Source organism: Xanthomonas bonasiae (genome assembly GCF_014836395.1).
GTDB classification, from domain to species: domain Bacteria; phylum Pseudomonadota; class Gammaproteobacteria; order Xanthomonadales; family Xanthomonadaceae; genus Xanthomonas_A; species Xanthomonas_A bonasiae.
Map to the genome: position 1 here is coordinate 324,062 of NZ_JACSQX010000005.1, position 57,671 is coordinate 381,732.

Below are 57,671 nucleotides of genomic sequence, written 5' to 3' on the forward strand. Positions count from 1 at the left end.
GTCGGCCAGGGCAAGTCCGGCCAGGTCGAGGACGTGATCGGCTGGCGCATCGACGACGTGGTGGCCAAGATCCGCGGCGACAAGGACACCCAGGTGCGCCTGGAGTACATCCCGGCCGAGGCCGGCGTGGACGGCAAGCACCGCCAGTTGCTGCTGACCCGGCAGAAGGTGCGCCTGGCCGAACAGGCCGCCAAGGGCGAGACCATCACCCTGCCGGCGAAGGACGGCGAACCGGCGCGGCGCGTCGGCGTGATCAAGCTGCCGGCGTTCTACCAGGACTTCGAAGGCCGTCGCCGCAACGCCAGCGACTACGCCTCGGCGACCCGCGACGTGGCCAAGCTGCTGGCCGGCTTCAAGACCGACAAGGTCGACGGCGTGGTGCTGGACCTGCGCAACAACGGCGGCGGCTCGCTGGACGAGGCGATCGAGCTGACCGGCCTGTTCATCGAGCAGGGTCCGGTGGTGCAGGTGCGCGAATCCGGCGGCCGCGTCACCGTCAACAGCGACGACAACCCGGCCGTGGCCTGGGACGGCCCGCTGGCGGTGCTGATCAACCGCGGCTCGGCCTCGGCGTCGGAGATCTTCGCCGGCGCCATCCAGGACTACGGTCGCGGCCTGATCATCGGCGAGACCAGCTTCGGCAAGGGCACGGTGCAGAACATCGTCGACCTGGACCGCTGGCCGGCCAACGAGACCGACCGCTTCGGCCAGGTCAAGCTGACCATCGCCCAGTTCTTCCGGGTCAGCGGCAGCAGCACCCAGCACAAGGGCGTGGTGCCGGATATCGCGTTCCCGGCCAGCGTCGATGCCACCGAGTTCGGCGAGAGCACCTATCCCAACGCCTTGCCGTGGACCCGCATCGCCGCGGTGCCGCACACCCAGTACGGCAACTTCGCGCCGCTGCTGCCGAAACTGGAGACGCTGCATGCCAGCCGCATCGCCAGCGACAAGGAATTCCAGTGGTGGGAAGAGGACGTGCAGCAGTTCCGCACCGAGGCGGCGAAGAAGTACGTGGTGCTCAACGAGGCCGAGCGCCGCGCCGAGCGCGAGAAGCAGGACGTGCAGCGCAAGCAGCGCCAGGAGACGCGCAAGCAGCTCGGCCTGCCGCTGGATCCGCTCGCCGACGACAGCAGCGACGACGGCCTGACCGGCAACGAGCGCGACATCGTCAAGGACGCCGCGCGCGAGAAGCTGGTCGACAAGCGCCCGGATCCGCTGCTGCGCGAGTCGGCCTCGATCCTGGCCGATGCGCTGAACCTGCTGGAAAAGGACCGTCCGCTGTCGGTGCAGGTGCTGCCGCAGTCCACCGGCCCGGGGCGCTGGGCCGACTGAGCCCGCGCTTCATCGCCGCGCGAACACCAACGCGCCATCGCCCAGCGGTGGCGCGTTTTTCGTTGGGCGTTCGCTTGGCCGCACGCAGTCGCCTGCATTCCACTGTAGGAGGGGTTTCAGCGCCGGCAGGTCATCGCCAGCGTATCGACAGGCTCTTTGTGGGAGCGAGTTCAGTCGCGACGGGCCTTACCGATAAAGCCGTCGCGACTGATGGCCCGATGCCGCCCGAAACCGCTCCTGCAAGGGTTTGCGACGGGCCGGCTGGGCGCACTGTAGGAGGGGCTTCAGCCCCGACAGGTGGCCTGACACGCTCTTGTAGGAGCGGCTTCAGCCGCGACCGGGCGTTACCGGTAAGACCTGGTCGCGGCTGAAGCCGCTCCTACAAGTGCGCATCAGCATCGAAACCTGCGCTAACCCAGCGCCTGCCACAGCTGATGCACGCCCAGCGCCAGCAAGGTCAGGAAGAACACCCGGCGGAACGCCTCGGCGGAAATGCGCCGGCGCAGGTGCGCGCCCAGCCACATGCCGATCGCGGTCGGCAGCAGCGCCAGCAACGACGGCCCGAGCGCGCCGCGCGCGAACGCGCCATGCCAGGCCAGGGCAGTGGCGAGCGCCAGCGTGGCGGTGAAGAAGCAATAGCCCAGCGCGCGCATCAGCGTCTCCCGCGGCAGGCCCAGCGCGACCAGATAGGGCAGCGACGGCAGCACGAACACGCCGGTGGCGCCGGTCAGCAGGCCGGTCGCCAACCCGGCCGCCGGGCCCGCCCACGGCTCGTGCCGCGGCGGCAGCCGGCCCTGCCAGCGGCTCAGGCCGAGCAGCGCGTACAGCGCCAGCAAGGCGCCGAGACCGCCACGCGCCAGCGCCGGATCGGCGCCAACCAGGATGCCGGCGCTGAGCCAGGTGCCGATCGCGATCGTCGCCAGCAGCGGCCACAGCCGCCGCAACAGCGGCGCCGCGCCTTCGCCCCAGGCCTGCTGCAGATTGGTCAGCAGCGACGGCAGCACCAGCAGCGCGGCCGCTTCGGGCGGGGCCAGCCACAGCCCCAGCAAGCCCATTGCGACGGTCGGCAGGCCGGTCCCGGCCACGCCCTTGACGAAGCCGGCCAGGCAGAACACCGCGGCGATCGGCAGTAGATGCGGGATGAGCGAGTGCATGCCTCCAGCATCGGCCGTGCCGCGGCGCCGGACAATGCGCGATCGCTTCAGGCAGACTTCGGCAACGACGAAGGCTGGAGCGGCGATGCACCTGGATTTCATCGACTTGCGGCTGTTCGTGGCGGTGGCCGAGGCCGGCAGCATCACTGCCGGCGCCGACCGCGCCGCGCTGTCGCTGGCCGCAGCCAGCGCGCGCATCCGCGCGCTGGAACTGCAGGCCAGTGCGGCGCTGTTCGCGCGTGGCCGCCGCGGGGTGAGCCTGACCGCGGCTGGCGCCGCGCTGTTGCGGCACGCGCGGCAGTTGCTGCGCCAGGCCGAGGCGATGCGTGCCGAACTGGGCGAGCACGCCGGCGCCAACCAGGCCACGGTGCGGCTGCTGGCCAATACCGCGGCGCTGTACGAGTGGCTGCCCGAACTGCTGGCTGAGTTCCTGGTCGCGCATCCGCGCATCGACCTGGCCTTGCGCGAACAGGGCAGCAGCGCGGCGGCCGACGCGGTGCGCGAGGAGCGGGCCGACCTGGCGGTGATCGCCGACCATGCCGACCTGGCCGGCCTGCACGCGCAGGCGTTCCGCCGGGACCGGCTGGTGCTGGTGGCGGCCGCCACGCATCCGCTGGCGCGCGCGCCGCAGCTGCGCCTGGCGCAGCTATGGCAGGCGGAGTTTCTCGGCCTGGCCGACGACAGCGCGCTGCAGCGGCATCTGCGCACGCAGGCCGCGCGCGCCGGCGGCCAGCTGCGCATCCGCGCCCACGTGCACGGCATCGAACCGCTGTGCCGGATGCTGGCGCGCGGCGCCGGCGTGGCGATCCTCCCGCAGGCCGCGCTGGCCCGGGTCAGCGTGCGCGAACACCTGGTCGCGGTGCCATTGCAGGAGCCGTGGGCGGCGCGGCAGTTGTCGATCGTGTGGCGGCCCGCACCGGCGCCGGCGCCGGCGGTGCGTCAGGTGCTGGACTGGCTGTGTGCGCACGCCGATGGCGCAGCGGCCACCGGCGCGGGATGACGTCCCGCGCGCACGCGATGGACCTCACTGCGGCCAGGCGAACTCGGCTTCCACCGGGAAGTGGTCCGACGGCCAATGTCCCTGCGGCCGCGCGTCGAGCGTGGCGAAGTGGGTGGCGCGCAATCCGCGCGACAGGATCCAGTCGATGCGCCGATCGGGATGGCCGGTGAAATCGTGGAAGGTCGCTTCCGGTCCCAGCGCGTGCGGTGCCTGCTTGCGCGCGTCGGCCAGCGCCGGAACCAGCGTGCGGTAGGTGGGCGAATCCGGCGCCGTGTTGAAGTCGCCGGTGATCACCACCGGCACGTCGGCCGGCAACGCCTGCACGCGCGCGAGGAGCAGCGCGGCGCCCTTGGCGCGCGCGGCCTCGTCTTCGTCGCGGTACGGCAGGTGGGTGTCGAACAGGTAGAAACGGCGTCCGTCGGCGATGCGTTCGAACAGGCCCCAGTTCACCATCCGCGGCAGCGGGTGGCCCCAGCTGATGCTGCCGACCACGTCTGGCGTGTCCGACAGCCAGAAGTCGCCCGATTCCATCAGCTTCAGGCGGCGGCTGTCGTAGAACACGCCCATGCGCTCGCCGTCCTCGCTGCCGTCGCGGCTGCGCCCGAACCAGCGGTAGTCGGGCAGTTGCGCGGCCAGGTAATCGGCCTGCAGCTTGACCAGCTCCTGGGTACCGAACACGTCGGGATGCTGCGCGCGGATCAGCGCGGCCATCGCACTGCGGCGGATCTCCCAGCGCTTGTCGCCGTCGGTATCCACCGGCACGCGCACGTTGAAGCTCATCACCTTGAGTGTGGCTGGCGCCTCGTGCGATGGGGCGCGCGCCTGCGCCGGGGCGAACACTGCGCCCAGTGCGAGCAACAGCAGCAACCCAAGCGAACGCGGTGACAACGGAAATGTGGACATGGCGACAGGTCTGGCGGTGGGGATCGCGCCAATGGTGGCATGCCGATGTGACCGTCAGCCAGTCGCGGATTGTGCCGCGCTCGTGACGCCACACTGCTTGCCTCGGCGCACGCCGCACGCGGCGCGCCCCGCCCGCCGCGCATCCGCGCGAGGCGCCGCATGCGTTACTGGAACGCCGCAAGCGCCTGGGTAAGCTGCCCGTTGTTGTTCACCGCGCCCTTGGTATAGCCCTGCCAGCCCGGATACGCATCGGGTTCCCAATAGAACACGCCCAGCCCATGCGCGCCGACCGCGCGGGTCTTGGCGACCAGGTCGGCCAGCATCGCGCGGGTCGCCGCGTCCTGCTGCCAGTCCATGCCCACTTCGCTGACGATCACGTCCGCGCCGTAGCGCGCCACCATGTCGCGCATGTTGCTGGCGATCTGCGTGTTCGCGCTTTGCCAGCCGCTGCTCGAGGGATAGTGCGACATGCCGACCACGTCCCACTTGCCGCCAGCGGACTTGAGGCTGTCGAAGAACCAGCGGAAGGTGGGGTTGTCGTAGCCGTTGGCCAGATGCACGACCACCTTGGCATTGGGATAGACCGACTTGCTGGCGTTGTAGCCGCTGTTGATCAACTGCGCGAGATTGCCGAAGTTGGGGGTCTTGCCGTCCGGCCACAGCATGCCGCTGTTGATCTCGTTGCCGACCTGCACCCAGCTGACGTTGATGCCGTTGGATTTGAGATACGACAGGATGCCGCTGGTGTGCGCGTAGACGTCGGTGACCAGCTTGGAGAATGCATCGCCGCTCCACGCCGCGGGCTTGGTCTGCTGTCCGGGATCGGCCCAACTGTCGCTGTAGTGGAAGTCGATCATGATCTGCATGCCCTGCGCCTTTGCCCGCTTGGCCATGTTCAGCACGTCGGCGCCGTCGCACCAGCCGTCCTTGGGATTGACCCAGACGCGCAGCCGGATTGCGTTGACGCCGGTGCCCTTCAGCAACGCGAAGAAGTCGGCGTTCGCGCCCGCGGCATTGCGGAACACGCGGCCGCTGCTCTCCTGCTGGTCGATCCAGCTCACGTCCGCGCCCTTGGCGAAACTCTGCGCCGCCGCCGGTGCGCACAGACAAGTCAGCAACAGCGCCAGCCATGCGCACATGCCCTTGCTCGATCCGTTCATAGGTTCCTCGCGATGATGGAGTGCCGGAAAAAACGCTGCCTGCGGCGCGGGCCGGGGCGTGCGCGAGGCTAGCGCGATCGCGCGCGCCACGCGCGTTGCAGCGCAGGGTGTCTACGCATGGCGACAGCGGCGCCTGGCGCGGCACTTGACGCCTTCGCCCATTGGCGTAGCATTTGTCGCACGCCAAGGGACAGACCCGCGGCGACTCCAATCACCGTGAGGGATGCTCATGGAATACGACTATCTTGTTTTCATCGGGCGCTTCGAGCCCTTCCACAACGGCCACGCCGCCGTTGCCCGCCACGCCCTGGCGCGTGCGCAGAAACTCATCTTCCTGATCGGCTCGGCCGAAACCCCGCGCACCATCCGCAATCCGTGGACGGTGGCCGAACGCAGCGTCATGATCCAGGCCGCGCTCGAGGGCGCCGCCGAGCGCCTGATCCTGCGCCCGCTGCGCGACCACCTGTACAACGAGAGCCAATGGATCGCCGCGGTGCAGTCGGCGGTGGCCGAGGCGGTGCGCGCCGATGGCGGCGCCAGCGAGGCGCGCATCGGCCTGGTCGGCATGGACAAGGACGCCAGCAGCTATTACCTGCGCGAATTCCCGCAGTGGCCGCTGGTCGACGTGCAGCACACCGAGACGCTGTCGGCGACCGAGCTGCGCCGCTACCTGTTCGAGGCCGGCAGCATCGATTTCCACGGCGCGCTGCTGATGCTGCGCGGCAACGTGCCGGCGCCGGTGTTCGACATGCTCGAGGCATTCCGCAAGAACTCGCCGTCGTATGCGGAACTGCTCGCCGAATACCAGTTCATCGAGCAGTACCGCGCGGCCTGGAAGGAGGCGCCGTATCCGCCGACCTTCGTCACCGCCGATGCGGTGGTGGTGCATTCGGGCCACGTGCTGCTGGTGCGGCGCCGCGCGGCGCCAGGCAAGGGCCTGTGGGCGCTGCCGGGCGGCTTCGTCGGCCAGCACGAGAGCATCTTCGATGCCTGCCTGCGCGAACTGCGCGAGGAAACCCGGCTGAAGATCCCGGTGCCGGTACTGAAGGGCTCGCTGAAGAACCGCCATGTGTTCGACCATCCCGAGCGCAGCCTGCGCGGGCGCACCATCACCCATGCCTTCCACTTCGAATTCACCTTCGGCGAACTGCCCGAGGTGCGCGGCGGCGACGACGCCGACAAGGCGCGCTGGATTCCGGTCAGCGAAGTGCTGGGCATGGGCCCGAAACTGTTCGAAGACCACCTGCACCTGCTCGAATTCTTCCTGGGCCGCGGTTGACCGCGGCTTTCCCGGCCGGCGGACAGACCGCTGGCCTTCCCCCGACGCGAAGGAGCTTCCCGTCATGCAATGCCTGAACAACCTGCTGCTCAACACCGACAGCTACAAGGCCAGTCACTGGCTGCAATATCCGGCCGGCACCGATGCCACGTTCTTCTATGTGGAATCGCGCGGCGGCGTCTACGACCGCACCGTGTTCTTCGGTCTGCAGTCGATCCTCAAGGAGGCGCTGGGCCGCGCCATCACCCATGCCGACGTCGACGAGGCGCGCGACCTGTTCGCCGCGCACGGCGAGCCGTTCAACGAGGCCGGCTGGCGCGACATCGTCGATCGCCTCGGCGGGCAGTTGCCGATCCGCATCCGCGCCGTGCCCGAGGGCAGCGTGGTGCCGACCCACAACGCGCTGATGACCATCGAGTCCACCGACGCGCAGGCCTACTGGGTGCCGTCGTACCTGGAAACGCTGCTGCTGCGCATCTGGTATCCGGTCACCGTGGCCACGGTCAGCTGGCACGCCAAGCAGACCATCCGCCAGTTCCTGGAACGCACCAGCGACGATCCGGAAGGGCAGTTGCCGTTCAAGCTGCACGACTTCGGCGCGCGCGGCGTGTCCAGCCTGGAGTCGGCGGCGATCGGCGGCGCCGCGCACCTGGTCAACTTCCTCGGCACCGATACCGTGTCCGGCCTGTTGCTGGCGCGCGCGCACTACCACGAGCCGATGGCCGGCTATTCGATCCCGGCCGCCGAGCACAGCACCATCACCAGTTGGGGCCGCGAGCGCGAAGTGGACGCGTACCGCAACATGCTCCGGCAGTTCGGCAAGCCCGGCGGCATTGTCGCGGTGGTGTCGGACAGCTACGACATCTTCCACGCGATCCGCGAACACTGGGGGACCACGCTGCGCGAAGAGGTGATCGCCTCCGGCGCCACCGTGGTGATCCGCCCCGATTCCGGCGACCCGGTCGCGGTGGTGCACCAGTGCCTGGAACTGCTCGACGAGGCCTTCGGCCACAGCGTCAACGGCAAGGGCTACAAGGTGCTCAACCACGTGCGCGTGATCCAGGGCGACGGGGTCAACCCGACCAGCATCCGCGCGATCCTGGAGCGCGTCACCAGCGCCGGCTACGCCACCGACAACGTCGCCTTCGGCATGGGCGGCGCGCTGCTGCAGCGGCTGGACCGCGATACGCAGAAGTTCGCGCTGAAGTGCTCGGCCGCGCGCGTGGACGGCGCGTGGATCGACGTCTACAAGGACCCGATCACCGACAAGGGCAAGCTCAGCAAGCGCGGCCGCATGAGCCTGCTGCGCCATCGCGAATACGGCGGCTACCGCACCGAGCCGGTGCCGGCCACGGCCGCGTCGCTGGACGAACTGGCCCGGCCTGCCGGCTACGACGACGCGATGGTCACGGTGTGGGAAAACGGCCGCCTGCTGCACGACTGGAGCCTGGCGGAAGTGCGCGAGCACGCGAACGCCGCGCGTCTGTAGGTGCCGGCATGGACGCCAGCATGGAGTTCGCGCCGCCGCTGAGCGGCGCCTCGCCGCTGTTCGCCGCACTGCGCGCCGGCATGCCGCACCTGGAATGGCGGGTGCCGGCCGCCGCCGATGCCGCGCGCTGGCGGGTGCAGCGCATCGGCGGGCGCGACTACCGCGTCGCGCAGCCGGTCACCTTCACCCCGTACGCGTCGGTGCGGCCGTGTTCGGCACGTTGCCGCTTCTGTTCGGAAACGCTGCGCCCGCAGGTAGGCGGCACCGCCGCGGCCAGCCTGCGGCCGCCGCCGGACTATTTCGCGATGCTGCGGCAGGGAGTGGCGCAGCTGTCCGGGCTGCCGCTGTCGCACTCGCTGTCGGGGCTGGAGATGACCGACGACGAAGCCTGGTTCCTGCAACTGCTGCAGACATTGGGCGAGGCCGAACGCGATGGGTTGCTGGTCGAGCAGCGCGTGCTGTACAGCAACGGCGCGGGTTTCGCTCGCAGCAAGGGCGATGCGTTGCTGGACGCGCTGCAACGCTTCCGGCTGTCGTGGGTGGAGTTGTCGCGGCACCATCCGCAGCAGGCCGGCAACGACGCGATCATGCGCTTCCGCGACGGCGAGGCGATCGCCGATGCGCAGGTCTTCGTCGCCACCGCGCAACGCATCGCCGCCGCCTTGCCGCTGCGCCTGGTATGCATCCTGCAGCACGGCGGCATCGCCGATGCCGACGGCGTTGCCGGCTACCTGCGCTGGGCACGCCAGTGCGGCGCGACCACGGTGATCTTCCGCGAGTTCTCGCGGCTCGGCGACGGCTACCGCACCGGCGGCACCCAGCGCTATCTGGCGCAGGCGCGGGTTGGCGTGGAGCAGGTCGTGGCCGCATGCATGGCCACGCCGTGGTGGCGCACGCTGCGGCCGCTGCAGATCACCGAGGGCTATTACTTCTGGAACCTGCGCATGGTCACCGCCGAGGGCATGGAGGTGGTGTTCGAGACCTCCGACTATGCCGCCATGCAGGCGCGCCACGACAGCGGCGACATCTACAAGCTGGTGTTCTTCGCCGACGGCCGGCTGTGCGCGGGCTGGCAGCCGGATCGCGATCTGCTGTGGCGGGCCGGCCATGGATAGCCGCAGCTGGTGGACGCCGCCGCCGGATCCGCCCGAACACCGGCTGCCCGAGGACCTGCGCCAGCGCGATCCGCTGGGCGCGCGCGACTGCGGCTGGGTCAGCCAGATGCGTCCGTTCGTGCGCCAGTTCAGCGCGCCGGACGCCTGCGTGCTGGATCCGTTCTGCGGCTTCGGCAGCACCTTGCTCGCCGCCGAACTGGAGGGCCGGCGCGGACTGGGGCTGGAGATCGACGCGGGGCGCGCGGCGCTGGCCCGTGAACGCCTGCAGCGGCTCGGGCTGCGTGCCGAGGTCCGGGCCGGCGCGCTGCCGCAGCTCGCGCTGGAGGAGCCGATCGACCTGTGCCTGACCAACGTGCCGTACTTCGGTTGCGACTGGCCGGGCGCGACGGCACCGGGCCAGCTGTATGCCAGCCCCGACTACGCGGCTTACCTGGGCGGGCTGCGCGCGGTGTTCCATGCGGTGCGCCGCGCCCTGCGCGACGACGGCTTCTGCATCGCGATGGTCGAGAACGTGGAGGTCGGCGGCGTGTGCGTGCCGCAGGCCTGGGACCTGGCGCGGGTGCTGGGCAGCCTGTTCGTGCCCTGTGCCGAACGGGTGCTGTGCTATCCGCGCGAGAGCGTGCAGCCGCTGGCGCCCGGCGACACGCGCAGCGACCGCAGCCATGAGTACGCGCTGGTCTTCCAGAAGCGGCGCGAACCGATCGACCTGCCGGGCAGCGCCGAGCTGCTGGCCGCGTTGCGCGCGGACGGGTTCGATTACGCCGTGCACGGCAGCTATCCGCTCTGGCTCGCCGATCCGGGCACGGCCGTGCGCCCGCCCGGCGACGTGGACCTGCTGCTGCCGCGCGACCTCGGCCAGCTGCAACGACTGCTGGACTGGCTGCGCGCGCGCGGCTTCGGGCTCACTCTGTGGGGCGAGCCGCTGGCGGCGCCGCCGACGCTGGCGTTGCTCGACGCCTACCACTACCTGCGCGCCGAACGCCGCGACCGCGGCGGCGGCCTGCTGCGGGTGGACCTGTCGCTGCAGCCGGTGCCTGGCTCGCTAACCGCGGGATGAGCGCTGGCGGCGGCATCAAGGCCGCCTCGACACGCTTGCGGCTATCCTTGGCCGGTTCCTTCCTTTCGGTCCACGGCCATGTCCGCTTCGTCCAACGTCCTCGCCTTTCCTGCGCTCGTGCTGGTCGCGATCGGCCTGAGCGGCTGCTTCGCCCGCAAGCAGGACAACCTGGTGAAGGAGACCTTCAACTCCGACAACACCTATTCGCGCAGCTATCCGGTACAGCCGGGCCAGGCCTGCGAATCGGCGCGGCGCGCGCTGCTGAGCCAGGGCTACGTGGTCGCCAAGGCCACCGCCGATGCGGTCGAAGGCACCAAGAACTTCCAGCCCAACCAGGAGTCGCACGAGCAGCTGGAGCTGCGCGTGTCGTGCGTGGCGCACGGCGCGGACGAGTCCTGGGTGTTCGTCAGCGCGCTGCAGGACCGCTATGCGCTGAAGAAGAGCGCGACCTCGGCCAGCGTCGGCGTCGGCGTGCTCGGCTCGGTGTCGCTGCCGGTCGGCAGCAGCGACGACTCGCTGGTGCGCGTGGCCAGCAGCACGGTGCAGGACAGCGATTTCTACAAGCGCTTCTTCGAACTCATGGCGCAGTACCTGCCGAAGGCCAAGCCGGCCGCGCCGCCGGAGCCGCCGCCGGCGGCAGCGCCCAAGCCCGAGCCGGCCGCTGCGGTACCGGCGCCTGTACCGGCACCGGCAGCAGCAGTGCCGGCGGCACCTGCACCTGCAGCAGTGCCAGCGACGCCGGTGGCGGAAGCTACGCCCGCGCCCGCTGCCGCGCCCGTGGTCAGCGACGGCACCACGCCGCGCTGAGGCATGCGTTCATCCGCGGCTGCGGAAGCTGAATAGAGGGCATTTCGCTTCACGATTCATTCGCAATCGCGGTGCAAAGGTGGCCCCGTCGGGAGTGCGATGCCTGCAACAGGCATCGGCTCCGCCACCCAGGAGCAACCAGCATGAACACTTTCAAATCCGCCGTGTGTCTGAGCATCCTCGCAATCGCCACTGCTGCCGCGCCGCTCGCGCAGGCGCAGCGCCATTACGGGCCGGAAGACGCCGGACGCCGCTTCAACGACGGCACCCGCGTGCACTGCAAGAAGGTGGCGGTGCAGAAGAACAACACCGATCCGAACCGCATCGGCGGCACCGTGGCCGGCGCGGCGATCGGCGGCCTGCTCGGCAACCAGATCGGCAAGGGCGACGGCAAGAAGCTGGCCACGGTCGGCGGCGCGGTCGCCGGCGGCGCCACCGGGCGCTACATCCAGGGCCAGCGCCAGCAGGCCAACGGCAACCGCCGCGTCGAGACCGTCTGCAAGCGCTACTGAGTCCACGCCGCGATCGGCCATCGCGGCGCGCTCGGCAGGCAAGCAAAAAACGCCCCGGCGGGCAGCATCCGCCGGGGCGTTTTTTATTGTCGAGGCGTGCGGCTGTGTGCAGTGCGCTGGGATGCCGCGGCGCGGCTCGCCAGGCCTTGTGTAGGAGCGGCTTCGGCCGCGACAGGGCGTTGCCGGGAATGCCCGGTCGCGGCTGAAGCCGCTCCTGCAGGGGCAGGTTGGCGCTTTACCGGCCCTATCCGATCACTTCGCGCAGTGCGCCCCCCAGCTCCGGATAGCGAAACACGTAGCCTTCCTGCTGCGCGCGCGTCGGCAACACCCGCTGGCTGCCCAGCAGCAGGTCGGCCATCTCGCCGAAGGCCAGGCGCAGCGCCGTGGCCGGTGCCGGCAGCAGCGCCGGCCGGTGCAGCGCCTGGCCGAGCTGCTGGGCGAAATCGGCATTGGTCACCGGGGTCGGGGCGGTGGCGTTGTAGGCGCCTTCGCCGCCGTGCTGCAGCAGCCACAGCAACAGGCCGACGTGATCGTCGCGATGGATCCAGCTCATCCATTGCCGGCCGTCGCCCATGCGCCCGCCCAGGCCGAGCCGGAACGGCGGCAGCATCCGCGACAACGCGCCGCCGTCGCGGCCGAGCACCACGCCGGTGCGGACCAGGCTGGTGCGTACGCCCAGCGTCTGCGCGCGCAACGCCTCTGTTTCCCAGTCGCGGCACAGGTGCGCGGCAAAGTCCTCGCCGGCCGGGCTGCGTTCGTCGAGCAGGTCGTTGCCGCGGTCGCCGTAATAGCCGATCGCCGAGCCGGAGAGCAGGCAGGCAGGACGTTGTGCCGGGTCCAGCTGCGCGATCCAGTCGAGCAGCGCGCGGGTGGTGCCGATGCGCGAGGTGCGGAAGCGGCGCTTGCGGGTCTCGTTCCAGCGGCCGTCGCTGAGCGGTTCGCCGGCGAGATTGATCACTGCGTGCGCCGGCGCCGCGCCCTGCAGGTCTTGCAGCGCCTGCACGCCGGGCAGCGCACGCGTCGCACGCGCCGCGTCGCGGCTGAGCACGCTGACCTGGTGTCCGGCCTGGAGCAGGGCAGGGCACAGTGCGCGGCCGATGAATCCGGTGCCGCCGGTGACGAGCACATGCATGAGGAGGGTTCCGCGAGCGGGGAGCGGCAGTGTAGGGCCGGTCGGCATGGCAGCAGAGTGAATACGCCTGCCGATGGCTGCCATGCGCGTCGCTGCGGCGCAGGGCTTCGCGGCGCGTGCACCGCGCGCGCGTCACGCTGCGCACCCGCGTGTGCGTGCCGCCGCGCGGCCATGCATCCTGCCACTGTCCTCTTTCGCATCTGCCATGCTCGCGCCATGACCGTCTCGACTCCGAACCCGCCAGCGCCGCGCCGATGCCGTTTCGCCGCGCGCCTGCTGCTGGTGCTGGCATTGGCCAGCGGCGGTGCACTCGCCGCACCGGCCGAGCCGGCCGACCAGGCCAGCGCCGACTGTCTCGCCGCACTGCTGCGCCAGCTCGGCTGGCGCATCGACAGCACGCCAGCCGCGCAGCCGAGGCTGCTGCCGGGTGCGCCGTGCGAACGCAGTTCGCTGGCCGACGCACAGGCGCACGGCGACCTGCAGGCGGCGTTGCCGGCGCAGTGGAACCCGGCGCAACGGCGCGACGCCCTGCGCGCGCTGCTGGAGACGCCGGCCACGCAGTGCGGCTATTTCCTGCTGCTCGGCGCGGCCACTCAGCGCGCGGTGGCGCATCTGCAGGGCAATCCCGGCTACCGCTTCAGCGCGCTGCAACTGGGCTGGATCGGATTCGGTCCGGGCGGCGCGCGCCGGCAGGGCTGGCAGCGCTTCCGCAGCTTCGGCCGCGGCTACCGTCCGGCGCAGGGCAATGCGCGCGCGATCGAGGCGTTCTACAGCGGCCACGTGCGCTCGGAGTGCGGCGTCGGCCGGCAGATCGCGCAGCTCGCCACGCAGCGCGAGCTTTACGGCGATGCCGGCTTCGATCGCGCGTTCAGTGCCGGGGAACTGTCGATCGGCACCTTCCTCACCCTGCACGACACCGACAGCATCCTGCTCGGCGCGCATGCCGGCGAGTTCTTCGCCGACGGCAAGGCGGTCAAGACCTCGCAGCTGGGTGGCGCCGCCTTCCTCGGCGCACCCGGTTTCATCGCCCACGTGTTCGAGCGCCGCTACCTGGACGACATCAACAACCAGGCGGAGAACTTCGTGGTCGTGGCGGTCAGCGCCGACGCGGCGGCGGCGTTGCGCCGGCATGGCGGCTTCGCCCATTACGACGCCAGCAACCGGCGCATCTGGGAACTGGCGCAGGCGCTGCGCGGACCCGGCCGCGAGCGCTTCGAGAAACTGCTGTTCGAACGCGACCCCGCGCTGCGCGCGAGCTTGTCGCCAGCGCAACGCAGTGTCCTGGCGCAGATCGATGCGCTGCTCGATGATCCCTTCTACCGGGGCTTCGACGTGTACGTGCATCCCAAGGGCACCAAGCCGATCGGCTACCACGTGGCGCGCCTTTTGGACCGCAATCCGCGCACCCCGTTCGCGATCGACCTGACCCTGCACAACCTGCATACCACCTTGTACCGGCGCTGGCGCGACCACCAGTTGCAGGCCTGCGCGCAGGCCGCGCAGACGCCATCGCCTTAGCTGCGCGTCAGCCGCGGCGCTGCGCTTCGTGCGACCCTAATGGGCCTCACTTCGAGCTAGGACAGACGCATGGAACTGGGACTTGTAGGCTTGGGCCGGATGGGCGCGAACATGGCCGAGCGGCTGGTGCGTGGCGGCCACCGCGTGGTCGGTTTCGACCTGGGCGAGGCGGCGCGCAGCGCGGCGCAGCAGCGCGGCGTGGAGACGGCGGACTCGATGGCGGCGCTGGTCGCGGCACTGCCGGCGCCGCGTGCGGTGTGGCTGATGGTGCCGTCCGGCAAGATCGTCGACGACACCCTGGCCGCGCTGTTGCCGCTGCTGGCCGAGGGCGACGTGGTCGTGGACGGCGGCAATTCGTACTACAAGGATTCGATGCGCCGTGCCGCCGAGTTGGCCGCGCACGGGATCTCCTATGTCGATTGCGGCACCAGCGGCGGCGTGTGGGGGCTGAAGGAAGGCTACAGCCTGATGATCGGCGGCGACGAAGCGGCGGTCAGCCGGCTCGACCCGCTGTTCGCCACCCTGGCGCCGGCCACCGATGCCGGCTGGGGCCGGGTCGGTCCCAGCGGTGCCGGCCACTTCACCAAGATGGTCCACAACGGCATCGAGTACGGAATGATGCAGGCCTATGCCGAAGGCTTCGCGCTGATGGCGCGCAAGCAGGAGTTCGAACTGGACCTGCACCAGATCGCCGAGGTCTGGCGACAGGGCAGCGTGGTGCGTTCGTGGCTGCTGGACCTGTGCTCGGATGCGCTGGGCGATAACCCCACCCTGGCCGGGATCGCGCCCTACGTCGAAGACTCCGGCGAAGGCCGCTGGACGGTGGCCGAGGCGATCGACCTCAACGTTCCCGCACCGGTGATCACCTTGTCGCTGCTGGAACGGCTGCGCTCGCGCGACGACGATTCGTTCACCGACAAGCTGTTGTCGGCGATGCGCAACCAGTTCGGCGGGCACGCGATCAAGCACGAAACGCCGACCGTGCCGCCGTCCGGGACCGCGGCCGGATAAGCCGCGCGGTGGTTCAAGCCAGCGCCAGCGTGCGGCCTTCGGCGGCGCTGCGCTGGCCCAGTTCGAGCAAGCGCATCACCGCCAGCGCCTGCGCCGCATCCACCGGCGCAAGCGCGCGTCCGGCCATCGCCTCGCGAAAGCCGGCGTAGCAGTGCCGATAGTCGCCGCGCTGCGTCTGCAGCGCGTGCGCGGTGGCGCTGCCGTCGTCGGCGACCAGGGTCAGCTGGCCGGCGAGCGGATCCTCGCCCCACTGCGGCGCGGCCGGGGTGAGTCCGGCGCGCAACTGCGCCTCCTGCGTATCCAGGCCATGCTTGAGATAGCTGCCGCGCTCGCCATGCGCGGCGAAGCGCAGTCCGTTCGCCGCGACCAGCGAGCCGGCATGCAGGACCGCACGCAGCCGCGGGTAGCGCAGCACGGCATGGAAATAATCGGTCGCCTGTGCGCCGTGGCGCTGCTGCGCCAGATCGACCTGGATCGCTTCCGGCAGGCCGAACAATTGCAGGGTCTGGTCGAGCAGGTGCGGCCCCAGGTCGAACCACAGTCCGGAGCCGGGCAGCGCATGCTCGCGCCAGCGGTTGCCGACCTGCGGGCGATGGCGGTCGAAGTGCGAGTGGAACTCGGCGACCTCGCCCAGCGTGCCCGCCTCCAGTAGCGCGCGCAGGGTGAGGAAGTCGCCGTCCCAGCGCCGGTTCTGGAACACGCTGACGATGCGCCCGGCGCGTTGCGCCTGGGCGACGACCTGCTGCGCCTCGTCCACGTCCAGGGTGAACGGCTTGTCCACCAGCACGTGCTTGCCCTGCGCCAGCGCCGCCAGCGCCAGCGGCGCATGGGTCTGATTCGGCGTGGCCACCACCACCGCATCGATCTGCGGATCGGCGAAGGCCTGCTGCGCGTCGGCGACGATGCGCGCCTGCGGATAGGCCGCGGCCGCCTCGTCGTGGCGGCTGGACACGATGGTATGCAGGCGCAGGCCCGGCGTGTGCGCGATCAACGGCGCATGGAACACGCGGCCGACGAAGCCGTAGCCGAGCAAGGCGAGATTGAAGGTCTGATCCATGGCGTGCGGAGGGGCGGCAGTGCGGGAAAGGACAGTATCCCGGCAAAGGCCTTCACCCGGCGTGCACGCCTTTCACGCTGCCGCGATTTGCCGGTCACGTCGCTTGTACGCCGCCACGCAGACACTCCGCCCACACCTTCAAGGGAGGAGGACATCATGAAAAAGTTCACGTCGCCCACGCTGCTCAGCGCTGCACTCGCCTTCGGTCTGACCCTGGCCGCCGGCCAGGCGCTCGCCGTCGATCCGCCGACCACCGCCGACAAGGACCATGCCGCCATGGCCCACAACGACGGCATGAAGCACGAGTCCAAGGAGCCGGTCACCGACACCTGGATCACCACCAAGGTGAAGGCCGATCTGCTCGCGACCAAGGACGTCTCCGGCACCGACATCAAGGTCGAAACGCTCAATGGCACGGTCAAGCTGTCCGGTGCGGTCGAAAGCAAGGCGCAGCGCGACAAGGCCGTGTCGGTCGCCAAGATGATCGACGGGGTCAAGAAGGTCGATTCGACCGGCCTGAAAGTGACCGGCGCGGCCAAGCACTGAGCTCCGCCACGCCATCGGTGACGGCGGGGGGTGCGAGACGAGGCGCGCCCCGCCGCTGCACTACGACGCACTCTTCGGAGTGCGTTTTTTTTGGGGCGACACACTCGCGTGCGGGGGGCATCACCCAGCGTCTCGCCGCGCTTCGCATTGCATTGACGCACGTTCAGTCATCATCAAGCCACGTCAGCTACCAGGCGAATTGCCATGTTGGATGCTTACTCTCCAGCCGCGTCCAGCCACGCGGCCACGCACCCCGCGTCGCTCGACGCGGTGGATACGGCGCTCTCTTCGACAGGCGCGCCGCCGCGACCGTCTTCCTTGCTCCTGGCGATGCGCCAGCTCGAATCGAAGCTGGGCATGTTGCTGGTCACCTTCCACGACGATGCCGGGTTCTGGCGCGCCTTCGCCAGACTGATGCAGGACCTGGACAAGGACCTGACCACGGGCGAGCGCGCGCGCCTGCGCAGCCATGCCGATTTCCTGCTGGTTCGGGCAGGGATGTCGTCGTGGACGCTGATCGGCGCGACGCACGACGCCGCCGCCCGCGTGGTCCGGGCGGCAACACGCTGATCCGGATGCGGGCGAATGGTCTCGACCCATGGGCGGCGTATAGCCGCCCATTTCTTTGTACCCAATCGTTAAGATAGAGTCGCATTCAGGTGTCGTGACGGGGAGCTTGCGCGAAGCCTGAATAATTCATCGTGCGCTCGCGCGGATCGGCGACAATGCCGCCCCGCTTTCGCTGCCGTCTTCAATCTTCCAAGAACAGGTATGCAGATCACCGCCAAACATGACGCCTGGGACCGCTGGCGTTTGCCGCTGCTGGTGCTGGCGGTGGTCCTGATCGTGATCCTGCCCTCGTTGCTGTTGCGGCAGATGAGCGAAAGCACCTTGCGTGCGGCCGATTGGGTCAGCCACAGCCAGGAGGTCACGGCGGGGCTCAGCAGGTTGGAAGCGGACATGCGCGACATGGAGTCGGCGGCGATGGCGATGTCGCACGATGTCGACTCGCCGATCCTGCGCGCACGGTTCGGCGAGTCGCGCGCGGCGATCCCCCCGACCATCGCGCGCCTGGTCGAGCTGACCCGCGACAACCCCGACCAGCAGGTGCGCATCGGCCGCCTGCAGAGCACCCTGGACCGCCGCAGCCTGCTGGCGGCGCGCATTGCCCAGAACCGCGACCCGGACCGGATCCGTGGCTTGATCCAGGAGATGACCGCGGACAACCCGATCCGCGGCCTGGTCGCCGAACTGCAGAAGCGCGAGGATGCGCTGCTGGCCGAGCGCACCGCCGACGCCGACCAGCGGCGGATGCTGGCCTCGGCGATCAGCTGGGTGTCGCTGGCGGTGCAGTTGCTGCTGCTGGGCCTGGTGATCTGGCTGCTGCAAGGGCAGATCGGCCGGCGCCTGGACGCGGAGCGGCACATGCTGCGCGCCAATGCCCGCGCCGCCGCGGTGCTGCAGACGGTGCGCGAGCCGATCGTGCTGCTCGACAGCGAGCAACGCATGCTGATGCACAACGCCGCCTTCGGCGAGCTGTACGGGCTGGACCCGGAGCGTCCGACCAAGATGCTGGCCGATGTCGGCGACGGCGTCTGGCAGGATCCCCTCGTGCGCCAGCGCCTGGCCGACGTGCTGCTGCGCGGGCGCGAGCTGTGGGACTTCGAGCACGAACAGCTCGGCGCCGACGGCGTCGGCCGCACCATGCTGCTGAACGCGCGGCGCATGCCGCTGCCGGACAGCGAGGACGAAGTGGTGCTGATGACGGTCAGCGACATCAGCCTGCAGAAGGCCTCGCAGCAGCGCATCCAGATGCTCAACCGGCAGCTCGAGGGCAAGGTGGAGCAGGTCTCGGAGGTCAATCGCGAACTGGAGGCCTTCAGCTATTCGGTCTCGCACGACCTGCGCGCGCCGCTGCGCCATGTCGCCGGCTTCGCCGACAAGCTGGCCCGCCACCTCGGCGACGACGCCGACGAGAAGAGCCGCCATTATCTGGAAGTGATCGGCACCTCGGCGCGGCGCATGGCGTCGCTGATCGACGACCTGCTGGTCTACTCGCGCCTGGGCCGCAGCGCGCTGCGCCTGCAGGCGGTGGACATGCAGTCGCTGGTGGCGGAGACGCGCTCGGTGCTCGATGCCAACGCGCAGTCCGACCACGCCGGCAGCGGCCACCGCATCGAGTGGAACGTCGCGCCGCTGCCGATCCTGGTCGCCGACGAGAACATGATGCGTCAGCTGTGGCTGAACCTGCTCGGCAATGCGGTCAAGTACAGCGCCAAGCGCGAGGTCGCGGTGATCGAGGTCGGCTATCAGCTGCAAGCCGACGGCAGCCACCACTTCACCGTGCGCGACAATGGCGCCGGTTTCGACATGGCCTATGCGGCTAAGCTGTTCGGTGTGTTCCAGCGCCTGCACAAGGCCAGCGAGTACACCGGGACCGGCATCGGCCTAGCCAGCGTGCGCCGCGTGCTGACCCGCCACGGCGGCCATATCTGGGCCGATGCCGCGCCGGACCAGGGCGCGTCCTTCCATTTCGTCTTACCTCCCGCGCTCGAAGCGCCTACCAACGAGTTGACCGTATGACCGCCATCCGCACCATCCTGCTCGCCGAAGACAGTCCCGCCGATGCCGAAATGGCGGTCGATGCGCTGCGCGATGCGCGCCTGGCCAATCCCATCGTGCACGTCGAGGACGGCGTGGAGGCGATGGATTACCTGCTGCGCCGCGGCGCCTACGCCGACCGCGAGGAAGGCCTGCCGGCGGTGCTGCTGCTGGACATCAAGATGCCGCGCATGGACGGGCTGGAAGTGCTGAAGCTGGTGCGCACCGACGAGTCGCTCAAGCGCCTGCCGGTGGTGATCCTGTCGTCCTCGCGCGAGGAAAGCGACCTGGCGCGCAGCTGGGATCTGGGCGTCAACGCCTACGTGGTCAAGCCGGTGGACGTGGACCAGTTCTTCACTGCGGTGAAGACCCTGGGCACGTTCTGGGCGGTGATCAACCAGGCGCCGGACAAAGAGTAAGCGCCTATGCCTACGACCGGCACCAAGCTCGGACCGATCCGGATCCTCATGGTCGAGGATTCTCCGGAAGACGCCGAGCTGCTGTCCGACCAGTTGCTGGACGCCGGCCTGGAGGCGACCTTCCGGCGGGTGGAAGGCGAGTCCGCGCTGCGTGTCGCGCTGCGCGAGTTCGCCCCGGACATCGTGCTGTCGGACCTGAGCATGCCGGGCTTCTCGGGACACCAGGCGTTGCGCGTACTGCGCGAGCACAGCACGTCGGTGCCCTTCATCTTCGTCTCCGGCACGATCGGCGAGGAGACCGCGGTGGAGGCGCTGCGCGATGGCGCCAACGACTACATCATCAAGCACAACCCGACCCGGTTGCCGTCGGCGGTGGCGCGCGCGATCCGCGAAGCGCGTACCGAGCGCGAGCGGCAGCGGGTCGAGGGCGAACTCATGCGCGCGCAGCGGCTGGAGAGCCTGGCGATGCTCGCCGCCGGCCTGAGCCACGACCTGCGCAACATCCTGCAGCCGCTGCTGATCGTGCCGGAACTGATGATCGGGCGCAGCGACGACCCGCAGCTGCGGCACCTGGCCGAGGTCATCGCCGAGTGCGGCCGGCGCGGCCACGAGATGGCCGAATCGATGCTGTCGTTCGTGCGCGGCTCGCGCACGCCCAGCGAGCGGGTGTCCATCGCCGGCCTGTTCCAGGCGGTGCAGATGCTGCTCAAGAGCAGCCTGCCCGAGCGGGTCGGCCTGCAGGTGGACGTGGCCGACGCCGAGCTGTCGATCGAGGCCAACTACACCGAATTGCAGCAGTGCCTGCTCAACCTCGGCCTGAACGCGATCCAGGCGATGCCCGATGGCGGCACGCTGTCCATTTCGGCGGCGCCGGCGATCGGCGCCGACGGCAGCGAGCAGGTGCGGATCCTGGTCCGCGACACCGGCGTGGGCATGGATGCGGACACGCAGGCGCAGCTGTTCAGTCCGTTCTTCACCACCAAGGCCGACGGCACCGGCCTGGGCCTGATCTCGTGCAAGCGCATCGTCGAAAGCTACGGCGGCAGCATCGGCGTGGACAGCACGCCGGGCGTGGGCACCTGCTTCGAACTGCTGATCCCGCTGCGCGGACATGCGCCCTCGGCCGAGCCGGAGCCGGCGATGCCGATGGGCAGGGGCCAGCGCGTGTTGCTGGTGGACGGCGAGGCCACGCGCCTGTCGCTGCTCGGCAACGCCTTGTCCAGCCAGGGCTACCAGCCGCAGCTGGCCTCCGACGGCGCCGCGGCGCTGCGCGAGGTGCGCGAACACGGCATGCCGGATCTGGTGATCGTGGACAGCGACATCATCCTGCTGTCGGCGGTGAGCCTGCTGCTGGCGCTGCAGGACCTGGACTACCGCGGTCCAGCGATCGTGCTGGAAGATGCCGGTACGGCCCTACAGCGCGATCACTTCCCGCGCGACATCGCCGTGCACGTCCTGCGCAAGCCGCTGGAGATGCAGCGCGTGTTCCGCGCGGTGGCGCATGCGTTGGAGAGTGGTTGAGGGGCCGGGATTGGGGATTCGGGATTCGTTTCAGGCAACAGCGACGGCAACGGCACTACCGTTGCACGGAAGGTAAAGCGCTTTAGCGCGGGCAATCACACACCTGGACGCCGCTTTTGCGAATCCCCAATCCCGAATCCCCAATCCCGGCTTCACTGCTGGGACGACTGATCTTCCGGGTCGCGCCTGGCCGGGACGCGGCGCGGCGGCAGTGGCGGCAGGGCGCCGCGGGTGTCGGTGTCGCTTTCGGTGGTCAGCGCCGGCTCCCAGGGGAAGCGCGGCAGGGTGCGCACCGCGTTTTCCAGCTTGCGCGACCAGGTGTCGTGGATTTCCGAATACAGCGGCGTGTCCGCTTCCAGGCGCAGGCGCTCGGTGACGCGCAGGTCGTTGCGGCGGATCACCGCCAGGTCGATCGGCATGCCGACCGACAGGTTGGAGCGGATGGTGGAGTCCAGCGAGACCAGCGCGGTGCGCGCGGCGTCCTCCAGCTGCATCTCCGGGCGGATGATGCGGTCCAGGATCGGCTTGCCGTACTTGGACTCGCCGATCTGCAGGTACGGCGTCTCCGGGGAGGTGGCGATGGCGTTGCCCAGCGGGTAGATCATGTACAGCCCGGGCCGCTCGCCGGCGATCTGCCCACCCAGGATCAGGGTGGACTGCACGCTGACGCCGCTGTGCTGGGACTGGTCGGAGAGCTTGACCTGGCTGGAGACCAGGACCTCGCCGACGTACTCGGCAACCTCGAACAGGTGCTTGAACGAGCGCAGGCTGCGCGGCGCGTCCGGATCGTCCGCATCGCGTTGCAGCTTGGAGATCGCCAGCTGGGTGGTGGCCAGGTTGCCGGCCGACATCAGCACGAACACCGCCTGCCCCGGATACTCGAACACATGCAGCTTGCGATGCACGCGGACGTCGTCCAGCGAGGCGTTGGTGCGCGTGTCTGCGGCGAAGACCAGGCCTTCGTCCACTTCGATGCCTACGCAATAAGTCATGTCGCTGCCGGAGTTCAATGCGTTTCGATTCTATGCGGGGGGGACGGGCTTGGCTACCCGTTGACGGTCGCGGCCGCGGCATGCGCGAATATCCCATGACCACCGTGCTCCTCAGCCTGGGCAGCAATCTGCGCCCGCACCAGCATCTGCCCGCCGCGATAGGTGCGCTGCGGCAGCGTTTCGGCCCGATCGCGGTGTCCCCGACCTACCGCACCCCGGCGGTCGGATTCGACGGCCCGCCGTTCCTGAACAATGCCGTGTCGTTGCAGACCGAGTGGGAGCTGGAAACGCTGGATGCCTGGCTGCATGCGCTGGAAGACGCGCATGGCCGCGACCGCAGCGGCCCGCGTTTCAGCGACCGCACCCTGGATATCGACGTGGTGTTCTACGGCGACCGCATCGTCGAGGGCCCCGGCCACTTGCGCATCCCGCGCCCGGAACTGCGCCATGCCTTCGTGCTCAAGCCGCTGGCCGACATCGCCGCCGACTTCGTCGACCCGCTCAGCGGCCGCCGCCTGGGCGCGCTGTGGCAGGCGCATGCGCAGTTCGGGGAGGCGTTCGAGGTGGTCGAGCTCGATGAAGCCGGGAGTGGGGAATCGGGAATGGAGAATCGGTAGAGCCGGACGCCGGGTCGGGGCCTCGGGCTGTCATGGCGCGGTAATGAGTGGCTCTGGGCAACGACTGGCCTGGGCGCGCTCGCCTGTTCCCCATTCCCCATTCCCAAGTCCCAGCCGTCAGGAAAGCCCCCGCCCCCCATCCACCCGCAACGTCTGCCCGGTGACGAAGCCGGCGTCGTCGAGCAGCCAGCGCACCGCCTCGGCGATCTCCTCGACCCGGCCGATCCGCGCCAGCGGCGTGCGCGCCAGCAGCGCCTGCTGCGCAGCGCTGTCCTTGCCGGCCTCCGGCCACAGGATCGCGCCCGGGGCGATCGCGTTGACCCGCACCTGCGGCGCCAGCTCCAGCGCCAGCGAGCGGGTCAGCATCGCCAGCGCGGCCTTCGCCGCGCTGTACAGCGGGTGCGCGCGCAGCGGCTGCTCGGCGTGCAGGTCGGTGATGTTGACGATCGCGCCGCGGTGCTCGCGCAGTTGCGCGGCCGCGGCCTGGGCCAGGAACAGCGGCGCGCGCGCATTGACCGCGAACAGGTCGTCCCATTGCGCCGGCGTGGCCTCGGCCAGCGGCGTGGGATAGAAGTTGGAGGCGTTGTTGACCAGCGCATCGAGCCGGCCGAAACGCTGCACGCACTGCGCCACCAGCGCCGGCAGCTGCGCGGCGTCGCGCAGGTCGGCGTGCAGGGTCAGGGTGCTGCCGGCGCGCGCGGCTTCCAGTTCCTGCGCCAGCGCCTGCAGCTCGGCCTGCGAGGTATGCGCGTGCAGCGCCAGGCGATAGCCGGCTGCGTGCAGGCGCCGCGCGATGCCGGCGCCGATGCGCCGTGCGCTGCCGGTGATCAGGGCGACTTTGGTCTCGGTCATGTGTGCATTCCACGCTCGGCTATGCTGTGCATTGTCCACGCAATCCAGCGCCGCATGCCTATCGACTTTCCCACCCCCGACGCCGACGCGCTCGCCCACAGCGATCGATTGGCCGCGCATCTGCGCGCCGAGATCGCCGCCGGCGGCGGCGCGATTCCGTTCTCGCGCTTCATGGAGCTGGCGCTGTACGCGCCGGGCCTCGGCTACTACAGCGCCGGCAGCAGCAAGTTCGGCGAGGACGGCGACTTCGTCACCGCGCCGGAGCTGGGGCCGTTGTTCGCCGCCACCGTCTCCAACGCGCTGGCCCCGGTGCTGCAGCAGCTCGGGCCGCAGGCGCGGATGCTGGAAGTGGGCGGCGGCAGCGGCGCGTTCGCCGAGGTGATGCTCAAGCGCCTGCTGGCGCTGGACGCGTTGCCCGAGCGCTACGCCATCCTCGAGCCCAGCGCCGACCTGCGCGAACGCCAGCGCGCGCGTCTGCAGCGCGCGCTGATCCCGCCGGTGTTCGACCTGGTGGAGTGGCTGGACCGGCCGTTCGAGGACGACTGGAACGGCGTGCTGTTCGCCAACGAGGTGATCGACGCGCTGCCGACGCCGCGCTTCACCCTGCGCGACGGCGAGGTGTTCGAGGAAACCGTGACCCTGGACGGCGAAGGCCGCTTCCGCCGCGGCGAGCAGCCGGCCGATCCGCTGCTGGCGGCGGCGGTGCGGCATGTCGAACGCTATCTGCAAACGCCGTTCGCCGATGGCTACCGCTCCGAACTGCTGCCGCAGTTGCCGTACTGGATCCAGGCGGTGGCCGGCGGCCTGCGCAGCGGCGCGATGCTGTTCGTCGACTACGGCTATCCGCGCGGCGAGTTCTACCTGCCGCAGCGCGACGACGGCACCCTGCGCGCGTTCTACCGGCACCGCACGCATGCCGATCCCTATCTGTGGCCGGGCCTGCAGGACCTGACCGCGTCGGTGGACTTCACCGCGCTGGCCGAGGCCGGCACCGGCGCCGGTTTCGAACTGGGCGGCTACTGCACCCAGGCCAGCTTCCTGCTCGGCAACGGCCTGGATGCGCTGCTGGCCGAGGCCGAGGCGCGCAGCGACGAACGCGGCCGCCTGCGCCTGCGCGAGCAGGTGAAGCGCTTGACCCTGCCCAGCGAAATGGGCGAGCGCTTCCAGGTGATGGGCTTCGAACGCGATGTGTCGCTGGCGCCGGCGTTCCTGGTCGGCGACCTGACCTGGCGGCTGTGATGGCGGCGGTCCGCGCATTCCGCCGGCCCTGGCTGTGGCTGGGGCTGTGGTGGCTGGGTGTGCTGGTGCTGATCTATGTGTGCATGATGCCGCACCCGCCGCAGCTGTCCGACCTGCCGGACACCGACAAGGCCGAGCATTTCACCGCCTACCTGCTGCTCGCGGCAGGCGCGGTGCAGGTCTACGCCGGGCCGCGCGCCTGGCGTTGGGCGGCGCTGGGCCTGCTGTTGCTCGGCATCGGCATCGAGTTCGCGCAGGGCGCGTGGACCACCACGCGTTCCGCCGATCCGTTCGACGCGCTGGCCGATGCGCTGGGCGTGGCGGCGGGCATGGCCACCGCGCTGACCCCGCTGCGCGATCTGCTGTGGCGGTTGGAAACCGGCGCGGGGCGCCGCCGCCGCGGCTGATGCCCGGTTTCGCTTCGCGCGCGCCGTGCCGCCGGCCCGGCGCCGCGGTCTACGCCATCGGCCAAGATGCGGTTTCCCCGGTGGCGGTGCCGGTGCGCGCGCAGCGCCTGGCCTAGAGTGCGTCGGCCCGCGCAGTGCCCGGGCCGACGCGCGGCGCACCGCGCACCTTGCGCATGGCCGGCGGCCGCACGCCAGCGGCCGGCGCCGCCTTCGCCGAGGAGAATCCCCATGCCGACACGTCGCGCCCGCGCCTTGTGCAGCACCACCCTGTTCGCCGGGCTGTGCCTGGCCGCCATCGCCACCCCTGCCGCTGCCGCCTGGGACGGGATCTGCAACGGCACTGCGACCTATACCGGTTCCGGCTACTCCGGCGGCGCGGTGCTGCTGGATCCGATCCCGGCCGATGCGATGATCACCGCGCTGAACCCGGCGCAGATGAACTACGGCGGCGTCCCCGCCGCGCTGGCCGGCGCCTATCTGCAGGTGCAGGGGCCGCGCGGCACCGCCACCGTCTACGTCACCGACCTGTATCCGGAGGGCGGCGATTGCGGCCTGGACCTGTCGCCGAATGCCTTCGCCGCGATCGGCGACATGAGTGCCGGGCATCTCCCGATCAGCTGGAAGGTGGTCGCCGCGCCGATCGATGGCAACGTGGTGTACCGGATCAAGGAAGGCAGTTCGCAGTACTGGGCCGCGATCCAGGTGCGCAATCACCTGTACCCGGTGGTCAAGTTCGAATACAAGAAGGACGGCGCCTGGGTCAGCCTGCCGAAGATGCCGTACAACCATTTCGTCGGCGAGCAGATGGGCGCGCAATTGCTGGAGATCCGCCTCACCGACATCCGCGGCCAGGTGGTGACCGACACGTTGTCGGCGTTGCCGAGCCAGGGCGACAAGGGCGTGTACTTCGTCGAGGGCCATGTGCAGTTCGCCAAGTGAGTGGCGGCGTGGCGCGGACTGGCGCGTTGCGCCGTCGCCGGAGCGACGACGGGGAGCGGCGCCTGCGGGAGCGGCGCCGGATAGCCTGCTGAATTCATTGTAGGAGCGGCTTCAGCCGCGATCGTCAGCGTGGGGCAATTGCGGACGCCCCGCGCGGTCGCGGCTGAAGCCGCTCCTACAGAAAGCGTGGTTCCGGCTGCAGCCGAGCGCCGGATCGCGCTCAGAACTTGAAGTGCAGCGTGGCCATGTAGCGGCGGCCGTTCTTGTAGCGTCCGGCCGGGTGGTCCTTGTCGCCCAGGTACTGGAAGTAGTCCTCGTCCAGCAGGTTCTGCGCGTCCACCTGCAGCGACCACTGTTCGCTGATCGCATAGCCGATGCTCGCGCCCAGGTCGGTATAGTCGTCGACGCTGGCCGGCGCGGCGCCGGCGACGTAGCCGCCGGCCAGATAGCTGTCGCGCCAGTTCAGGCTGATGCGCGCGTTCCACGGCCCCTTCTCGTAGTACGGGCTGAAGGCCACGCTGTTGCGCGACTGGTAGGGCAGGCGGTCGCCGGTGTTGTTCTCACCGTTGGCATAGGTGTAGTTGGCGGTCAGGCCGAAGCCGCTGCTGCCGAACGGTTGCTGGTAGGCGAGGGTGAAGCCCTTGACCTTGCCGTCGCCGGCGTTGCGCGGGCGCTGGATGCTGTAGTCGCAGTAGCCGTCGGCGGTGCAGCCGTTGCTGCCGAGCATCTGCGCCCAGGTCTGCGGCGAGGTGTCGCGGATCGAGTTGTACTGGCGTTCGATCGTGGCCGAGGTGTCGATGTAGTTGTCGATCTTCTTGTAGAACAGCGACCAGGCCACCACCGCCTGCTGCGCGAAGTAGTACTCGGCCGACAGGTTGAAGTTCCACGATTCGTACGGCGACAGCGCCGCGTTGCCGCCGCTGCCGGTGAGCGTGGTGTCGTTCAAGAAGGTGTTGTTGACCATCTGGTTGTACGGCGCCCAGGCGATCACCTTGCCCGCGGCGAAGCGGAACACCCAGTCGGTGTCGGTGTCGTAGGCCAGGTTCAACGACGGCAGCAGGAAGTTCTCCTTTCTGGTGCGGGTCTGCCACTTGCCGTCCAGGTCGTCCAGCGTCGGCGTGCCGCTGTAGACGAAGCCGCTGCCCTCGGTCTTGGAATCCACGTAGCGCACGCCGAGGTTGCCGCGCAGGCCGCCGTTGGAGAAGTTCAGCTGCACGTAGGCGGCGTTGTTGGTCTGCTGCAGCGCCCAGCTGTTGTTGAGGTAGCTGGCCGGGTCGGGATTGGCGTAGTCCACCGGGCTGTTGCGGATCCAGTCGATGACGTTGCCGCGCCCCGCCTGCACGTGTTGGCCTTGGTCGGGATAGAAGCCCTGGATGTCGGTCAGGCCGATCGTGCCCACGTCGGCCAGGGTGCCGGGCGTGACGCCGCCGTACACGTTCAAGGTGAAGTCTTCGTCGTGCTTGCCCTGGCGCACGCCGAACAGCAGCTGGTTGAACACGCTGTCGAACTGCAGGTTGAAATCCAGCTGGGCGTAGCGGTCCTTGCTGTGCGTGGCGAAGATGCCGTTGTTGCCGAACCAGCCGCCGGCCGAGCCCCAGTTGGCCGGATCGCGCGCGCCGGCCGGATCGTCGAAGCGGATGCCGCGTTGCAGATCCCAGCTGAAGCCGCCGTTGTAGAACGGTTCGATGAAGTATTGCGACAGGTCCTTGTTGTCCGACTTGCTCTGCCCGACCTGGCCGCTCACGCCCCAGCCTTCGCCGCGGAACGCGCCGCGCAGGTCGATGCCCTTGGTGACGACTTCCGACTGGCGCACGTTGTTGTCGTAGATCACCGTGCCGCCGCCGGCATTGGCGTTGGCGCCGGAATGGCCGCTGCCGACCACGCCGTTGCGCACGCTGCCGAGCGCGTCCACCGCGTCGATGGTGCCCTGGTTCCAGGTCAGGAAGCTGTACATCGACTGGTTGTAGTTGTCGAAGTGCTCCTTGATGTACAGGCCGCTGAGGTTGAACTCCAACGCATCGCTGGGCTTGAGCTGCAGGTTGAGCACGGCGCTGTCGCGCTTGCGGTCCTGTTGGAACCAGGCCGCGTTGACCGAGTTGGGCACGTCCGCATCGGCGGGCACGCCGCCGGCGTTGCCGAAGGTCGCGGCCTTGGCGTAGCCGAACACTTCCATGCCCTGGCGATCGACGCGCTCCTCGTAGTGCTGCGCGGACACCGCGATGCCGAAGGTCTCCTGCGGGTTCTTCCAGCTGTACAGCAGCGAGGCGTTCGGCTTGCCCTCGCTGGCCTGCTGGCTGTAGCTGTAGCCGACCGAGCCGGCGATCTCGTTGGCCTTCAGGTCCAGCGGCTGCCGGCTGTGCATCAGCACGGTGCCGCCGAGGCTGCCTTCGACCAACCGCGCCTCGGAGGATTTGACGATCTCCGCCCGCCCCAGGATCTGCGGCGACAGCAGGGTGTAGTCGAAACCGCGGTTGGGCTGCTCGCCGTACAGCCAGATCGCCTGCGCCACCGGGTGGCCGTCCAGGAACGACAGGTTGAGGCTGGGATCGGTACCGTCGATGCTGACCCGCTCGCCCTGGCCGAAGCGGCGGTCGATGGTGACCCCGGGAATCTGCGCGAACGCTTCGGCGACGTTGGTGCTGGGGAACTTGCCGATGTCCTCGGCGGTGATCGCTTCGGACACGGTGACGTTGTTGCGTTTGGTGTCCAGCGATTTTTCCAGGCTGGCGCGGATGCCCACGACCTGGACGGCGTCCAGGTCGGTGGCATCGCCGCCGGCCTGCTGCGCCTGCGCGGCGCAGGCCAGGGTGGCGAGGATTGCTGCGGACAAGACGGAATGGCGGTATTGCATGATGTCTCTCCTCATCATTCAATGGGTCGACGCGGCGCGCGAGCGTTGCGCTGCGTGCCGGCTCTGCCTGTTGCCTTACTGCCTGCGGTGCTGATGCCTGCTGTGTTGCTGCGTGGGTGATGCGCGGTGTGGCTGGCTGGAGTCTTCCGGCGCTGGGGCCGCCGGTTTCGCTTGTGCGTGCAATGCCTGGTGCAACGTGCCGCCGTGGTGCGCGACGCGCTGCGTCAAGCTGTCGAGCTGAAACGATGCCGATGCGGCAGGGCGGCGCTGGCCACGGCGATGCCAGCCGCTGCGGCGGACAGCGGTATGCCGACCCCGGTGGCGAACAGGGCGTGCAACGGCGTGTGGTATTGCAACGGCGTGCCGAGTGCGGCACGCGACTCGCGCGTCAGGATCATTGCGATCACATGCCTCCCATGGCCCGCTTTTGCGCCGCGTATGCGCGGCCCCACCCCCGTGTGTGCCGATTCTTACGAGGCTATGACAACGATGTCAAGTCTTGTCCGGAAAATTCGTCTGGTGCTGGTTTCGCCATGCGTAACGCCGGCCGGCGTCCCGCTGTCGCCATCCGTGCTCGTCGAAACGCAGCTGCATCAACGGGTTATGCGGATCGCCGGGACGGCGGTGGCGGCGCGCAAATGAGAACGCGGCGCAGTCATGTCGCGGTGCACAAAATTGGTCTCATTCGTAGAATTGGTGCGACATAGGTATCGTGACAACGATGCGTGAAAGCGGACGCGCACAAAATATTTCTGATCGACAAGTTTCTGATAATGAAAGATATTTTCTGGAGCGCGCAGCAAGTCCAGGCGCCATTTGCCGATTGTGGGCATTGCAGCGTTGACACAATCTTTCTAAGACCATAAGAATCGAAGCGCCTGGAATTGGTCTTTGCCAATTCGGGATCGATCAGTCCAGCAGCATGCAATCGCCCGCTCCGGGGTAGGGACGGGGACGCGCCTTGCGCACCACGAGGCGCCGCAACAGACAGCACGTTCCATCGACTCCGTGTCCGCACGGACGGCATCGCCCTGCGCGTCGCGTCGGGCGCAATGGAGGGTGCTGCCTGCCGATCGCTGCCGCTGGATGTCAGACGTGCCGTGCCGATCAGCCATCAACCAGGATAGCCCAATGCCACATGCCGCCCGCTCCCGTCCGCACTGCTGTTCCCTGTCCGTCCTCGCCAGCGCCATCGCGTTCGGCCTGCTCAGTGCCGCAGCGCAGGCGCAGCAAGCGCCCGCATCCGATTCCATCTCCCAGCTCGACACGGTCACCGTCACCAGCTCCTACCAGAAGAGCCTGATTACCGCGCTGGACAACAAGCGCGAAGACGCGCGCATGACCGACGGCATCTCCTCCGAGGACATCGGCAAGTTCCCGGCCGAGAACATCGCCGAGGCGATCCAGCGCATTCCCGGCGTGCAGATCTCCACCATCAACGGCCGCGGCTCGACCATCAGCATCCGCGGCCTGGGCCCGCAGTATTCGGCCACCACGATCAACGGCCAGACCATCAAGAGCGCCGATTTCACCGACGGTTTCCGCTACGACATCATCCAGCCGGAAGTGGCCGCGGCGATCGAGGTGATCAAGTCGCCGTCGGCGGACATGGATGCCGGCGGGCTGTCGGGCACGGTCAACATCGAGACGACCAAGCCGCTGGACTACAAGGAGCGCAAGCTGATCCTGTCGGCGAAGGAGCAGTACTCCGAATTCGCCGGCGGCGCGCCGACGCCGAAGGCGGTGCTCACCTACATCGACCAGTTCCAGCTCGCCGATGGCGGCCAACTGGGCGTGTTCGTCAACGCCGGCTACCAGAAGCTCAAGGATCGCGCCGACTACCTGTGGATCGACCGCTGGTACACCCAGGACACCGACGACGGCACCCTGTACATCCCGCGCCGCCCGCGCTACCGCTCGATCGAGCGCGAGACCGATCGCAAGATGCTCACCGCCGGCCTGCAGTGGAGACCGAACGACCGGCTGGAGATGAACCTGACCGCGCTGTACTCGCAGGACAAGACCGACAACGACATGAATCAGTTGGTCTATTCCTTCGACCGCAACTACCTCACCGTGCTCGAGACCAAGGACCTGACCGCGACCAAGGTGTCGGCGTCCAACTACTGGCTGGAGAACAACCGCCAGCTCGAGCGCCACGATCTCACTTCGCAGCTGGTGACCTGGGACGCCAAGTGGAAGGGCGATGCGTGGACCTTCAGCGGCGTGGCCAACTACACCGAAGGCAAGACCGACGAGGACGAGCGCGCGGTGATCCTCGGTCGCCTGCCGTCGGCGACACTGTTCGACATGTCCAATCCCGGCGCGATCTCGCTGACCACCGATGCCGACGCCAACGACGCCAGCGCCTGGGACCAGGCCAACCTGGTGCGCGACGAATACCCCAACGGCGCGATCACCAAGCTCAGCAACAAGGAATGGTCGCTGCAGTTCGATGCCGAACGCTATGTCGGCGCCGGCTTCCTGGACTCGGTGAAGTTCGGCACCAAGTTCCGCCGCGAGACCTTCGACCGCAACGTCTGGCGCCGCGACTTCCTGTACCTGATCAACTCCGGCGCGGTCTCCGGCTACGCCATGTTCCCGGAACTGTCGGCGGCCAGCTCCAGCGTCAGCAACTTCCTCGACGGCAACCTGGCGTCGCAGAGCGGCTGGGTGGCGCCGGACGTGTACGCCTACGCCGACGCGCTGGCCGCCTCCGGCATCACCGTGCCGGTGCTGTTCGCGCCGCAGGCCAGCTACCACATCCGCAACGACATCTTCTCCGCCTACGCGCTGGCCAAGATCGATACCGAGATCGGCAGCATGCGCCTGCGCGGCAACGTCGGCGTGCGCTACGAGAACACCAAGCGCACCACCGACACCTACCTGACCACCGCCTCGCAGTACAGCGAGGACGCCAACGAGGTGGTCGGCACCGAACGCGCGCCGTACGACTACCACAACTGGTTGCCGAGCCTGAACCTGGTGCTGGACATGCGCGAGGACCTGCTGCTGCGCTTCGCCGCCGGCAAGGTGTTGGTGCGGCCGATCCTGGACAGCAACACCGCCATCGCCACCACCATCTCCTCGGGCAGCAACACCGGCGGCACCACCACCTACGACGTGTCGCTGGGCCAGACCGACCTGAAGGCGCTGACCGCCGACCAGGCCGACCTCAGCCTGGAGTGGTACTACGGCCAGGGCGGCGGGCTGACCCTGGCCGGCTTCTGGAAGCAGGTCAAGAACGGTACCTTCAACAGCATCGTGTGCCCGACCACGTTCAACGGCGCGGCGCTGTCCAGCAACAGTTCCGGCGATTGCGTGGACGGCAGCGGCAACATCTACGAGATCACCGCCACCCGGAACGATCCGAGCAAGGTCAAGATCAAGGGCTACGAACTGGGTTGGACGCAATCGTTCGACGCGTGGCTGCCGATCCAGGGCTTCGGCCTGACCGCCAACTTCACCCGGGTGCTCCCGCAGCGCGACACCGATTTCAAGATCCGCAACCTGTCGGAGAAGACCTGGAACGCCACCGGCTACTGGGAGAACGCAATGTTCTCCGCGCGGCTGTCGCTGAACCACCGCAGCGAGTACGAGCAGGACAGCAGCGACAGCTTCTTCGCCCGCGAAGGCCACACCATGAAGGCGCGCACCCAGCTCGACGCGGTGCTCGGCTACCAGGCCACCGATACGCTCAGTTTCCAGCTCGGCGGGCTCAACCTGACCGACAAGAAGGAAGAGGCGTACAAGGACATCAGCAGCCGCTGGCAGATGACCGGCGTCACCGGCCGCAGCTTCTACGTGTCGATGCAGTGGGACATCCTGTGAGGGCGATGCGGTCGCTTGCAGGATAGTCCGCAGCCTGCCCGGCGCCGCGGTGGCGCCGGGCAGGGCAACGTGTCCTATCCCGATCGCATTCACAGGTTCCAGGGCAAGCGCATGCAACGACGAGAATTCCTGGCAGGCGGCGCGGGTGCCGGCCTGCTGCTGGCGGCGCCGCGGTTGAGCTGGGCGGGCAGCGCGGCGGATGCCGGCATGGCCGGCACCGCCTCCGGCACTGCCGCAGCGGCGGTGCCGGCGCCGACGCTGGCGGCCGATCCGGGCCTGTTCTGCCTGGACGAGGGGTGGCGCTTCCACGAAGGCGACATCCCGTTCCCGCCGATCAGCGGGCAGGACGCCAGCTACGACAACGCCAAGGCGGGCAAGGCCTGGGGCGCGGCCGCGGGCGATTTCGACGACAGCCAATGGCGGCAGCTGCGGCTGCCGCACGATTTCGCCATCGAGCAGCCGATCGAGGCCAGCGCCAATGTCGCGCAAGGCTATCGCCGCCGCGGCATCGCCTGGTACCGGCGCAGCCTGCGACTGGACGAGGCGCAGCGCGGCAAGGCGCTGGAGCTGCGGTTCGACGGCATTTCCAGCCGCGCCACGGTGTGGGTCAACGGTTTGCTGATGGCGCGCAGCTGGAGCGGCTACGACGGGTTCGCCATCGACCTGAGCGCGATCGCGCGCTACGGCCAGGACCTCAACAGCATCGCGGTACGCGTGGATGCCGAGGCGATGGACGGCTGGTGGTACGAAGGCGCGGGCATCTACCGGCACACCTGGCTGGCGGTGCGCGATGCGCTGCATATCGTCGGCGATGGCGTGCATGCGGTGCCGCGGATCGGCGACGGCGAACGTTGGACGCTGCCGGTTGCGGTCACCGTCGCCAATGCCGGCGAGCAGGCCGACGCGGCGCTGCTGGAGGTGGCGCTGTACGACGCGCACGGCACGCTGCTGGCGCAGGGCAGCAGCGCGTTGCAGGTCGGCGCGCTGGCGCAGGCGGTGGCGCAGGTCGAGCTGCAGGTGCAGCGGCCGCAGCGCTGGGACGTGGCCGCGCCGCATCTGTACCGGGTCGCGGCGGTGCTGCGCAGCGCTGGCCGCGAGCGCGACCGCCGCGAATGCGCGATCGGCTTTCGCACGCTGCGCTTCGATGCGCAGCAGGGCTTCTTCCTCAACGAGCGGCCGCTGAAGATCAAGGGCGCCTGCCTGCACCAGGACCATGCCGGGGTCGGCGTGGCGGTGCCCGACAGCCTGCTGGAGTTCCGCATCCGCCGGCTCAAGGCGCTGGGCTGCAATGCGATCCGCCTGCACCACGCGGTGGCCAGCGAGCTGCTCGACGTCTGCGATCGGCTGGGCATGTTGGTGATGGCCGAGAACCGCGTATTCAATCCCGCGCCCGACTACGCCGCGCAGTTGCGCTGGCTGGTGCGCCGCGACCGCAACCGCGCCTGTGTGTTCCTGTGGTCGGTGTTCAACGAGGAACCGATGCAGGGCACTGCCGCCGGCTACGAAATGGTGCGCCGCGCGGTGGCGCTGGTGCGCGAGCTGGACGACAGCCGCCCGGTGACCGCGGCGATGAACGACGGCATGCTGACCCAGCGCAACGCGGCCGACGCGGTGGACGTGGTCGGCTTCAACTACCGCCAGTTCAACTACGACCGGGTGCGCGCGGCGATGCCGCACAAGCCGCTGCTGTCCAGCGAGGACACCAGCGCGTTCCAGACCCGCGGCGCCTGGTTCACCGACATGGACGCGCACGTCATCGCCGAGGACGATTCGGTCGCCGCGCCGTGGGGCAACACCCATCGCACGTCGTGGAAGCTGATCGACGAGCGTCCCTATCTCGCCGGCAGTTTCGTCTGGACCGGCTTCGACTACCGCGGCGAGCCGACCCCGTTCGAATGGCCGTCGGTGTCCTCGTTCTTCGGCATCATGGATCTGTGCGGTTTCCCGAAAGGCGCCTACTGGCTGCGTCAGGCGCAGTGGATCGACGCTGCACCGGTGCTGCAGCTGCTGCCGCACTGGAACTGGCCGGGCCGCGAAGGCACGCCGATCAAGGTGATGGCGTTCTGCAACGCGCAGCAGGTGGAGCTGTGGCTCAACGGGCAGTCGCAGGGGCGGCAGGTGGTGGACCGGATCGAAATGAATGCCTGGCAGGTGGCGTATGCGCCGGGCGTGCTGGAGGCGGTGGCCTATCGCGATGGCCGCGAGGTGGCGCGGCAGCGGGTGCAGACGGTCGGCGCGCCGGTCGCGCTGCGGCTGACCCCGGACCGCGCGCGGATGCGCGGCGACGGCCGCGACGCGCAGCCGATCACCCTGGAAGCGGTGGATGCGCAGGGCCGCCACGTGCCGTTCGCCGATGCGCAGATCGCGCTGCAGGTCGACGGCGGGCGCCTGCTCGGCGTCGGCAACGGCGATCCGAATCGGCTCGCGGCCGACAACGTGCCGCAGGTGCAGTTGTTCAATGGCCTGGCGCAGGCCATCGTCGAGGCCGGCACCGGCCAGCGCCGGCTGCGCATCGAGGCGCGCGCGCCTGGCCTGCGAGCTGCGCAGGCGACGATCGGCCTGGATGCGGTGGCCTTGCCGCCGTCGCTGCCGCCGGCCGCCGCGGCGATGGTGGTGCCGGGCTGGCGGCGCACGTTGCCGTTCGCCGCGCCGCCGGATCCGGCGCTGCCGCGCGCGCCCAACGACAACAACAGCTGGAGCTTCTGCCAGCCGGGCAACCTGGAGACGCGCGCCGAGCGCGATGGCTATGTGTTGTACCGCACCGCGTTCACCCCGTGGGCCGGGATCCAGCAGCGCGGCGGCGTGCTGCGGCTGGGGCGCGCGACCGGCGCGGCGCAGGTGTATCTGGACCGGAAGCTGGTCGCCCGGGTGGCTGCGGGGCAGCATGCGCAACTGCGCTTGCCGCCTGCGGACGGCGAACGGGTGCTCGCGGTGGTGATGCAGGTGACGGCCGGAATGCCTTTCGGCTTCGACGATGTCGCGATAGTGGAGTATTGACCGAATGAAGCGAGTTTTCCGCCATGCCTTCCCGCACGCACGTGCCTGGATGCGCTTCGTGCGCGCGTTGCCGGTCCCCGGGCAAGCCGCGCTGCTGCTGGCCTGCATGCTGCTGGCGCCGGCCGCGGTTGCGGCACCCGTACAGGACGCGCAAGGCGACGCCGCGCGCGGCGTACTGTTGCGCACGCTGGGTCCGCGCGCGGCCGCGCTGACCCTGCAACGGCAGCCGCGCGGCAACGGCAACGACTGGTACCAGGTCGCCGCCGACGCCGGCACGCTGCGTGTGTCCGGGTCCTCGGAAGTGGCGCTGGCGCATGGCGCGTACAGCTATCTGCAATCGATCGGCGCCGCCTCGGTGAGCTGGGAGGGCAGCCGGGTCGCGCTGCCTGCCGCGTATGCCGATTTCAGCGGGCAGCGCGTGGTCACGCCGTTCGCCTACCGTGCCTATCTCAACGTGTGCACCTACGGCTACACCACGCCGTGGTGGGACTGGGCGCGCTGGGAACGCGAGATCGACTGGATGGCGCTGCACGGCGTCGACATGCCGCTGGCGATGGAAGGCCAGGACTACGTGTGGCAGGCGTTGTGGCGCGAGTTGGGGGCGAGCGACGCGGACCTGGCGCAGTATTTCTCCGGCCCGGCGTTCGCGCCGTGGCAGCGCATGGGCAACATCGAAGGCTACGACGCGCCGCTGCCGCAGCAGTGGATCGACGACAAGCATGCGCTGCAGCTGCGCATCCTGCAGCGCATGCGCGCGCTGGGCATGAAGCCGGTGTTGCCGGCCTTCGCCGGCTACGTGCCGAAGGCGTTCGCGCAGGCGCATCCGCATGCGCGCATCTACCGCATGCGCGCCTGGGAAGGCTTCCACGAAACCTATTGGCTGGATCCGGCCGATCCGCTGTTCGCCAGGATCGCGCAGCGTTTCATCCAGCTCTACGACCGCACGTACGGCAAGGGCACCTATTACCTGGCCGATGCGTTCAACGAGATGCTGCCGCCAATCGCCGCCGACGGCAGCGACGCGCGCCTGGCCAGCTACGGCGACAGCACCGCCAACACGGCCAAGACCGCGCCGCCCGAAGTGCCGCCGGCACAGCGCGACAAGCGCCTGGCCGACTACGGCCGTGCGCTCTACGAATCGATCCATCGCGCCAATCCCGACGCGGTGTGGGTGATGCAGGGCTGGCTGTTCGGCGCCGACCGCCATTTCTGGACGCCGCAGGCGATCGCCGCGTTCCTGCGCGAGGTGCCCAACGACAAACTGCTGGTGCTGGACATCGGCAACGATCGCTACCCGGGCACCTGGAAACTGTCCGACGCGTTCGACGGCAAGCAATGGATCTACGGCTACGTGCACAACTACGGCGGCAGCAATCCGGTGTACGGCGACCTGGCGTTCTACCGCGACGACCTGCGCGCGCTGCTCGCCGACAAGGACAAGCAGCAGCTGGTCGGCTTCGGCGCGTTCCCCGAAGGGCTGCACAACAACTCGGTGGTCTACGAGTACATGTATGCACTGGCCTGGGGCGGGCAGGAGCGTTCGCTGCAGGACTGGCTCGGCGACTACACCCGCGCCCGCTACGGACATACCTCGCCGGCGCTGCGCGCGGCCTGGGACGACCTGCAGGCCTCGGTGCTGTCGACCCGCTACTGGACGCCGCGCTGGTGGCGCAGCCGCGCCGGCGCCTACCTGCTGTTCAAGCGGCCGACGCTGGACATCGGCGAATTCGAAGGCGCGCCCGGCGATTCGCCGCGCCTGCGCCGCGCGCTGGAGCAACTGCTCGCGCTGGCGCCGGAGTACGCCGACGCGCCGCTGTACCGCTACGACCTGGTCGACTTCGCCCGCCACTACGCCACCGGCCGCGTGGATGCGCAGTTGCAGCAGGCGGTGGCCGCGTACAGGCGCGGCGACGTCGCCGTCGGCGATGCCGCCTTCGCCCGCGTGCAGGCGGCGGTGCAGCAGCTCGACGGCCTGGTCGGCGGCCAGCAGGAGACCCTGTCGAGCTGGCTCGACGATGCCGCCGGCTACGCGAAGACGCCGCAGGACGCGGCCTACTACCGGCGCGACGCCAAGGCGCAGGTCAGCGTGTGGGGCGGCGAGGGCAATCTCGGCGACTACGCGTCCAAGGCCTGGCAGGGCATGTACGCCGACTACTACCTGCCGCGCTGGGCGCTGGCGATGCAGGCGCTGCGGGCGGCGGCGGTCGACGGCGGCAGCGTGGACGAGGCGGCGCTGCAGCAGCGACTGCGCGCCTGGGAGCGGGACTGGGTGAAGCGCGAGACACCCTACGCACGCCAAGCGCCGGCCGATCCGGTCGCCGCGGTGCGCACGCTGCTGCAGCAGGTGGATGCCCGATGAGCGCCGCTTCCGTGAGCATCCCCACCGCGGCGCCGTCGCGCGAACGCTTCCTGTCGCTGGACGTGTTCCGCGGCCTGACCATCTTCCTGATGATCCTGGTCAACACGCCCGGTGCCGGCGCCGATGCGTTCGTGCAACTGCGGCACGCGCCGTGGTTCGGCTTCACCGCCGCCGACCTGGTGTTCCCGTCGTTCCTGTTCGCGGTCGGCAACGCGATGAGCTTCGCGCTGGACCGCGGCCAGCCGCTCGGCGCGTTCCTGCGCCGGGTCGGCAAGCGCAGCGCGCTGATCTTCCTGCTCGGCTTCCTGATGTACTGGTTCCCGTTCGTGCACCAGGGCGCCGACGGCAGCTGGAGCTTCACCGCGATCGACCAGACCCGGGTGCCGGGCGTGCTGCAGCGCATCGCGCTGTGCTACGCGCTGGCCGCGCTGCTGTGCCGCTGGCTGCCGCCGCGCGGCCTGCTGGCCGCCTGCGTCGCGCTGCTGCTCGGCTACTGGGCGGCGCTGTACCTGTGGGGCCAGCCGGGCGCGGAACTGAGCAAGCTCGGCAACGCCGGCACGCGCCTGGACCTGTGGCTGCTGGATCCGGCGCAGCTGTACCGCAAGGACGGCGGCTTCGATCCGGAAGGCCTGCTCGGCACGCTGCCGGCCACGGTGAATGTCGTCGCCGGCTACCTGACCGGCCTGTACGTGCGCCGCGTCGGCAAGCAGGCGCGCACGGTGCGCTGGCTGCTGCTGGCCGGCATCGCGCTGGCGCTGCTGGCGCTGGCCTGGCAGCCGTGGTTCCCGCTGGCCAAGAAGCTGTGGACCGGCTCGTTCGTGCTGCTGACCGTGGGCCTGGATCTGCTGCTGCTGGGCGCGCTGCTGTGGGCGATCGAAGTGCGCCAGTGGCAGGCCGGCAGCGGCTTCTTCACCGTGCTCGGGCGCAATCCATTGGCGATCTACCTGTTTTCCGAGCTGTTCGTGATCGCCCTGCGGCTGGTCCCGGCCGGCGACAGCGGGTGGGACCTATACCAATGGCTGGGCATCGCGGTGTTCCAGCGGCTGCTGCCGGGACCCTGGGGCAGTCTGGCCTGCGCCCTGGCCTACACCCTGCTGTGCTGGACGATGGGCTGGTGGATGGACCGGCGGCGGCTGTACCTGCGGCTCTGACCCGGCGTGCACAGGCCGCGGATTGGTACTATATTGGACATAATGAATCCATACGGTCCGGAGGGAGCACGATGACCAAGCCCAAGCCGGAGGCCGACCCCAGACTGGCAGGCCTGGCCGTGGACCCGAGCGCGCCGACCCCGCTGTACCTGCAGCTGGCCAGCAAGCTGGTCGAGGCGATCAAGGGCGGCCAGTGGAAGCCGGGCGAGGCCCTGCCGGCCGAGCGCCAGCTGTGCGAACAATTGCAGGTGTCGCGGGTGACCCTGCGCCAGGCGGTGGATGCGCTGGTCGAACAGGGCCTGGTCTCGCGCCGGCAGGGCGCCGGCACCTTCATCACCTCGCATATCCAGCACCAGCTCAGTGGCCTGGCCAGTTTCAGCGAGACCCTGCGGATGAAGGGCCTGGAGCCGGGCACGCGCTGGCTGGAGCGGCGCGTGCGCCCGGCGCACGGCGAAGAGATCCTGCGCCTGGGCCTGTCGCCCGATACCGTGGTGGCGTCGCTGACCCGCCTGCGCAGCGCCGACGGCCGGGTCATGGCCTACGAGAAGGCGGTGCTGCCGCAGCGCACCGTGCCCGATCCGCTGGCCATCGGCGATTCGCTGTACGCCTACCTGGACGCGCAGGGCACCCCGGTGGTGCGCGCGCTGCAGTACTTCCGTGCGATCAACCTGCCGGCGCGGCTGGCCGGGCACCTGGGCATGAAGGAAGGCGAGGCGATCCTGCACGTGGTGCGGGTCGGCTACACCCGCGACGGCAGCGCGATCGAGCTGACCGACACCTATTGCCACAACGACTACTACGACTTCGTCGCCGAACTGCGACGCTGATCGACCGACCCACGCGCCTTTCCGGAGCCCGCCCGCCCATGACCACCGCACGGCCTGCCAGTCCTTTCGCCTCGATCGCCATCGTCGGCCTGCTGTTCTTCATCATCGGCTTCTTCACCTGGATCAACGGCCCGCTGATCACCTTCGTGCGGCTGGCGTTCGACCTCAACGAGGTCAACGCGTTCCTGGTGCTGATGGTGTTCTACCTGTCCTACTTCTTCCTGGCGCTGCCGTCGTCGTGGATCCTCAAGCGCACCGGCATGAAGAAGGGCCTGGCGCTGAGCCTGGTGGTGATGGCGGCGGGCGCGGCGGCGTTCGGCCAGTTCGCCACGCAGCGCTTCTATCCCGGCGCGCTGGCCGGCCTGTTCGTGATCGGCAGCGGCCTGGCGCTGCTGCAGACCGCGATCAATCCCTACATCAGCATCCTCGGCCCGATCGAGAGCGCGGCACGGCGCATCGCGGTGATGGGCATCTGCAACAAGATCGCCGGCATCCTGGCGCCGTTCCTGATCGGCACGCTGGTGCTGCACGGCGTCGGCGACCTCGCCGCGCAGGTGCAGGCCGCCGATCCGGTGGCCAAGGAAGCGCTGCTGACCGCGTTCGCCGCCAAGATCCACCTGCCGTACCTGGTGATGGCCGGCGTGCTGGTGGTGGTGGCGATCGGCGTGCTGTTCTCGCCGCTGCCGGAACTGAAGGCGTCGGAAGTCAACGCCGCGCCGGTCGGCGCCGGCAGTCCGGCGCAGAAGACCAGCATCTTCCAGTTCCCGCACCTGTGGCTGGGGGTGCTGTGCCTGTTCGTGTACGTGGGCGTGGAAGTGATGGCCGGCGATGCGATCGGCACCTACGGCAACGGCTTCCACCTGCCGCTGGACCACACCAAGCTGTTCACCTCCTACACCCTGGCGGCGATGCTGGCCGGCTACGTGGCCGGCCTGCTGCTGATCCCGACGCTGATCTCGCAGGCGCGCTACCTCAGCATCTCGGCGCTGCTCGGCGTGCTGTTCTCGGCCGGCGCCTATTTCACCCATGGCTACGTGTCGGTGGGCTTCGTCGCCGCGCTCGGCTTCGCCAACGCGATGATGTGGCCGGCGATCTTCCCGCTGGCGATCAAGGGCCTGGGCCGCCACACCGAGATCGGCTCGGCCTTGCTGGTGATGGGCATCGCCGGCGGCGCGATCATCCCGCAGCTGTTCGCGGTGCTGAAGCAGCACTTCGACTTCCAGCTGGTGTTCCTGCTGCTGATGGTGCCGTGCTACCTGTACATCCTGTTCTATTCCCTGGTCGGCCACCGCGCCGGCCAAGCCTCCGCCCGCGCGTGATCGCGCATCATGGGCGTACTTCCCGACGTGCAGGACCGCAGTATGCGTAGACCCACCATCAAAGATGTCGCCGAGCGGGCGCGGGTGTCGTTGAAGACCGTGTCGCGGGTCATCAACAACGAACCGTCGGTGATGCAGGCCACGCGCGCGCGCGTGCTGCACGCCATCGCCGAGCTGGACTACGAACCGGATCCGTCGGCGCGCAACCTGCGCAGCGGCACCCCGTTCGTGATCGGGCTGGTGTACGACAACCCCAACCCGTACCACATCATCGGCGTGCAGAACGGCGTGCTGGCGGCGTGCCGCGAGACCGGCTTCGGCCTGCAGATCCATCCCTGCGATTCGACCTCGCCGATGCTGGCCGAGGAGCTGGCCGAATGGACCCAGCGTTCGCGCCTGGCCGGGCTGGTGCTGACCGCGCCGATGTCCGAGCGCGCCGAGCTGGTCGCGGCGCTGACCGCGCGCGGGATCAAGACCGTGCGCATCATCGCCGCCACCGAAGATCCGAAGGACGGCCCCTGCGTCTACGTCGACGACCGCGATGCGGCCTACGAGGTCACCGAGCACCTCATCCAGCTCGGTCACCAGCGCATCGGCTTCCTGTGGGGCGGCACCTCGCACCGCTCCAGCGGCGAGCGCTACGCCGGCTACGAGGCCGCGCTGAAGGACTACGGCATCACCCTGGACAAGCACCTGGTGGTGCCCGGCGACTACACCTTCGATGACGGCTTCCGCGGCGCGCGGCGGCTGCTGGCGCTGCGCGAGCCGCCGACCGCGATCTTCGGTTCCAACGACGAGATCGCCGCCGGCGTGCTGGCCGCGGCCAAGTCGGCGGGCATGAACGTGCCCTACGACCTGTCCATCGCCGGCTTCGAGGACAGCCCGTTCTCGCGCCAGTCGTGGCCGGCGCTGACCACCGCCAAGCAGGCTACCGAAGACATCGCGCGCCACGCCGCACGGCTGCTGATCAGCCAGCTGCGCAGCGACGCCTATGAAGACCATCCGGCGCCGATGCACAACCAGGGCTTCGTGCCGCAGCTGGTGGTGCGCGGCTCCACCGCGCCGATGCAGCCGCAGTCCCGCCGTTCTCCTTCCCCCGATCCCACATGACCCTGCCCATGGCACTGCCCACCGAAACCGAAACCCTGATGTTCCGCGAAGCCGCGGAAACCGCCGATGTCGTCGCCGCGCAGTTCGCGCGCAACCATGCCGTCGTCAGCGCGCTGGCCGCTTCGCTGCGCGCCGATCCGCCGCCGTTCGTGGTCACCTGCGCGCGCGGCAGTTCCGACCACGCCGCGACCTACGCCAAGTACCTGTTCGAGACCCAGCTCGGCGTGGTCACCGCCTCGGCCTCGCCGTCGGTGGGTTCGGTATACGAATCGCCGCTGCAGTTGCGCGGCGCGCTGTACGTGGTGATCTCGCAGTCGGGCAAGAGCCCGGACCTGCTGCGCAACGCCGAGGCGGCCAAGGCCGCCGGCGCGCGCGTGGTGGCGCTGGTCAACGTCGAGGATTCGCCGCTGGCGCAGCTGGCTGACACCGTGATCGCGCTCGGCGCCGGCCCGGAGAAGAGCGTGGCCGCGACCAAGAGCTACCTGGCCTCGTTGGCGGCGATCCTGCAGCTCGGCGCGCACTGGAAGAACGATGCGACGCTGCTCGCCGCGCTCGACGCGCTGCCGCAGGCGCTGCGCGTCGCGTGGCAGGCCGATTGGCGCCCCCTCACCGACGGCCTGGTCGATGCGCACAACCTGTTCGTGCTCGGCCGCGGTTTGGGCCTGGCCGCGGCGCAGGAAGCGGCGTTGAAGTTCAAGGAAACCTGCGGTCTGCATGCCGAGGCCTACAGCTCGGCGGAAGTGAAGCACGGGCCGATGGCGCTGGTCGGCCCCGGCTTCCCGGTGCTGGCCTTCGACCAGCCGGACGAAACCGGCGCCGGCACCCGCAGCCTGGCCGAGGAGTTCCGCGGCCGCGGCGCGCAGGTGTGGCTGGCCAGCGCCGACGGCGACCTGCCGCTGGTCGCCGCGCCGCACCCGGTGTGCGCGCCGCTGCTGACCATCCAGAGTTTCTACCGCGCGATCAACGCGCTGGCGCTGCGCCGCGGCTACAACCCGGACCTGCCGCCGCATCTGAACAAAGTGACGGAGACGGTGTAATGACGACGACGGCGCTGCGCAATGCGCGCGTGCTCGGTGCGGATGGATTCCTCGACGGCGTGAGCGTGCTGCTGCAGGACGGGCGCATCGCCGCGCTGCTCGACGACGGCGACGCGCGCGTGGCGGCGGCGACGACGCAGCTGGACCTGGGCGGCGGCACGCTGTTGCCGGGGTTCATCGACGTGCAGGTCAACGGCGGCGGCGGCGTGCTGTTCAACAACAGCACCGACGTCGAGGCGCTGCGCCGCATCGGCCAGGCGCATCGCCGCTACGGCACCACCGGCTACCTGCCGACGCTGATCAGCGACGATGTCGAAGTGATGCGCGCGGCGATCGCCGCGACCCGCGAGGCCATCGCCGCCGGCGTGCCGGGCGTGCTCGGCATCCACCTGGAAGGGCCGTACCTGGCGCCGGCGCGCAAGGGCACCCACAACGTGGACAAGTTCCGCGTGCCCGATGCCGCCGAACTGGCGCTGGCCACCTCGCTGGACAACGGCGTCACCCTGATCACGCTGGCCCCGGAACGGCTGCCGGTCGACAGCATCCGCACGCTGGCCGCTGCCGGCGCGCGCGTGTTCGCCGGCCACACCGCCGGCAGCTACGACGAGATCCGTGCCGGCCTGGATGCGGGCGTGTGCGGCTTCACCCATCTGTACAACGCGATGTCGCCGCTGCAAGGACGCGATCCCGGTGCGGTCGGCGCCGCACTGGAAGACCGCCACGCCTGGTGCGGGCTGATCGTCGACGGCGTGCACGTGCATCCGGCCAGCCTGCGCGTGGCGCTGGCGGCCAAGCCGCGCGGCACGCTGTTCCTGGTCACCGATGCGATGCCGATGGTCGGCGCCGACAGCCCCAGCTTCGACCTGTACGGCGAAACCATCACCGAGGTGGACGGCGTGGTGCGCAACGCGGCCGGCGCGCTGGCCGGTTCGGCGCTGGACATGGCCAGCGCGGTCCGCAACAGCGTGCAATGGCTGGGCGTGAGCCTGGACGAAGCCGCACGCATGGCCTCGCTGTATCCGGCGCAATGCCTGGGCCTGGACGACCGCTACGGTCGCATCGCGCCCGGCTACCAGGCCGACCTGGTGCTGCTCGACGACGCGCTGCAGGTGCGGCAGACCTGGATCGCGGGGGCGGTGGAATAATCGGCGGCGTTGCCGATCGTGCGCCGCGCGCGTCCGCCCTCGCGCAAGCGGGTGGCGTTCGTTGCCGGCGTGCCGGCGATTTCGATCCAGGTGTGGGAGCGACTTCAGTCGCGACGCGCTGCGCCGTGAATGCCGATCGCACCCAAGCGAAACGCCCTCTAGCCTGAGCCGATGCCTACCGCCGGTTCCGACCTGTTCGCCTTGCCGCCGCACGACGGCCTGCACCGGCTGACGTTGCGCGACGGCCGCGACGCGATCTGCAAACGCCGCCGCGCGATGCCGGCCGATTTCTTCGCCGCCGAAGTGCGCGGCCTGGACGCGCTGCGCGCTGCGGGTGGTCTCCGCGTGCCGCAGGTGTACGCGCAAGGCGAAGACTGGTTGCTGCTCGAAGACCTGGGAGCGGCGGTCCCGCATCCGCACTTCGCCCGGCTCGCCGGCGAGGGCCTGGCACGCCAGCACCGCGTACGCGGCGGCCACTTCGGTTTCGACCACGACGGCTACATCGGCGACAGTCCGCAGGACAATGGCGCCGACAGCGACGGGCATCGCTTCTTCGTCGAACGGCGGCTGCGCCCGCAGGCCGAGCGCGCGCTGCGCAATGCTGCACTGGTTCCCGCGGACATGGCGCGCCTGGAACGGCTGTGCGTACGCCTGCCGCAACTGATTCCGACGCAGCCGCCGGTATTGCTGCACGGCGATCTATGGCAGGGCAACCTGCATTGCGCCGGCGACGGCCTGCCGGCGCTGATCGATGCCGGCGCGGCGCACTACGGCTGGGCCGAGGCCGAACTGGCGATGCTGACGCTGTTCGGCGAACCCGATCCGCAACTGCTGCGCAGCTACGCCGAACACGCGCCGTTGGCGAAGGATTGGCGCGAACGCGCGCCGCTGTACAACCTCTACCATCTGCTCAATCACCTCAACCTGTTCGGTGATGGCTACCGAGCGCAGGTGGAGCAGGTCCTCGCCCGCTTCGGGTAGGATCGGGCATCCACAGCGAGCGAATGTATCAACGGTGACCCGGATCCAAGCCGCCTGTAGAGGAGGAAGTCTGCCACGGTTGCTCACAGCTTGCGCCAACATTAACCGAAGAGGCCTTGATATGAGAGTTGCCGGGGTCTACCTCAACTTGAACCCCTACAAATGCTCGTCCGAAAACCGGGTGAAATATCAGCTTTGCTCAAATTATCTGGCGATTTTCGTATCAGCGTGGTTGAGCGATCGTCGGCTGTCGCTCGGCAATTTCAACCGTTTCGTATTTGAAGAAGGGGCTCGGGAGGATATGAAAATTGTTGGTTCTCGTGCCTTCGTGGTCAGCACGGCCGAGACCTTTGAGCGCCTAGAGAAAACTCCACGCGATGATGAAATTCATGGCTATTTCGTTTCGAAATGTCTGGAAGGGTTTCAAAAGATTGATGGTTTCTTCGATGTGAGCCTATTTGAAGACTTGAAAATGGCGATCGCGGTCGGGTTCGTTCAGGGGTTCAAGTATGAGAAGCCGGCTGGTGCCGTCAAAGGCAGCGACGGCATCGTGGCTCTCTTTCATCGCTATCGGTGCGATCGTTACGAGCTGGTGGCTTGCCATCCTGGCGAGCAGGGTCGCAGGAGTGGAGAGGAGAAGATACTGCTGACCTTAAATCCGGACCCGTTCCTGGTTGATTTTGAAGTCAACAAAATAGAGATTTCTGGCCGGAGATTGACCGTTATCAATAAGGTTCGGGAAAGAAAATTTCTTTGTGAGTTTTAGCGATTTGCCGAGCGTCGAGGTGGCTTCCCGCAAATTTTGACGAGTGTGGCGAGCTGGTAGGCGGGCATGTGCCGCTGAACCCGTTCGAGCGCTTGCCCCTGCCTCTAGAGACGCAAGTCAGCGCGTCGCCCGGTGCCAGCCGCGTCAAAGCTGCCCAAGTACTGATGATGGCACCTGCTAGTCCGGTTCTGACGACCGCTGAGATGCGTCGCCGCGCGCCGCGGCGATCGCCTTGATCCGCGCCTTCGCCAGCGCCTCGCCGATCTGCGGGCCGCTCAGGCCCTGCGCGGCCAGGTCGCGGGCGTTGACCGCCAGCGCCGCGGCGTGCAGGCGCTGCAGTTCGCGGCCCTGCGGGTAGTCGGCGTCCTCGTTGCCGAGGCGGCCGCGCTTGTCGGCCTCGCATACCAGTGCCAGCTGCGCGATGCGTTCGGGCTTGCGGAAGCCGTCGCAGCGCTGCAGCAGTTCGTGCACGGTGCGGTCGCGCAGCTCGGCCAGGCGATGCACGTTCAAGTGCTCGCGGCAGGCGATCTCGGCCAGCTGGCGATGTTCCTGCGGCAGCTTCAGCCGTTCGCACAACGCACGCAGCGGGGCGACGCCGCGCTGTTCGTGCATCACGTGCTTCGGCCATTCCGCTTGCGGGGTCAGAGCCTTGCCCAGGTCGTGGGTCAGCGCGGCGAAGCCGATCAGCGCATCGCCCGGCGCCAGCCGTGCGGCCATGTCGCTGACCAGTTCCTGGTGGCGGCCGGTATCGATCTCGGGATGGTACTCGGCGCGCTGCGGCACGCCGTACAGCGCCTCAAGTTCCGGCAGCACGCTGCGCAGCGCATCGGCATCGTGCAGCGTGCGCAGGAACGCCGACGGCTGCGCCGAGGCCAGGCTGCGGCGCAGCTCCTGCCACACGCGCTCGGGCACCAGCGTGTCCAGCTCGCCGCTGGCCGCCATCTCGCGCATCAGCGCCAGGGTCTCCGGCGCCACGCTGAAACCGAGCGGCGCCAGACGCGCCATGAAACGCGCCGCACGCAGCACGCGCAGCGGGTCCTCGCCGAAGGCCGGGCCGATGTGGCGCAGCACGCGCCGCTCGATGTCGCGCGCGCCGCCGTACGGATCCACCAGCGCGCCGCTGTCCTCGTCGCGGGCGATCGCGTTGATGGTGAAGTCGCGCCGCTGCAGGTCTTCTTCCAGTGTCACCGACGGGTCGGCGTCGACCACGAAGCCGTGGTAGCCGCGCCCGGACTTGCGCTCGGTGCGCGCCAGCGCGTACTCCTCGCCGCTGTGCGGATGCAGGAACACCGGGAAATCGCGGCCGACCTGTTTGTAGCCCAGATCCAGCATCTGCTGCGGCGTGGCGCCGACCACGACCCAGTCGCGGTCGCCGGGCGGTTGCCCGAGCAGGCTGTCGCGGACGGCGCCGCCGACGAGGTAGATGTTCATGAGCCGGGATTCGGGAGTGGGGATTCGGGATTGGCAAGAGCGGGTTCGCTGCGTCTGAAGACACAGCGGCATGCGGGCGACATTTTCGTCGCGGTCGTGCGCGGTGCGCCGTTGCGATTCCCCATTCCCTATTCCCGATTCCCGGCCGCGGCCCCAGCCGCGGCCGCACAGACGAACTTCTTGCGCGGCGCATCCAGCTTGCCGAGCATGCGGTCGCTGACCGGCAGCGCGTCGCCGTTGAGGCGCCAGTCGTAGATCACGCTGAAGGCGAGGATGCGCGCGACGTATTCGCGGGTTTCCTTGTAGCTGATCGTCTCGATCCAGAAGTCGGCGTCGTGGCCGGGGCGCTGGGTCTGCCAGCGTGCCGCCGGGCCGGGGCCGGCGTTGTAGGCGGCGATGGTCAGGTAGGGCAGGCCATAGGTGTTCAACAGCTGGCGCAGGTAGGCGGTGCCGATGGCGATGTTGGTGTCCGGGTCGTACAGGCTGGCGGCGCCGCCGTAGCCGGCCAGGCCGAGGTTCCTGGCCACGCTGGCGCCGGTGGCCGGCAACACCTGCATCAGGCCCATCGCATTGGCCGGCGAACGCGCGTTCGGGTTGAAGATGCTCTCGGCGCGGATCTCGGCGGCCACCCAGGCCGGGTCGATCGCGTTCTTGCCCGCTTCGCGGCGGATGGTGGCGTCGTGGTGCAGCGGGAAGCGCAGCGAATACAGGCGTTGTTCGTCGGGCAGCTTGCCCAGCGCGAACACCGCGCGGTCGAACCAGCCGTTGTCGCGCGCCACTTCCACTGCGATGCGCCGCTGGGTGTCGTCGAAGCGGGTCAGCGCGTCGTTCCATTCGGCCACGGCCCATGCCGCACGGTCGATCTTGAACAGTTCCAGCGCGCGCACCAGTGCCGGATCGCGGGCCACGGCGGCCTGCGCCTGCGCGCTGTCGTTGGGTTCCCACGGGCATAGCGCATAGGGCTGCTTGAGCCGGTCGGCGGCCATGAAGCCGTGGAAAGTGGCGGACTTGGCGGCCTCGCGGTACAGCCGCTGCGCCTCGCCGGCGTTGCCGGTCTTTTCCGCCAGCCGCGCCTCGAAATACTGCCAGCGCGAATCGTTGCGCTGCGCCGGCGCCATCTTGCGGATCGCCGCCAGCGCCGCCGGCCAGTCGCCGCGCGCCATCGCCTCGCGCGTGCGCCATTCGTGCAGGCGTTCGTCGTAGGCGCTGTCGGGTACCGCGTTGAGCCGGCGCGCCGAATCCGGTCCGTACGAGGCCACCGTCCACAACGCGATCTGGTACAGCACCTCGCCGCGCTGCGCCTCGCTCAGCTGCAGCGCCTGCGCGAATTGCGGCAACTGCCGCTCGGCCGCGTCGGGATCGGTCTTGGCCAGTTTCTCCAGGCCGTCCACCGCCACCTTGCGGCTGCGCTCGGTCTTCGGCCAGGTCAGCGCACGCGTGTGCACCGCGTCCAGGAACGCCGCATAGTCGTTGGCCATGGCCAGCTCGGCGGCGGGCAGGCCGCGCGCGGCGCTGCGCATCACCGCCGGCTGCTGCGTATCGGCCGCCGCTTCCACCCGCGCCCAGCGCAGCGTGTCGTTCATCCCGCCGCGCGCCTGCAGCACCGCGAATACCGCATCGCAGGCATCGGGCAGCGACTTGCCGCTGCTGCGCCACAGCGCCTGCGCCTCGTCGATCCATTGCGCGTCGGCACGGCCGGTGGCCTGGCGCGCGTTGAGCTGGGCGCAGCGCAGGCCGGTGTTGTCGGTGGGCTTCCAGTTGGCCAGCAGCGCCGGCCAATCCTGGCGCCGCGCCAGCGCCGGCAGCCACAGCGTGCGGAAGCTCTCGGCCACCGGCTGCCCGGCGTAGCGCTTGAGGAAATCCTGCGCCTGCGCATCGGAGATGCGGTCGATGTTGCGGCGCAGGTTGGCGTATTCGAGCCAGCCGTACAGCGGGTGCTGTTTGAATGCGGCCGCTTGCACGGGATCGAACTGGCCGCGCTCGGCGGCGTCGATCGCCGCGCGCAGCGCAGGACGCTGGGCGTCCAGGGTCTGGGCGAGGGCAGGGGCGGTGCCGCACAACGCGGCGGCGAGCAGCAGGAGAGACGTGCGCAATTTCATGCGCGGGACTATACCGAACGCCGATGAATCGACGCGGCAAGGGTTTTGCGGCGTAGCGACGCGAGCGCAGCCGGCAAGGGCGTGGAGAGGGGATGCGCCGTGGTCCGCCGCAGCCTGCGCAGCGCTGTCTGGCGCGGCGTGGGCGCTGGTGGGATCCGGTGCCAGCTGCGCTTGGCGTGACACGGTGCATTGGGCTGTCGCCGCACGCTTGGCGCTGCCTCGAGCCGTGTGCGCCCCGCGCCGTCGGAGGCCGCGAGGCGGTGTCGCAAACGGGCGTAGCGGTGCGACGCGTGCAGCCATGTCGCCGGCCGCGTCCGCGCCTGCAAGAACACCGCGCACTTGGCTTCCCGTAGCTTGCCGAGCCGGCCGGCGCGATCGGCATGCCGTTGTCTTCGCCATGTGCCGGTGCTCGCTTGCCTGACGTGCACTGTCCTGCGGTGGCCCGAATCGAGTCCGGGTGGACTGCGCCATGTCTACGAAATCGTCCAGTCGGTCCGCGACTGTCCGAATCGCGGTCCGATTGCTTGCTTAGGGTTTACGTTTTGTTTACAAGGTAGGCCACGCCGTCGCGGTGCAGGGGGTCGCAGCGGCCGACCCACATCCTTTCTGGAGAGAGAGACGGATGAATTGCCTGCACCGCCATCCTTTGGTTTTCGCGGTTTCCTTGTCCTTGCTGGCCGGTTCGCCCGCGCTGGCCATCGCCCAGCAGGCCGCGCCCGCTGCCCCCGAGTCCGCCACCACCCTGGACAGCGTCCAGGTCACCGGCACGCGCATCCGCAAGGCCGAGCTGGAGGGGCAAGTGCCGGTGCAGACGCTGAGCCGCGCCGACATCGAACGCACCGGCCTGACCTCGATCGGCGACGTGCTGCAGGAACTGACCGCCTCCGGCTCGGCGTTGAACACCAAGTTCAACTCCTCCGGCAACTTCGGTTTCCCGCCCGACGGCAGCGGCGTCGGCGCCGGTTCGGCGCAGGTGGACCTGCGCCATCTGGGCGCCAAGCGCGTGCTGGTGCTGGTCGACGGCATGCGCTGGGTCAACGAGTCCTCGGCGTCCGGCGTGGGCGCGGCCACCGACCTCAACACCATTCCGCTGGCCATCGTCGAGCGCATCGAGGTGCTGGAAGACGGCGCCTCCTCGCTGTACGGCTCCGACGCGATCGCCGGCGTGGTCAACATCATCACCCGGCGCAAGTTCGACGGCGGCCAGGTCACGATGAACTACGGCCAGTACGACAAGGGCGATGGCGCCAGCAAGGGCGTGGACCTGGCCTGGGGCCACAGCACCGAACGCACCAGCCTGTTCCTGGGCGCCAGCTACACCAAGCAGGATCCGATCTATGCGCGCGACCGCAAGCAGTCGCTGTATCCGGTGCCCGGCACCGGGCTCAGCTTCGGCAGCTCGGCCACGCCGGACGGCCGCTTCATCTTCGTCGATCCGGTCACCGGCGCCGAGCAGGACCTGACCCCGAACAGCGGCGCCGGCACGCCGACCTACGACGGCAGCGCCGGCTGCACCCGCAGCGACGGCTACCACTGCTTCGGCACCGCCGATCGCTACAACTTCGCCGCCTCCAACCTGTTGCTGACCCCGTCCGAGCGCAAGGGCGTGTTCGGCCAGTTCCGCTACTTCTTCAACGACGACGTGCAGTGGTACCTGAAGCTGCTCGGCAACCGCCGCGAGTCGACCAACCAGGCCGCGCCGGAACCCATCTTCCTCGGCCCCGATGCCGGCACCGGCAATCCGCTGGCCGACAACATCGTCATTTCCGCGGCCAACCCGTACAACCCGTTCGGCTTCGACCTGGACTCGTCCAGCAACCTGATCATGATCGGGCGGCGGCCGGTGGAAGGCGGCGCGCGCGTGTTCGAGCAGCGCGTGGACACCCAGTACGTCGGCACCGGCTTCATCGGCAGTTTCGAGAGCGCCGACCGCACCTGGTTCTGGGACGTCAACGGCGCCTACAGCAAGAACAAGGCCGAGCAGACCAACTACGGCAGCTACAACATCTACAACATCAACCTGGCGCTGGGCGACCCGGCCGCCTGTGCGGCGGTGGCCGGCTGCGTGCCGCTGGACATCTTCGGCGGCGCCGGCAGCATCACCCCGGAGATGCTGCGCTGGATCCAGCCGGTGGTGCGCGACCGCAGCCAGAACGAACTGACCCAGTTCACCGCCAACCTCAGCAGCGACCTGTTCACGCTGCCGGCCGGCGCGGTGTCCTTCGCCACCGGCGTGGAGTACCGCAAGTACGAGGGCTGGTACCAGCCCGATCCGTTGACCGTCATCGGCCACTACAACGGCGTGCCGTCGTTGCCGACCGAGGGCAGCTACAACGTCAAGGAGGCCTACCTCGAACTGAGCGTGCCGATCTTCGCCGACTCGCCGCTGGGCGACAAACTGGACCTGAGCCTGGCCGGGCGCTATTCCGACTACTCCACCTTCGGAGGCGAATTCACCCCGAAGTACGGCCTGCGCTGGCAGGTGTCGCCGGACTTCGTGCTGCGCACCAGCTATGCCGAAGGCTTCCGCGCCCCGACCATCGGCGAGCTGTACGGTTCGGCCGCGCGCGCCGACCTGACCCTGTCCGATCCGTGCTCGATCGGCCTCGGTGGCACCGCGCCGCGCGGCAGTGCAGCCAACTGCGCCACGCTCGGCGTGCCGGCCGGCTATCAGCAGGCCAACTCGCAGATCTCGGTGACCACCGGCGGCAACCGCGCGCTGGAGCCGGAGAAGGCGCGCAGCTTCAGCGCCGGCTTCGTGTGGAGTCCGTGGTTCGCCAGCAACGTGCCGTGGTCGGATCGCTTCGACGTCGAGGTGACCTTCTACCGCCACGACATCGACGGCGCGATCCAGGCGATCAACGCGCAGACCCAGCTCGACCTGTGCGTGGACACGCTGGATGCGACCTATTGCGACGGCATCACCCGCGCTTCCACCGGCGGCATCAACGGCTTCAACAACCGCCTGACCAACCTGGGTTCGATCAAGACCGACGGCTGGGACGTGGATCTGTTCTGGACTTCGCCGGAAACCGCGGCCGGGCGCTTCAAGATCGGCTGGCAGAACACCTTCGTCACCCGCTACGTCGCCACCGGTGCCGCCGGCCAGGTGCAGCCGCAGGAACCGGGCGTGGAAGTGGTGGACAGCGCGATCCCGGAGTGGACCAGTAACCTGACCCTGGACTGGTCGTTGAACCGCTGGAACGCCTCGTGGACGGTGCGGCACATTTCCGAACTGACCGAGCAGTGCGGCGACGCGGTGGCGTTCCCGGTGTGCAGCAACCAGGCCGCCGGCACCAACACGCTCGACGCGATCACCTACCACGACGTGCAACTGGGCTACCGCTTCGACTGGATGAAAGGCCTGACCGTCAGCGGTGGCGTCAACAACGTCTTCGACAAGGATCCGCCGATCTGCCTGTCGTGCTCGCTCAACGGCTACGACGCCTCGACCTACGACATCCCGGGTGGCCGCTATCTGTATGTGCGTGCGGATCTGAAGTTCTAGGGCGCTTCGATCCGGAAGCGGCCACTTGTGGGAGCGACTTCAGTCGCGACGGGCGTTACCGATAAATCCCGTCGCGACCGATGGCCTGGGCCATCAAGAGTCGCTTCCGCAATTCCTTGCGAGCCGCCGCATTGTCGCTTCCACAATGCTCCTTGCGAGCCGCCGCATTTCTGTAGGAGTGGCTTCAGCCGCGACGCTTTACCGGTAAAGCCCGGTCGCGGCTGAAGCCGCTCCTACAGGGAATGCCGCCGCCGCACAGCCAATGCATGCCGCACAGGAAGCGCAGCAGCTGGCTAGCGCAGCATCGCCTGCGGCACTTCGATCTCGGTCGCCACCGCCAGGTGGTCGGAGAACGCGGCGGGGAGCGCGCGCTGCTCGTTGCAGCGCAGGCCGTCGCTGACCAGGATGTGGTCGATCGCGCGCTGCGGGCGCCAACTGGGGAAGGTCGGCACCACGCAGCCCGGCGGTTGCAGCCGGGTGCGCTTGTACAGGGCCTGCATCTCGGGCCGGTCGGCGACGCAGTTGAAGTCGCCCATCAGCACCGCGTTGGGATGGTCGGACAACAGTTCGGCGATGAACGCCAGTTGCGAGGCGCGCGAGTTGGCGCCCAGCGACAGGTGCGCCACCGCGATCGCCAATCCTTCCGCACCGTCGCCGAACTTGGCCAGCAGCACGCCGCGCCCGCCGAGCCGGCCGGGCAGCGGATGGTCCTGCACTTCGACCGGCTCCAGCCGGCTGAGCAGGCCATTGGCGCTGGAGGCCACGCCGCCCATGCGCCGGTTCGGCTGGTGGCTCCAGTAGTTGAAGCCGGCGCGCTCGGCCAGGTAGTGGGTCTGGTTGGTGAAGCCCGAGCGCAGGCTGCCCGGATCGCTTTCCTGCAGGCCGACGATGTCGTGCTCGCGGGCCAGCTGCGCGATCGCATCCAGGCTGCTGCGCTTGCTTCCCGCCGGCAGCGCATGCGACCAGCTGCGGGTCACGTAATCGCTGTAGCGGCGCGTGCTGGAGCCGGCCTGGATATTGGCGGTGAGCACGCGCAGCGTGCGGGTGGCGGGGGCGGTCACGGCAGAGCGGCCTGGTGGGAGCGGGAGCTTACTTGGCCAGCGCCGCGCGCTCGCGCGCGATCAGGTGATCGGCGATGCGCAGGATGTCGTCGTAGTTCTTGCCCTTGACCAGGTACTTGCCGTTGACGATCAGCGACGGCGTGCCGCTGATGCCGCTGCGCACGGCGAACTGCTTGGCGCGGTTGGTCTTGCTGGTGACCGCGAAGCTGCCCATGGTGTCGGCGAACTGCTTGGGATCCACGCCGTACTTGGCGTAGAAGCCGGCGATGTCCTGCACCGAATCGCGGCCGCGCTCGCCCTTCAGGGTCTCGTCGACGTGGATCGCCTTGTACAGCGCCTCGTGGGTCTTTTCCTGCACGCCCAGCGCCTCGGCGGCGTAGAACGCACGCGCATAGTCGTCCCAGGGGCCGCCGAACATCGCCGGCACGTAGACGAAGTGCACGTCCGACGGCAGGCCGGCCTTCCACGGGCCGATCAGCGGCTGGAAGCGCGCGCAGGCCGGGCACACGTAGCCGAACACTTCGGCCACTTCGATCTTGCCATTGGTCGGCTGGAACGGCTGGCCGCCCGCAATGTCGACATAGTCGGTGCCGGCGACGGGCTCGGCTCCGCTCGGCGCACGCGCCGCGACCGGCGCGGCCGGCGTATCGGCGGCAGGCTGCGCAGCGGCATCGGTCGTCGGGGTGGAGGCGGTTTCGGCAGTGGCGGCCGGCGCGGTGTCGCTGGCGGCGGGCGCCGCCGGCGCTGCGGCCGGCGCGTCGGCGGCCGGGGCGACGGTGTCGGCAGAGCCGTCCTGGGCCTTGCATGCGACCAGGATCGGCAGCAGGGCCATCAGGGTCAGGGCGAAGCGGGTCTTCATCGGCGACATCTCCAGCAGGATGGGGGGCGAAACGCCTGCCGCGCCGAAACGCGCGGCAGGCAACCCCGGCATGATGCCATGGCGTGGATGAAGCGCCGTGGTGCAGGTTCGCGCGGGATTACTTGCCCGCGCGCTCGCGGGCGACCAGCGCATCGGCGATGCGCAGCATGTCCTGGAAATTCTTGCCCTTGACCAGGTACTTGCCGTTGACCACCAGCGCCGGGGTGCCGGGGATGTCGCTGCGCGCGGCGAAGTCGCGCGCGGCCTTGACCTGCGCGGCCACCTGCGGGCTGCTGTAGGCGGCGACGAAGTCCTGCGGCTTGACCCCGTATGCGGCATAGAACGCGGCCAGCTCTTCCGGCGCCACGTTCTGGACCGGCACGCTGTGCTTGTCATGGATCGCCTCGAACAGGTCGTGGTGGCTGCGGGTCTGCACGCCCAGCTTCTGCGCGGCATAGAAGGCGCTGGCGAAGCTGTCCCAGAAACCGCCGAACGCGGCCGGCACCAGGGTCACCCGCACGTCCTTGCCCTGCTTGCGCGTCCACTCTTCCAGCAGCGGCTCGAAGTGCGCGCAGTGCGGGCAGGTGTAGCCGAACACCTCCACCACTTCGATCTTGCCGGCCAGCGGCGCGAACGGCTGCGGCTTGGCGATCAGCGCGTAGTCCTCGCCTTCGACCAGGGCGGCGGTCTTGGGCTGCGCGCAGGCGCTCAGCGGCAACAGGGTGAGCAGGCACAGCAGCAGGCGGGGCAGACGGTTCATGCGATCTCCATGGCAAAAAACGAACGCCGGTCGTGACGACCGGCGCGAGGGGGAAGCGGTGCGGCGCCGCGACGGCGGCGCACGCTCAGGATTGTTGCGCAGGCGCCGCCTGTTGCGGCGAAACCGGCGCCGGTGCGGCCTGCGCCGCGGCCGCGTCGTCGGCGCGGTCGTGCAGGCCCTGCAGGTAACTGCCCAGCGCCTTCATCTCCTGCTCGGTCAAGGGCTTGGCCACCTGCGCCATGATCTTGAACAGGGCCGGGTCGCGTTCCTGGGTGGTGCCGGACTGGTACTCCTGCAGGCGCCGCGCCACGTAGTCGGCATGCTGGCCGCCCAGGTGCGGATACGCCGGGCCGGGATTGCCGGCGCCGGTGGGGCCGTGGCAGGCCATGCATGCCGGAATCCCGCGCGCCGGATCGCCGCCGCGGTACAGCTGCTGCCCGACCTCGTAGAACTTCATGCCGGCGTACGGGCCTTCGCTGACCACCGCGTCGTCGGCGATGCCGGCACCGGCCTTCTGCGTGGCGAAGTAGGCGCCGATGTCGCGCATGTCCTGCGCGCTCAGCGGCTGCACGAACGGCAGCATCGCCGCCACCGCGCCGGAGGTGCGCTCGCCGTGCGCGATCAGGGCCATCTGCCGCGCGCTGTAGCGTTCGCTCTGGCCGGCGATGCGCGGATACATCGCCAGGGACGGGTTGCCGTCGGCGCCATGGCAGGCGGCGCAGGCCGCGGCCTTGGCCTGGCCGGCCTTGGGATCGCCCCAGGCGACCTTGCCGACGTCGCCTTCCAGCGGCGCGGTGCGCACCGGCGCGTTGTCGGGGATGGGAACCACCGAGGTCTGCGCGAACGCGACCGCGGCGGCGATGGAAATTGCTAGACCGGCAAAGGCAAGAACGCGAGCGTGGCGCATTAGCTGAAGCTCC

The 57,671-nt window shown here is 69.2% G+C and carries 45 protein-coding genes and 1 pseudogene (1 of these 46 cut by a window edge); 31 read left to right on the plus strand and 15 right to left on the minus strand.

Annotation, left to right across the window (positions count from 1 at the left end):
• Window positions 1-1,332, plus strand: partial view of a carboxy terminal-processing peptidase gene (locus H9658_RS10205; RefSeq protein WP_179567353.1) — the 3' portion only. The gene continues 846 nt to the left of window position 1, outside the view; the window shows 1,332 of its 2,178 coding nt (coding positions 847-2,178); its start codon lies beyond the left edge, outside the window; the stop codon is at window positions 1,330-1,332.
• A 410-nt stretch (window positions 1,333-1,742) separates the two neighbouring features.
• On the opposite strand, the gene H9658_RS10210 is transcribed toward H9658_RS10205, so the two are convergent.
• Window positions 1,743-2,486 carry a sulfite exporter TauE/SafE family protein gene (locus H9658_RS10210; RefSeq protein ID WP_191825250.1) on the minus strand — a complete coding sequence of 248 codons (744 nt, stop codon included), beginning with the start codon at window positions 2,484-2,486 and terminating at the stop codon, window positions 1,743-1,745.
• 85 nt (window positions 2,487-2,571) lie between these two features.
• Here H9658_RS10210 and H9658_RS10215 point away from each other — a divergent pair, with 85 nt between their 5' ends.
• The gene (locus H9658_RS10215; protein ID WP_191825251.1) at window positions 2,572-3,486 is read left to right on the plus strand and encodes a LysR substrate-binding domain-containing protein; all 915 of its coding nucleotides are present in this window, start codon (window positions 2,572-2,574) and stop codon (window positions 3,484-3,486) included.
• 24 nt (window positions 3,487-3,510) lie between these two features.
• Here H9658_RS10215 and H9658_RS10220 read toward each other — a convergent pair whose 3' ends face one another.
• Together H9658_RS10220 and H9658_RS10225 are read right to left on the minus strand one after the other, a co-directional pair.
• Entirely contained in the window at window positions 3,511-4,389 is an 879-nt protein-coding gene (locus H9658_RS10220; protein ID WP_191825252.1) for an endonuclease/exonuclease/phosphatase family protein, read from the minus strand.
• Window positions 4,390-4,553: 164 nt separating this feature from the next.
• Window positions 4,554-5,549 carry a glycoside hydrolase family 53 protein gene (locus tag H9658_RS10225; protein ID WP_191825253.1) on the minus strand — a complete coding sequence of 332 codons (996 nt, stop codon included), beginning with the start codon at window positions 5,547-5,549 and terminating at the stop codon, window positions 4,554-4,556.
• Window positions 5,550-5,772: 223 nt separating this feature from the next.
• Here H9658_RS10225 and H9658_RS10230 point away from each other — a divergent pair, with 223 nt between their 5' ends.
• The 6 genes from H9658_RS10230 to H9658_RS10255 all read left to right on the plus strand — a co-directional run bounded on the left by H9658_RS10230 (window position 5,773) and on the right by H9658_RS10255 (window position 11,808).
• Window positions 5,773-6,828, plus strand: a complete 1,056-nt coding sequence (locus H9658_RS10230) for a bifunctional nicotinamide-nucleotide adenylyltransferase/Nudix hydroxylase (protein ID WP_191825254.1) — start codon at window positions 5,773-5,775, stop codon at window positions 6,826-6,828.
• Between the two features lie 64 nt (window positions 6,829-6,892).
• The gene (locus tag H9658_RS10235; RefSeq protein WP_191825255.1) at window positions 6,893-8,317 is read left to right on the plus strand and encodes a nicotinate phosphoribosyltransferase; all 1,425 of its coding nucleotides are present in this window, start codon (window positions 6,893-6,895) and stop codon (window positions 8,315-8,317) included.
• 8 nt (window positions 8,318-8,325) lie between these two features.
• Entirely contained in the window at window positions 8,326-9,432 is a 1,107-nt protein-coding gene (locus tag H9658_RS10240) for a hypothetical protein (RefSeq protein ID WP_191825256.1), read from the plus strand.
• Entirely contained in the window at window positions 9,425-10,489 is a 1,065-nt protein-coding gene (locus H9658_RS10245) for a DNA methyltransferase (protein WP_191825257.1), read from the plus strand. The genes H9658_RS10240 and H9658_RS10245 overlap by 8 nt, the downstream gene beginning before the upstream one ends.
• Window positions 10,490-10,567: 78 nt before the next feature.
• Window positions 10,568-11,296, plus strand: coding sequence for a DUF2242 domain-containing protein (locus H9658_RS10250; protein ID WP_191825258.1), 729 nt, complete (start codon window positions 10,568-10,570; stop codon window positions 11,294-11,296).
• A 143-nt stretch (window positions 11,297-11,439) separates the two neighbouring features.
• Window positions 11,440-11,808: a glycine zipper 2TM domain-containing protein gene (locus H9658_RS10255; protein WP_179567333.1), complete on the plus strand. Its 369-nt coding sequence runs from the start codon at window positions 11,440-11,442 to the stop codon at window positions 11,806-11,808.
• A 244-nt stretch (window positions 11,809-12,052) separates the two neighbouring features.
• Here the strand turns inward: H9658_RS10255 and H9658_RS10260 are convergent, their stop codons facing one another.
• Window positions 12,053-12,940, minus strand: a complete 888-nt coding sequence (locus tag H9658_RS10260) for a TIGR01777 family oxidoreductase (protein ID WP_191825259.1) — start codon at window positions 12,938-12,940, stop codon at window positions 12,053-12,055.
• 216 nt (window positions 12,941-13,156) lie between these two features.
• On the opposite strand from H9658_RS10260, the gene H9658_RS10265 reads away from it, so the two are divergent.
• Both H9658_RS10265 and gnd read left to right on the plus strand, forming a co-directional pair.
• The gene (locus H9658_RS10265) at window positions 13,157-14,458 is read left to right on the plus strand and encodes a hypothetical protein (protein WP_191825260.1); all 1,302 of its coding nucleotides are present in this window, start codon (window positions 13,157-13,159) and stop codon (window positions 14,456-14,458) included.
• Between the two features lie 69 nt (window positions 14,459-14,527).
• Entirely contained in the window at window positions 14,528-15,469 is a 942-nt protein-coding gene (gene gnd / locus H9658_RS10270; protein WP_191825261.1) for a phosphogluconate dehydrogenase (NAD(+)-dependent, decarboxylating), read from the plus strand.
• A 13-nt stretch (window positions 15,470-15,482) separates the two neighbouring features.
• On the opposite strand, the gene H9658_RS10275 is transcribed toward gnd, so the two are convergent.
• On the minus strand, window positions 15,483-16,526 hold the full coding sequence (locus H9658_RS10275; RefSeq protein ID WP_191825262.1) for an oxidoreductase: 1,044 nt from the start codon (window positions 16,524-16,526) through the stop codon (window positions 15,483-15,485).
• A 156-nt stretch (window positions 16,527-16,682) separates the two neighbouring features.
• On the opposite strand from H9658_RS10275, the gene H9658_RS10280 reads away from it, so the two are divergent.
• From H9658_RS10280 to H9658_RS10300, 5 genes are all read left to right on the plus strand, one after another.
• A complete protein-coding gene (locus tag H9658_RS10280) occupies window positions 16,683-17,072 on the plus strand; it encodes a BON domain-containing protein (protein ID WP_179567323.1) in 390 nt (129 codons plus the stop codon).
• A gap of 204 nt (window positions 17,073-17,276) precedes the next feature.
• Window positions 17,277-17,642, plus strand: coding sequence for a hypothetical protein (locus H9658_RS10285; RefSeq protein WP_191825263.1), 366 nt, complete (start codon window positions 17,277-17,279; stop codon window positions 17,640-17,642).
• A 201-nt stretch (window positions 17,643-17,843) separates the two neighbouring features.
• Entirely contained in the window at window positions 17,844-19,655 is a 1,812-nt protein-coding gene (locus tag H9658_RS10290) for a sensor histidine kinase (RefSeq protein WP_191825264.1), read from the plus strand.
• Window positions 19,652-20,092, plus strand: coding sequence for a response regulator (locus H9658_RS10295; RefSeq protein WP_179567317.1), 441 nt, complete (start codon window positions 19,652-19,654; stop codon window positions 20,090-20,092). Before H9658_RS10290 ends, H9658_RS10295 begins: the two co-directional genes overlap by 4 nt.
• A 6-nt stretch (window positions 20,093-20,098) precedes the next feature.
• On the plus strand, window positions 20,099-21,613 hold the full coding sequence (locus H9658_RS10300; RefSeq protein WP_179567315.1) for an ATP-binding response regulator: 1,515 nt from the start codon (window positions 20,099-20,101) through the stop codon (window positions 21,611-21,613).
• Between the two features lie 152 nt (window positions 21,614-21,765).
• Here the strand turns inward: H9658_RS10300 and H9658_RS10305 are convergent, their stop codons facing one another.
• Window positions 21,766-22,605 (minus strand): 20S proteasome subunit A/B, encoded by an 840-nt coding sequence (locus tag H9658_RS10305; RefSeq protein WP_179567313.1) that lies wholly within the window; start codon window positions 22,603-22,605, stop codon window positions 21,766-21,768.
• Between the two features lie 95 nt (window positions 22,606-22,700).
• On the opposite strand from H9658_RS10305, the gene folK reads away from it, so the two are divergent.
• The gene (gene folK / locus H9658_RS10310) at window positions 22,701-23,222 is read left to right on the plus strand and encodes a 2-amino-4-hydroxy-6-hydroxymethyldihydropteridine diphosphokinase (protein ID WP_191825265.1); all 522 of its coding nucleotides are present in this window, start codon (window positions 22,701-22,703) and stop codon (window positions 23,220-23,222) included.
• Between the two features lie 117 nt (window positions 23,223-23,339).
• Here folK and H9658_RS10315 read toward each other — a convergent pair whose 3' ends face one another.
• The gene (locus H9658_RS10315; RefSeq protein WP_191825266.1) at window positions 23,340-24,074 is read right to left on the minus strand and encodes a pteridine reductase; all 735 of its coding nucleotides are present in this window, start codon (window positions 24,072-24,074) and stop codon (window positions 23,340-23,342) included.
• Window positions 24,075-24,128: 54 nt separating this feature from the next.
• Between H9658_RS10315 and H9658_RS10320 the strand changes: the two genes are divergently transcribed.
• From H9658_RS10320 to H9658_RS10330, 3 genes and pseudogenes are all read left to right on the plus strand, one after another.
• The gene (locus H9658_RS10320; protein WP_225209873.1) at window positions 24,129-25,313 is read left to right on the plus strand and encodes a class I SAM-dependent methyltransferase; all 1,185 of its coding nucleotides are present in this window, start codon (window positions 24,129-24,131) and stop codon (window positions 25,311-25,313) included.
• On the plus strand, window positions 25,313-25,720 hold the full coding sequence (locus H9658_RS10325; RefSeq protein WP_369915669.1) for a VanZ family protein: 408 nt from the start codon (window positions 25,313-25,315) through the stop codon (window positions 25,718-25,720). The genes H9658_RS10320 and H9658_RS10325 overlap by 1 nt, the downstream gene beginning before the upstream one ends.
• Before the next feature lie 336 nt (window positions 25,721-26,056).
• Window positions 26,057-26,659 (plus strand): annotated as a pseudogene (locus tag H9658_RS10330) (expansin EXLX1 family cellulose-binding protein); the annotation flags it as partial.
• Window positions 26,660-26,879: 220 nt separating this feature from the next.
• On the opposite strand, the gene H9658_RS10335 reads toward H9658_RS10330, so the two are convergent.
• On the minus strand, window positions 26,880-29,510 hold the full coding sequence (locus H9658_RS10335; protein WP_191825268.1) for a TonB-dependent receptor: 2,631 nt from the start codon (window positions 29,508-29,510) through the stop codon (window positions 26,880-26,882).
• Between the two features lie 224 nt (window positions 29,511-29,734).
• A complete protein-coding gene (locus H9658_RS10340) occupies window positions 29,735-29,908 on the minus strand; it encodes a hypothetical protein (protein WP_191825269.1) in 174 nt (57 codons plus the stop codon).
• A 733-nt stretch (window positions 29,909-30,641) separates the two neighbouring features.
• Here H9658_RS10340 and H9658_RS10345 point away from each other — a divergent pair.
• The 11 genes from H9658_RS10345 (at window position 30,642) to H9658_RS10395 (ending at window position 47,033) form a co-directional block, all read left to right on the plus strand.
• Window positions 30,642-33,341, plus strand: coding sequence for a TonB-dependent receptor (locus tag H9658_RS10345; RefSeq protein ID WP_191825270.1), 2,700 nt, complete (start codon window positions 30,642-30,644; stop codon window positions 33,339-33,341).
• 111 nt (window positions 33,342-33,452) lie between these two features.
• Complete coding sequence (gene galA / locus H9658_RS10350) at window positions 33,453-36,338, plus strand: beta-galactosidase GalA (RefSeq protein WP_191825271.1); 2,886 nt, start codon at window positions 33,453-33,455, stop codon at window positions 36,336-36,338.
• Between the two features lie 106 nt (window positions 36,339-36,444).
• Window positions 36,445-38,697 (plus strand): alpha-N-acetylglucosaminidase, encoded by a 2,253-nt coding sequence (locus tag H9658_RS10355; RefSeq protein WP_225209890.1) that lies wholly within the window; start codon window positions 36,445-36,447, stop codon window positions 38,695-38,697.
• Window positions 38,694-39,848, plus strand: a complete 1,155-nt coding sequence (locus H9658_RS10360; RefSeq protein ID WP_191825273.1) for an acyltransferase family protein — start codon at window positions 38,694-38,696, stop codon at window positions 39,846-39,848. Before H9658_RS10355 ends, H9658_RS10360 begins: the two co-directional genes overlap by 4 nt.
• Before the next feature lie 104 nt (window positions 39,849-39,952).
• Window positions 39,953-40,675 carry a GntR family transcriptional regulator gene (locus H9658_RS10365; protein ID WP_179568040.1) on the plus strand — a complete coding sequence of 241 codons (723 nt, stop codon included), beginning with the start codon at window positions 39,953-39,955 and terminating at the stop codon, window positions 40,673-40,675.
• A gap of 38 nt (window positions 40,676-40,713) precedes the next feature.
• On the plus strand, window positions 40,714-41,994 hold the full coding sequence (locus H9658_RS10370) for a sugar MFS transporter (protein ID WP_179567291.1): 1,281 nt from the start codon (window positions 40,714-40,716) through the stop codon (window positions 41,992-41,994).
• Window positions 41,995-42,036: 42 nt separating this feature from the next.
• On the plus strand, window positions 42,037-43,104 hold the full coding sequence (locus H9658_RS10375) for a LacI family DNA-binding transcriptional regulator (protein ID WP_179567289.1): 1,068 nt from the start codon (window positions 42,037-42,039) through the stop codon (window positions 43,102-43,104).
• Between the two features lie 8 nt (window positions 43,105-43,112).
• Window positions 43,113-44,141 (plus strand): SIS domain-containing protein, encoded by a 1,029-nt coding sequence (locus tag H9658_RS10380; protein ID WP_191825333.1) that lies wholly within the window; start codon window positions 43,113-43,115, stop codon window positions 44,139-44,141.
• Window positions 44,141-45,286, plus strand: a complete 1,146-nt coding sequence (nagA, locus tag H9658_RS10385; RefSeq protein WP_179567287.1) for an N-acetylglucosamine-6-phosphate deacetylase — start codon at window positions 44,141-44,143, stop codon at window positions 45,284-45,286. The genes H9658_RS10380 and nagA overlap by 1 nt, the downstream gene beginning before the upstream one ends.
• A gap of 171 nt (window positions 45,287-45,457) precedes the next feature.
• Window positions 45,458-46,267: a fructosamine kinase family protein gene (locus tag H9658_RS10390; protein ID WP_191825274.1), complete on the plus strand. Its 810-nt coding sequence runs from the start codon at window positions 45,458-45,460 to the stop codon at window positions 46,265-46,267.
• A 181-nt stretch (window positions 46,268-46,448) separates the two neighbouring features.
• Entirely contained in the window at window positions 46,449-47,033 is a 585-nt protein-coding gene (locus H9658_RS10395; protein ID WP_191825275.1) for a hypothetical protein, read from the plus strand.
• Between the two features lie 177 nt (window positions 47,034-47,210).
• Here H9658_RS10395 and H9658_RS10400 read toward each other — a convergent pair whose 3' ends face one another.
• The gene (locus H9658_RS10400; protein WP_191825276.1) at window positions 47,211-48,464 is read right to left on the minus strand and encodes a multifunctional CCA addition/repair protein; all 1,254 of its coding nucleotides are present in this window, start codon (window positions 48,462-48,464) and stop codon (window positions 47,211-47,213) included.
• Between the two features lie 128 nt (window positions 48,465-48,592).
• Window positions 48,593-50,563 (minus strand): transglycosylase SLT domain-containing protein, encoded by a 1,971-nt coding sequence (locus H9658_RS10405; RefSeq protein ID WP_191825277.1) that lies wholly within the window; start codon window positions 50,561-50,563, stop codon window positions 48,593-48,595.
• Between the two features lie 622 nt (window positions 50,564-51,185).
• Here H9658_RS10405 and H9658_RS10410 point away from each other — a divergent pair.
• Window positions 51,186-54,071, plus strand: coding sequence for a TonB-dependent receptor (locus H9658_RS10410; protein ID WP_191825278.1), 2,886 nt, complete (start codon window positions 51,186-51,188; stop codon window positions 54,069-54,071).
• 293 nt (window positions 54,072-54,364) lie between these two features.
• Here the strand turns inward: H9658_RS10410 and H9658_RS10415 are convergent, their stop codons facing one another.
• From H9658_RS10415 to H9658_RS10430, 4 genes are all read right to left on the minus strand, one after another.
• Window positions 54,365-55,132: an endonuclease/exonuclease/phosphatase family protein gene (locus H9658_RS10415; protein ID WP_179567270.1), complete on the minus strand. Its 768-nt coding sequence runs from the start codon at window positions 55,130-55,132 to the stop codon at window positions 54,365-54,367.
• 28 nt (window positions 55,133-55,160) lie between these two features.
• Complete coding sequence (locus tag H9658_RS10420) at window positions 55,161-55,991, minus strand: thiol:disulfide interchange protein DsbA/DsbL (RefSeq protein ID WP_191825279.1); 831 nt, start codon at window positions 55,989-55,991, stop codon at window positions 55,161-55,163.
• Window positions 55,992-56,109: 118 nt separating this feature from the next.
• Window positions 56,110-56,751, minus strand: a complete 642-nt coding sequence (locus H9658_RS10425; protein ID WP_191825280.1) for a thiol:disulfide interchange protein DsbA/DsbL — start codon at window positions 56,749-56,751, stop codon at window positions 56,110-56,112.
• A gap of 85 nt (window positions 56,752-56,836) precedes the next feature.
• Window positions 56,837-57,658 (minus strand): c-type cytochrome, encoded by an 822-nt coding sequence (locus H9658_RS10430; RefSeq protein WP_191825281.1) that lies wholly within the window; start codon window positions 57,656-57,658, stop codon window positions 56,837-56,839.
• Window positions 57,659-57,671: the final 13 nt, after the last annotated feature.

Excerpts from the sequence above, each read along its gene's own strand:
- H9658_RS10210 (WP_191825250.1), bottom strand. The coding sequence starts at position 2,486 with ATGCACTCGCTCATCCCGCATCTACTGCCGATCGCCGCGGTGTTCTGC.
- H9658_RS10215 (WP_191825251.1), top strand. The coding sequence starts at position 2,572 with ATGCACCTGGATTTCATCGACTTGCGGCTGTTCGTGGCGGTGGCCGAG.
- H9658_RS10220 (WP_191825252.1), bottom strand. The coding sequence starts at position 4,389 with ATGTCCACATTTCCGTTGTCACCGCGTTCGCTTGGGTTGCTGCTGTTG.
- H9658_RS10225 (WP_191825253.1), bottom strand. The coding sequence starts at position 5,549 with ATGAACGGATCGAGCAAGGGCATGTGCGCATGGCTGGCGCTGTTGCTG.
- H9658_RS10230 (WP_191825254.1), top strand. The coding sequence starts at position 5,773 with ATGCTCATGGAATACGACTATCTTGTTTTCATCGGGCGCTTCGAGCCC.
- H9658_RS10235 (WP_191825255.1), top strand. The coding sequence starts at position 6,893 with ATGCAATGCCTGAACAACCTGCTGCTCAACACCGACAGCTACAAGGCC.
- H9658_RS10240 (WP_191825256.1), top strand. The coding sequence starts at position 8,326 with ATGGACGCCAGCATGGAGTTCGCGCCGCCGCTGAGCGGCGCCTCGCCG.
- H9658_RS10245 (WP_191825257.1), top strand. The coding sequence starts at position 9,425 with ATGGATAGCCGCAGCTGGTGGACGCCGCCGCCGGATCCGCCCGAACAC.
- H9658_RS10250 (WP_191825258.1), top strand. The coding sequence starts at position 10,568 with ATGTCCGCTTCGTCCAACGTCCTCGCCTTTCCTGCGCTCGTGCTGGTC.
- H9658_RS10255 (WP_179567333.1), top strand. The coding sequence starts at position 11,440 with ATGAACACTTTCAAATCCGCCGTGTGTCTGAGCATCCTCGCAATCGCC.
- H9658_RS10260 (WP_191825259.1), bottom strand. The coding sequence starts at position 12,940 with ATGCATGTGCTCGTCACCGGCGGCACCGGATTCATCGGCCGCGCACTG.
- H9658_RS10265 (WP_191825260.1), top strand. The coding sequence starts at position 13,157 with ATGACCGTCTCGACTCCGAACCCGCCAGCGCCGCGCCGATGCCGTTTC.
- gnd (WP_191825261.1), top strand. The coding sequence starts at position 14,528 with ATGGAACTGGGACTTGTAGGCTTGGGCCGGATGGGCGCGAACATGGCC.
- H9658_RS10275 (WP_191825262.1), bottom strand. The coding sequence starts at position 16,526 with ATGGATCAGACCTTCAATCTCGCCTTGCTCGGCTACGGCTTCGTCGGC.
- H9658_RS10280 (WP_179567323.1), top strand. The coding sequence starts at position 16,683 with ATGAAAAAGTTCACGTCGCCCACGCTGCTCAGCGCTGCACTCGCCTTC.
- H9658_RS10285 (WP_191825263.1), top strand. The coding sequence starts at position 17,277 with ATGTTGGATGCTTACTCTCCAGCCGCGTCCAGCCACGCGGCCACGCAC.
- H9658_RS10290 (WP_191825264.1), top strand. The coding sequence starts at position 17,844 with ATGCAGATCACCGCCAAACATGACGCCTGGGACCGCTGGCGTTTGCCG.
- H9658_RS10295 (WP_179567317.1), top strand. The coding sequence starts at position 19,652 with ATGACCGCCATCCGCACCATCCTGCTCGCCGAAGACAGTCCCGCCGAT.
- H9658_RS10300 (WP_179567315.1), top strand. The coding sequence starts at position 20,099 with ATGCCTACGACCGGCACCAAGCTCGGACCGATCCGGATCCTCATGGTC.
- H9658_RS10305 (WP_179567313.1), bottom strand. The coding sequence starts at position 22,605 with ATGACTTATTGCGTAGGCATCGAAGTGGACGAAGGCCTGGTCTTCGCC.
- folK (WP_191825265.1), top strand. The coding sequence starts at position 22,701 with ATGACCACCGTGCTCCTCAGCCTGGGCAGCAATCTGCGCCCGCACCAG.
- H9658_RS10315 (WP_191825266.1), bottom strand. The coding sequence starts at position 24,074 with ATGACCGAGACCAAAGTCGCCCTGATCACCGGCAGCGCACGGCGCATC.
- H9658_RS10320 (WP_225209873.1), top strand. The coding sequence starts at position 24,129 with ATGCCTATCGACTTTCCCACCCCCGACGCCGACGCGCTCGCCCACAGC.
- H9658_RS10325 (WP_369915669.1), top strand. The coding sequence starts at position 25,313 with ATGGCGGCGGTCCGCGCATTCCGCCGGCCCTGGCTGTGGCTGGGGCTG.
- H9658_RS10335 (WP_191825268.1), bottom strand. The coding sequence starts at position 29,510 with ATGCAATACCGCCATTCCGTCTTGTCCGCAGCAATCCTCGCCACCCTG.
- H9658_RS10340 (WP_191825269.1), bottom strand. The coding sequence starts at position 29,908 with ATGATCCTGACGCGCGAGTCGCGTGCCGCACTCGGCACGCCGTTGCAA.
- H9658_RS10345 (WP_191825270.1), top strand. The coding sequence starts at position 30,642 with ATGCCACATGCCGCCCGCTCCCGTCCGCACTGCTGTTCCCTGTCCGTC.
- galA (WP_191825271.1), top strand. The coding sequence starts at position 33,453 with ATGCAACGACGAGAATTCCTGGCAGGCGGCGCGGGTGCCGGCCTGCTG.
- H9658_RS10355 (WP_225209890.1), top strand. The coding sequence starts at position 36,445 with ATGCTGCTGGCGCCGGCCGCGGTTGCGGCACCCGTACAGGACGCGCAA.
- H9658_RS10360 (WP_191825273.1), top strand. The coding sequence starts at position 38,694 with ATGAGCGCCGCTTCCGTGAGCATCCCCACCGCGGCGCCGTCGCGCGAA.
- H9658_RS10370 (WP_179567291.1), top strand. The coding sequence starts at position 40,714 with ATGACCACCGCACGGCCTGCCAGTCCTTTCGCCTCGATCGCCATCGTC.
- H9658_RS10375 (WP_179567289.1), top strand. The coding sequence starts at position 42,037 with ATGCGTAGACCCACCATCAAAGATGTCGCCGAGCGGGCGCGGGTGTCG.
- H9658_RS10380 (WP_191825333.1), top strand. The coding sequence starts at position 43,113 with ATGGCACTGCCCACCGAAACCGAAACCCTGATGTTCCGCGAAGCCGCG.
- nagA (WP_179567287.1), top strand. The coding sequence starts at position 44,141 with ATGACGACGACGGCGCTGCGCAATGCGCGCGTGCTCGGTGCGGATGGA.
- H9658_RS10390 (WP_191825274.1), top strand. The coding sequence starts at position 45,458 with ATGCCTACCGCCGGTTCCGACCTGTTCGCCTTGCCGCCGCACGACGGC.
- H9658_RS10400 (WP_191825276.1), bottom strand. The coding sequence starts at position 48,464 with ATGAACATCTACCTCGTCGGCGGCGCCGTCCGCGACAGCCTGCTCGGG.
- H9658_RS10405 (WP_191825277.1), bottom strand. The coding sequence starts at position 50,563 with ATGAAATTGCGCACGTCTCTCCTGCTGCTCGCCGCCGCGTTGTGCGGC.
- H9658_RS10410 (WP_191825278.1), top strand. The coding sequence starts at position 51,186 with ATGAATTGCCTGCACCGCCATCCTTTGGTTTTCGCGGTTTCCTTGTCC.
- H9658_RS10420 (WP_191825279.1), bottom strand. The coding sequence starts at position 55,991 with ATGAAGACCCGCTTCGCCCTGACCCTGATGGCCCTGCTGCCGATCCTG.
- H9658_RS10425 (WP_191825280.1), bottom strand. The coding sequence starts at position 56,751 with ATGAACCGTCTGCCCCGCCTGCTGCTGTGCCTGCTCACCCTGTTGCCG.
- H9658_RS10430 (WP_191825281.1), bottom strand. The coding sequence starts at position 57,658 with ATGCGCCACGCTCGCGTTCTTGCCTTTGCCGGTCTAGCAATTTCCATC.